We start from the raw sequence: 56111 nt of genomic DNA, 5'->3' as shown, positions 1-56111 counted from the left end.
AACCCAGATCTCAAAGGTCTGGGCGCAGAAGCCCGCGCCGTACCGCCTAAGCGGTCGGCGTCGGGAGTACGTCACAGTCCTTCTGGAACCACTGACAAGGCGATCGACCTTTCCTAACTCTAACCTCGCGCCGGTACGGCACCTCAAATCGATCTCAACGGGAGAACCCTCATCTATGTCACCAGCAAGCCGAATCGAAACCAGAACCGAACCCATGATTATCAACATGGGTCCGCATCACCCCTCCATGCACGGGGTTCTGCGGTTAATCGTCACCCTCGACGGTGAGGATGTGGTGGATTGCGAGCCAGTGTTAGGCTACCTACACCGAGGCATGGAAAAAATTGCCGAAAACCGCACCAACATCATGTTCGTCCCCTATGTCAGCCGTTGGGATTACGCGGAGGGGATGTTTAACGAAGCGATTACGGTTAACGCACCCGAACAACTCGCCGGCATCGAAGTCCCCCGCCGCGCTAGCTACATCCGGGTGATTATGCTCGAACTCAACCGGATCGCCAACCACTTGCTCTGGCTTGGTCCTTTCTTGGCAGATGTGGGCGCTCAAACGCCGTTCTTCTACATTTTCCGCGAGCGGGAAATGATTTACGACCTCTGGGAAGCCGCCAGCGGTCAGCGCTTGATCAATAATAACTATTTCCGCATTGGCGGGGTGGTTGCTGATTTGCCCTACGGTTGGGTGGATAAGTGCTTCGATTTTTGCGATTATTTCGCTCCCAAAATCGACGAGTACGAGCGCTTGATTACCAATAACCCGATTTTCCGCCGCCGGATTACCAATCTCGGTACCATCTCTCGCGAGGAGGCGATTAACTGGGGTCTCTCCGGTCCGATGCTGCGCGCCTCTGGGGTGAAGTGGGATTTGCGAAAGGTTGACCACTACGAGTGCTACGATGACTTCGACTGGGAAGTCCAGTGGGCTACTGAAGGGGATTGTTTGGCTCGCTATATGGTGCGAATTCTCGAAATGCGCGAGTCTCTGAAAATCCTTCGTCAGGCACTTAAAGGTCTTCCGGGCGGCCCTTACGAAAATTTGGAAGCGAAACGCATGATGGAAGGCCCCAAGTCGCAATGGAATGATTTCGACTATCAGTTCATCGCCAAGAAGATTCCGCCTACTTTTAAAATTCCTGAAGGCGAACATTATGTCCGCGTGGAAAGTGGAAAAGGTGAATTGGGAATCTATCTGATTGGGAAGGATAATGTGTTCCCTTGGCGGTGGAAAATTCGGGCTGCTGATTTTACTAATTTGCAGGTTTTACCGCATCTGCTGCGCGGAAATAAGGTGGCAGATATTGTGGCAATTCTCGGCAGTATCGATGTGATTATGGGTTCGGTTGACCGCTAGGGCGTCGGTGTGGTTTGAGAGAACCCAAACCGGAAACCGGGTTGGTGATTTTCATTTTTGCCGGCTGTAGAGACGCGATTTATCGCGTCTCTACGGTTTGTGAATCAATCCGGTTTGTAACCGAGAGGTTGAATCGACGCTTTAGCCGCATGTTTCTCATTCCCAGGAAAACCCTGGGAATGGGTTCCGGGAAAGAAGTGGTTTGCATCTGTGTTAAGTGTGGAAATGAGCGATGGAATTTAATCCGGTTTTATGCGATCGCATTCGAGATCGCATCGCCGAAAGTCCCGAGGGTCGCATTACCTTTGCGGAGTATATGGATTTGGTGCTTTATCACCCCGAGTCCGGCTATTATGCCGCTCATGTGGGCAAGATTGGGGGAGAGGGGGATTTTATCACGTCGCCTCACTTAGGTGCGGATTTCGGGGAGATGTTGGCGGTGCAGTTCTCGGAAATGTGGGAAATTCTGGGTCGTCCAGTGCCGTTTCAGGTGGTGGAAATGGGGGCGGGTCAAGGATTGGTGGCGGGTGATGCGATTAAATACCTGCACCGCTACCACCGGGATTGTTTTGCGGCGTTGGAATATGTGATTGTCGAGAAGTCTCGGGCGATGCGAGAGTTACAACAGCAGAGATTTGCGCCGCTGTCAAGGGGTGGCGCGAATTTGCGCTGGTGTAGTTGGGAGGAGATAGGCGCAGATGCGCTCGTCGGTTGTGTATTTTCAAATGAGTTAGTGGATGCGTTTCCGGTGCATCAAATCGCGATCGCCGACGGAGAGTTGCGCGAGATTTACGCGATCGCACCCCCTGATGACTCATCGCCTGCTGAGGGAAATGATTTGTTTGGGGAGGTGACGGGAGAGCTGTCTACTCCCCGACTCCAGGAGTATTTTGAGTTGGTGGGAATTGATATCACTTCGCCGGCTTATCCGGAGGGATATCGCACTGAGGTGAATCTGGCGGCCCTGGATTGGATGAGTGAGGTGGCGAACAAGCTGCAGCGCGGCTATGTGTTAACCATCGATTATGGCTATCCGGCACATCGCTATTATTCCCCGCAAAGATATCAAGGCACTCTACAATGTTACCGCCAACATCGCCATCACAATAATCCCTATGTGTGGGTAGGACAACAGGATATCACCGCTCACGTCGATTTTACGGCGTTGGAACGCTGGGGCGAGTCCTGCGGGTTGGAAAGGTTGGGGTTTACCCAGCAGGCAATGTTTTTGATGGCCCTGGGATGGGGCGATCGGATTGCGGCCCTCTCTACCCGTGAGGGAATGGATATTGCTACGGCGCTGCAACGACGGGAGGTTTTGCACGAGGCGATCGACCCTCGCGGATTGGGCGGGTTTGGCGTGTTGGTGCAGGGAAAGGGATTGAGTGAGGAGGAGAAAGGACAAGGGTTGAAAGGGTTGAGGATTCCGCCGATGGGTTAGCTACTGTGGGGGCGGGGAGAGGGAGGGGCGGGTTTGGGGTGCGATCGCTCCCTCTGGATTAGATGCTTTTTAGTTCCAGTATAAACCAATTTGACCCTCATTCCCAACCCAAGGAACCACTGCAACGAGGCTCCGTTTTCCATCCATCGCCTGCGATTTAGATTGTCACGAGGATGTGGCTGGTTTCTGCTGGTCAGTCAAACTGGTGGTTATCGGGCGTCAGCTAATTTTCAACCCAAAAAAAATGAGCGAACGAGATGCGATCGCCCACCCCTTGTATAGCACTTTACCTCACAATAAACCGCGATAGCGGATGAACAGCAAAACCACCGCCCAGGAACCCAATGCCACTTTGATAGCCACCAGCATATTCAACCAAGGAATAAAACCACCACTCACCAAGCCGCCAAACTCGCCGTGAGATAATTCTATGCCGATCGGGGTCAACACTGCCAGTCCGATAAAAATCAGCACGGAAACTTTTTCCCAAGTTGCGGCGTGCCATCGTTTGTAGATAGCCTGCATTTGCTCTGTGGAGGAGGTAATGGCTACCAGACCGATCGCGGTACCGCCGGCGACGCCTGCCGCAAACCCACCGCCGGGACTGAGATGCCCGCGAATTGCCAATTCGACGCCTACCAATGCAGCAATCGTGGCACCCAGACGGGCCAACACAATCGAGGGTGGATCGGTAACTTGATAAATCTTACTCGAAGGCTTTTCATTCCCCAGCAAAAACTTCACCCCCGAGACGGCGATGGTAAAGACCACCACTTCAAAAATCGTATCGTACAAGCGATTTCTAAAAATGATACCAGATACGGCATTGGGAACGCCGGTATCGCGAACCACGGTTTCGGCGATCGCCAAGGTGGATGCTTCGCCAAACAGAAAATTAGTGGTTGCCAGCATTTTGAGAGACAGGGCGATCGCTGCCACAAGGTAAATCAATTTCATTGAGGTTGCTCCGTTAAAGCTGTGGGACTGGCTAAGGAGTTTGCATAAGTTAATCTCATGCCTGATGGCAATTCATTTTGCACCATATCGTAGAGACGCGGAATTCTGATGACAATGTGATAGGGTTGCAGGGGTTGGCTGGTTGCCTTGTCTTCCCGAAACTGCTGTTCTGTTTTTTCTGGTTTGATACACAGGGCATGAATTTCTTTGTTTTCCAGGGCTTGATTGAGGGCTATTTCATCGCTATAGCGCACTAACTCGAGCCGCAGATACCGTTTGGCAACAATAGCTCGCAACTGGTCGATCGGTTTGTGGGATGGGGTCTCGCCTTTATTTTTTGCTTCTCGGATAACGCCCAGACGCATAACCATTGACGAACGAACCGCCACTGCATAGAGTGTAATCGAGAGCAAGGTGCCCATCAAAGCTTCCGTCAGGGCCACATCTGCCGCGCCCAAGAGGGCGTACACTAATGCCGCCACTGCCCCTAATATGCCCCGCACGATTAGGGCATGGAAGGGATTAGATTGTAAGACCAACATACAACCCGCTAACGGCAGCAGGGCAACGATGACATAAATATAAATTTCAATCATTTTTGCGCTCTCCACGGGAACAATATGCCAACACATATCCCAAGATTGTATTCCAAATTGCTAGGGAAATGATGGCCAATATCAGCAAAGGCCATTCATTGGGAATTCGCAGAAGCAGTCCGATCGCGATCGCCATCGAGCCGAGGGTATCGCCGACGGAAAGACTATGGAGTTTGAATAACACCGATCGCTCGCCCAGCAAGGGGTAAGTTCCCCAAAACCAAAAGAAAATTCCCAACCCGATACAAGCATAACTCAACAGTTCTATCATATTTCATTCAGTCGTTTAAGAATATGGGCTAACAGCATTAATCCGGCATTTCCCACGCTGAGTATAATTACCCCACCGGCTCCGAGGGTCCAATCGTCGCGGAAAACGGATACCACAAGAATCATCATCGATGTTTTGGTGGCAATACTGGCAAATGCCAACATTTTCTGCCAGACCTCATCATCTTTCCATGCCTCGTATATGGGGATGAGCAGGGCCAAAATCATAGCTATCAGGATGATATTTTTGGGTAAATTCATTGCGGTTCCCTCCGGCGTACCCGATGGACTTCGTACCAGCCTTCTTTGTGATATTTTAAAACAATGGTTTTCGGCGTAAAGGTAATCAGGAAGATATCTAAAAATATCAGTCCAGCGGACCGCCGAGGGGGCACTCGTTGCAGGGTGACGACTTCTTCGTTATGGGGGCGCACGATAATTTCAAATGCTTCTTTATAAGCGATAGGAATGGCTACGATAATTTCTCCCAATGCCCGCAGCCAATCCTTTAACTCCCCCTTGATTTTATGGTTGTGGGGCAACAAAAAGGCGATCGCCACCCCAATCAGGATATTCGGTAGGCTCAGATCGGCGGTGAGCAAGAACCAAATTACCAGTCGCAATATCAGATTTAGATATCCAATCATTGAAATGCCACCCAGAACAACAGGAGCAAAATCAGCGTCATCACGCCGATTAAATGGTCAAATTCCTCGAATATTCGCGGCAATTTAACGGAAAAGTGATGGAAAATAAACGCATAAGCTGCCCCGCCAATGCCGATAACGGCGATCGCTTTGAGGATATTCGCGAGATTGTATGCCGGGTAATATATGCAGTTGGCGACAATTAGCGCTCCGAGTAATGGAATCACCCCTAGCCAAAACCCCAAGGGAATCGGTTTTGATTGTTCGCCGCTTTCATGGGGCAGAAATATCAGTTTAGACAAGGTGATGGCGGTTCCTACGGCCAAAAAATTCATGGGCAATGCTTGCCAATGCAATAGATTTTTGAGGGTCAATACCTTGGCTTCAAAACCAGCCAATAAGGGAAAGCCGGAAATTGATAACCCTCCCATGACGAGGGGAATCCACAGGGCCGTATTCATCGGCTGCTCTTCTAGTTCTTTAAAGTTCCGACTGGGCAAGGCACCGGCAGTTAAAAACAGGGTGGCTTTGGCCAATCCATGCGTTAGGGCATAAAAACCGGCGACTTGCGGGGCAGAGAGTATCCAGCCTAACTGAGAAACGGTGCTAAATGCTAACAGGCGCTTGGTATCTTTTTCAAATACGGCATAGGAAACGCCTAACGCCGCCGTTCCCATGCCGAAAAGCCGAACGATGGGATTAAGCTCTTCTAAAAGTAAGGCGCACCGAACTAAGGGAAAAACGCCAGCTTTGACCACCGCTCCGGACAACATTGCGGACACTGGAGATGCTGATTCGGAGTGGGTTAAGGGTAGCCACAATCCCGATACAAAAATGCCGCCTTTTGTCAATACTCCCAGAAAAATGAGCGCCAGTGCTTCGGGTGGGGAACCGCGCAATCCCTCAAAGTTAAAGGAATGATGGGTTTGATAAACCAACACTGCGCCGATGAGATAAAACAACATTGCAATGTTGCTGACAAACAGATAGCGCAAGGCTACCCAAATCGAGCGATCGCTTAGGGGATAGCTAATTAATAGGGCGGCGGCAATTCCGCTGACCTCTAGTGCCACATACAAGCTGATAAAATCAGTGCAGATAAATGTAGCATTGAGGCTGCCGTGCAGAATAATCATCTGGGCATAAAAAAATGCTTTTTTGCCGCTTTGCCAACAGTAAAGCGTCACCGCCAGCGTCACCAGTGCGTTGGTTAAAATAAAGTAGCTGCTTAAGCGATCGGCGAATAAGTTTACGCCAAAATTATCCAAAACTTCCAGGGAGATCGGCGACTCGATTAAAAATAGCTCCAACGCATATCCCGCCGAGGCAATGGCTGTCAGCATTGCCAGGTAGCGATCGAGTTTCGGGATTAAAAAAATGGTGAATCCCGCTAAAAAAGGCAGAGCAATCCATCCGATTGTCAGACTGTTCATGGGGTATTTTTCTTTTCTATTTCGCTAGTTTCTAATGTCGGATTGTCCCTGGCTAGTTTCATCACACCAACTAGCATTAATGCTTGAATTGAAAATCCAATTACGATTGCTGTTAAAATTACTGCTTGCGGAACTGGATCGGCATATCTTTCCTGTCTTTCATCTAGGATAATTGGTGTAAATAAACCCGATCGCGATGCCACCAGCACATAATAGGCAATGACCCCGGTACTCATGACATCCATAGAGACAATCTTCATTAACAGATTTTTTTTAAAGATTATGCCTAAAAATCCGCACAATATTGTTCCGATTACAAATGCTTCTAACACGGCGATTGTCTGCTAGGTAGGATGGTTTGTAGTTTTCGTTGCAAAACGACTTTTGCCGATCTTACAATATCACCCTATGCTTAGGGAAGCCGATCCCCTGGCTAACCCATCAAAAAAACTAAGGGTATGTATTGATTATAATCTATGGCACTCTAAGTAAAAATACTGTGATGTTGGGTGGCGGACCGCCTCGGTGGGCAAGTGCTTTACCGAATCGGTGCTGATTTTAGTCCCCTCGGCTGTATCCCTTCTCCAGACGCAGAAAGTCTTTTGCTGTGTCACTTAAGCGATATCTTTGAGTTGTCACTTGAGTGATTGGCGAGGAAATTGAACGATCGCTGAGTGTATTCTAGGGATTTTGCGGCGGGCAAGCCTCCAGAAAGGGGGATGCTATGACTCGGATTAAGGCGGTTTCATCAACAGAAAAAAATAAATTCATCCCTCCTCAAACAATATTCTTTTATTTCCATCCCCCCGCCTTGTATGAATCAAACGGTATTTTTTGCTAAAACAAGTATTTCCTGTATTTCTTGCTATGCAAGAGTTTGAATTGTATTTAATCTCTGTTAAAAGCCAGCAAAAGTTTGCCACACAGAGGGGTACACTTTGCCAATTCATCCCCTTAAAAAATAAGAATTAACCCACCGATCGCCCTTATCTGCTGGTAACGGGTTAAAAATTTTTTTTGAGGGGTTGCCAATTTTCTAAAAACATGTAATATTACTTAACAATCAAAGCTTCACTCATCACACAAGAGGAAAAATACCGATGAACGCGAAATTCTGGACGGATCTGAGCAAGCACTTCGGGATGGCGATCGCGATTGCAGGAGCCACAGTTTTGTTGAGCGGACCGGCGCTGTCAAAATCTTGCGATCGCGCCGAGGGGTCGAATTCCAATGGCGCGATCGCTACCCCCGCCGGGGAAAGTGCTGGCGGTGGCGATATGGCGATGGAGGAAAATACCATTGTGGATATCGCCATCAATAATGATTCCTTTCAAACCCTAACGGCGGCTTTAAAAGCGGCGGGTTTAGTAGAAACCCTTGCCGGCGAAGGTCCCTTCACGGTTTTTGCCCCTACGGATGAAGCATTTGCGGCTTTACCGGAAGGCACCTTAGAAGAATTATTAAAACCGGAAAACCAAGACCAGCTCATCGAAATTTTAACCTATCACGTGGTTCCGGGCACGGTGAAATCCGGCGACTTGAGTTCCGGGGAAGTGGCCAGTGTGGAAGGTCGCGCGATTGATGTTAAAGTAGAATCCGATGGCATTATGGTGAATAATGCCTCGGTGGTGCAAGCGGATATCGAAGCAAGCAATGGCATAATTCATGTCATCGATCGCGTCATTTTACCACCGGACATGTAAGCGAATGAAAACGTACCTATAAACTGTAAATCTAGGGTGGGCATTGCCTACCCTAACGTTTTAATTCTCGCATGAACCATGACCAATGAACCATGAACAATAACCAATATTACCTCCTACTTATTTTCCCATTCTTGACGAAGAATCGAGAAAATTTTCATATCATAATAAACCTCATCCTTTAACATTTGTTGCCGCAAAATGCCTTCAAAGGTCATGCCTGCTTTTTCCAAAACCCTTGCCGAAGCGATATTTTGCAGCTTGCATCGACCTTCGATCCGATGTAAGCCTTTTTCGCGAAAACCAAAATCGATCGCGGTGCAGACGGCTTCTGTCATATATCCGCATCCCCAATATTTTGCCGAAAGCGCATAGCCAATTTCGGCGCGATTGTGTGCGGAATGCCAGTTAACAAAGCCACAGGTGCCGATTGCTTGGCGGAGGTTTTTATGCACGATCGCCCAGGGGGCGGTTTTTTGCTGGGCGTATCGCTCTAGAACTGAGGTTAAAAATTGATGGGTATCGTCGAGAGACTGATGCACGGGCCAAGTGACGTATTGTGCCACTTTTGGATTGCTGGCATATTCAAAGATATCCACTGCATCCGCTAGGGTCATTTTTCGCAGCAGGAGTCGGGGGGTTTCGAGGGAGGGTAAGTCGCCAAATGTACGATCGGACATGGGAATTTTCTCGAGGGTGGTTATAGGTAGAGTTTATCAGTTCTGGGGCGATCGCGTCAGAGGTTTTTGTTCCTGTAAGGATGAATGAAAGCCGATGGCCCTAGGAGTGCCGATGGGGATGGAAAACCCGCCTGAAACTGTCGGCATTGCAGATAGGGTTCGGGAATCTTTGGCTCTACAATAATAAGGATGTCCTATTCTGTGCTGGAGAATGATGAAACTGAGCCTGTGCGCGATCGCCTACAATGAGGAACGCACCCTTCCCAAATGTCTCGAGAGCGTGAAAACTTTGGTGGATGAGACGATCGTGGTGGATACCGGATCGAGCGATCGCACTGTGGAGATTGCCCGGGAATTTGGGGCGCAGGTGCATCACTTTCCCTGGTGCAATGACTTTGCTGCAGCGCGCAACGAATCACTTAAGTACGCCACCGGTGACTGGATTCTGGTTTTGGATGCGGATGAAACCCTCATCCCGGAAATCATCCCCCAGATTAAAAGCGCAATTCGAGGAGGCGCAAAATCCACCCCCATTCCTTATATTTTAATTCACTTAATTCGCAAAGAAGTGGGCGCAACTCAATCCCCTTACTCGCTGGTTTCTCGTTTGTTTCGCAATCATCCGGATATCCAATTCGAGCGCCCCTATCACGCAATGGTAGATGAAAGTGTGGAACGCTTATTGCAGCAGCAATCCGATCGATGGCACGTGGGATCCTTGAACCAAGTGGGGATTTTGCACGAAGGCTACCAACCCGGAGCGATCGCTGAGCGAAATAAGTTTGCTCGCGCGCGCGAAGCAATGGAATCTTACCTGCAAGCCTATCCCGGCGATGCTTACACTTGCAGCAAACTCGGAGCCTTATACGTGCAAAGCGGAGAAATCAGACGCGGAATGGAATTACTCCAATTGGGATTGACCTCTAACACTTCCCAAGAGCCGACGATCCAGTATGAACTGCACTATCATCTCGGGATCGCCTGTACTCGTCAAGCGGCAATCGGAAAAGCAAAAACTCACTACGAAAAAGCGATCGCGCAGCCGATTTTACCGGCTCTCAAACTGGGCGCGTACAATAACTTAGGCAATTTACTCCTGCAAACCGGCGACTTGCGCGGGGCGATCGCCGCTTATGAAACCATCTTGCAAATCGATCCCACCCTCCCGGCGGCTCATTTTAACTTGGGAATCGCCCTCAAGGAGAAAAGACGTCTCCCGGATGCGATCGCCTCCTATCGCAAAGCGATTCAATTCAATCCCGACTATGCCGAAGCTTACCAAAATCTGGGCGTTGCCTTGCTCAAAGGCGGTAACGTCCTAGAAAGTTTAGACCATTTTCGCCGCGCGATCGCCCTTTACGAACAACGTCAATCTCCCGCCGCCCCCGCATTGCGCCAAAGTTTAAAAGAAATGGGCTTAAAACTCTAGTCCGAGACGCGGGCAATGGGGAAGCGATCGCCCTTGATTGCGCAGCGCGCTCCAGCACAATTCTGGCGTTGCACTCCCTCTAGGTCGCGGCGATCGTGCCAGCTTGATTGACAGCATCTCCACTCTCTATGCTCTCAAGACCCAGAGTAGACCCGTTTCTGCGCCAGTCTCTCCCTTGGCGGCTCTTGCAGTGGAGAATAAAATAGAACGGTAAATTACCATTGGAAATATAACCATGCCTACCGGCGTATTACTCGACGAACTCGGCGGATGCAATTGTCCCCCTGCTCCAACTCCCGCACCGACTCCCGCACCGCCAACCCCAACGCCCACACCACCCGCCCCAACGCCCACACCCACCCCGGGGGATGGCCTGACGGCGGCGGATTTTCTCGATCTCGATGACGATCCGGAACGTCCGGATGATTTTACCTTGGCTCCCGGGCAACTAGCAGAACGCCCCGGCGGTTTGCGCGCTTTGGCGGGGGATGACACGGTGACTGGCTCGGTTTCGCAAGAAAGCATGAATGGCAACCTCGGCGCGGATATTTTATTCGGGCGAAATGGTGCCGATACCCTGCGCGGCGGTCAAGATAATGACCAAGTGTACGGCGAAGATGGCAACGATATCCTCAATGGCAACCGAGGAAACGATCTGGTGGTGGGGGGTAACGGGACGGATATCGTGCGCGGCGGTCAAGATCGCGACCTGCTCGTGGGTGGCGATGATGACGATACGTTAATCGGCGATGTGGGTCGCGATTTCTTAGTCGGTGGGGCGGGTCGCGATCTGTTTGTTCTTCGAACCGATAGTGCGTCTACGAATGTATCGGAGGTGGATATTATCTTGGATTTTAATGATGATTTTATCGGCCTGACCGATGGCTTGACGGAAAACGATTTGGTTTATGAAGCGTTTTCTCTGGATTTAGAGCCAGAATTGGATATTTTGCAAAGTTTTACCGCCGATGACGTCCTGGTGCTTTCTGAACTGTCAACTGCCGAATTAGACCCGAATGAGGATGGAGTGTTGGAGGGCGTGTTAATTCAAGAGGAAGATACGGGCCGAGTGTTGGCGTTTGTCCTCAATGCTACGGAGGTGGATGTTAGAACGGAAGTGACGCAGGTGGAGGCGGATGTGCTAGGGCTGGGATAGGGGAATCGGGTTCGATGGGGAAACCCGCACTCGCCTGGAATGGCGATCGCACCGCTTCCCCGGGCGCTTCCATCTGTTCGGCAATCACTCGCGGGGGTCGCGCCCCGAGGGAGTCTTGCTCTCCTGTCCGGTGGATGACCGGGAAATTGCCGGCATTGTTTGTCCAGGGAGTCCTCCGGACTGGATCTCAATGGGTCAGGGTGCGTTGTATTGCAAAAGAGGTTAATCGATCCGGAGTCGCTATTGTTTCGTGCAGTTGGCAATCTGCATTGATAATATTGCTGCATTATCATATTAGGTTGAACCGATTGATAAGTAATTTGCCGATAAAAATATTCAAATGATTAATATTTTTGAACGATAGCCGAAAACATTGTAAAAAATTGTAAAAATTAATTGCAAACGCTTGCAATAAGAAACGAAAAATCAATACTTTCGGGGCTTGACACCGAAACCCAAAAATTTTATACTGTGAAAAAATGGGTTATTTATGACTAAATTGCAGTGTGCCTCGCCCAAATGCCGATAACCTCGTGACAAGGCAGGGAAAAAGGAGGGGAAGCCCCCCAGAAAAAGCTGGGGGTAACGCATCAATTTTTTGAGCGAGATGGGCAGCAAGGTTGACAAGATGTCAATTTTATGATATGAAAAGCGGCTATTTTAAACTCATTTAGGAACAACTGTGAGAAAACAGAGAATAATGGGATAGGCGAGTCGCGGTTAGCACCAGACGACCGCGAGAGTCGATCGCCCATCCGGTAGCTTCCACCAGTGGTGGGGGAGTGGGGGAAACTGGCGATCGCGGCAATTGCGGTTGGCGGGTTTGGGATTGTGCGGGAATCCCCGTCGGACGCAAATCGCGCCAAACTGCCGCGCCGATAAAGGGTTCCGTGGGATTTTCCGGCAAGCCGCCGCGCCCGGTGAGTGCAAAGCGATTGCCTTCTTGTGCGGGACAGCCGGTGATGATGCGATCGCTCGGATCTGCGGGAGTATCTTCCAACTCAACCAGTCCCGACGCCGGGTCTACATCCGGTTCTTGGATGTCGACCGCCCCATCGAGACCAAACTGAGAACTCGCGCTAATCTGACTATCGGGAGAGAGAAATAAACCTTGGGTGACAATATTAATATTGCCGCCATTCCCGCCCACCGCATTGGCGCTAATCACGCTACCGTCGAGTGCCACAATGGTATTGGCTGCGATCGCCAAGTTCCCGCCATCGCCGATATCGCCTTGAGCTTCCACCGTAATGGCACTATGGTGACGTAACTCGAGAGTCTGCGCCACATTTAGGTTCACATTACCGCCCCGTCCAGAAGCGGTAGTAGCCTGAATCCCACCCTGACGATCCAACCGGATTTCCGAGGCATTCACCTGTAAAGTTCCCGCATTGCCCGTACCGGCATGTGCCAGATCGAGCAAGCCACCATCGCGAACCGTGAGGCGATCGGTATTAATCGTCACCGCGCCCGTATTGCCTTCCGGAACTGGGGGACTAAAGAACGCTTCCTGGAACGACTGCGGCGCGCGGAAGGCATTCGCACCGATAGTTGAAACAAACTTACTGTTATTAGAAACCCCACTCACGAGAATCTCCGACGCATTCACGGTAATGCGACCCGCGTTTCCCGTCCCGCTGGTAAACGCACCGATACCCCCGCCACCTTCCACGCGGATGCGATCGCCGCTCACTTGAATTTCTCCCACATTCCCCGATCCAAAGGTTTGCAATCCCAGCAAACTCGCCGACCCCAAAAATGGATTTGTCCCCACCACGGCGATTTCCTCCACCGCTTGAATGTTCAGATTACCGCCATTCCCGGTTCCCGACCCCGCAATCGGTTCTCCAATCCCCGACAGAGAGGGAATCACCGCCGAAAATAGGGTAGCCCCTTCTTCCACCTGCAACCGTCGCGTAGAAATCCACACATTGCCTGCATCTCCCGATCCGAACGTAAAACTTCCCATTTGGGTGACGTTTTCCGGATTTAACGGGGTTGCGCCACTCAGGACAATGGTATCGGCATTTACCCTCACATCACCCCCCTCTCCCCTGCCAGAATTAGGTAAAGGCTGTCCCAGGAGTTGTGCAAACACGATCGAACTCAAACCCGCCCCTTCTGTGAGAGTTAAACGAGGGGTGGAGACATTCAGGTTCCCTGCTTCCCCGGTGGCGATCGTCGAGACAAATATCCCAGTGGCAAACACGGGGCTACGGGGATTCACCTTTTGGGCGACAATCGACTCCGAAGCATTGACTGCGAGTTCTCCCCCGCGTCCCGATCCTTGATTCCAACTGCCAATCTGCGCGCCATTGCTGAGGGATAAGTTGGCGGTAGAAAGCTCGATATGACCGCCGTTTCCTGCGCCGAGTAAGTAACTCCAAGCACCACTGGTCAGCAAGGGATTGTAAACTACCGCATTATCTGCGGTAATTGAATGGGCAGTAATGGCGAGATTGCCCCCATTCCCCGTAGAAGTGGAAGCGACAAGACTCGTAATTTGTCCGCCATCGGTAAAGTTTATTTCTCTGGCATTTACGGTAATTTCTCCCCCGGAACCCCGGGCAAAAATTTCGCTTCCGATGCGAGAGTTGAGATTGCGGTTTAAGAAGGTTTCCGGATCGATTTGACTCACCTCTGGGATGCCCGTGGGGGGAATGGCAAACCCCTGAAGGGCTATTTTGTCTGCATTTACCGTTAGATTGCCCGCATTACCCGCCCCGAAACTGAGGGTTTGAATGCGCGATCCGTTGGTGAGGGTAATGGCGGGGGAATTGACCTGAATTTCGCCACTGTTGCCCGTGGCGTTTTCTGCCACTTGGTTGACAATCCAGGAACTAAAAGGGAAAATGGGAGAAGTGCCGGATAAGGTGAGGGATTCGCTGGCAAAGATGGCGATATTGCCGCTATCAAAAATACCGGGAGTTACGGCGGCAATTTGGGCGTTGTCTAGGGCGATCGCGTTCCCCGTGACTTGAATGCCGGCGAGGGGATTATCCGCAATTGTCGGATTGAATAATGAAGTGCGATCGCGCAGTTGAATGTTGCCCAATTCTGTGGCGCGATCGTAGTCCAAAACCATGCCTCCAGAGGTGGGAATTGCAGTGACAACCCCATTTTTCGCGCTGCCAATTTCGATTCTCCCGGAAGGAACGATTATAATTGCGCCGCTGAGGGAAACTTCTCCCCCGACGAGAGCAAAGGTATTGCCAGGAGTGACACCTAAACCTGGAGAATTGGTGGGTAAAATCTCGCGATTGCCGATACCTTGGACTTGAATTGTACCGGAATTAGAATTAAATTGCAATCCCACGGGAACGTTGATGGTTAATAAGGGCGGGGAATTGGGGTTGCTGGCGCTAAAGGTGGTGCGATCGGGAAATTGCACGCTGTTAGCGGTACTGGCGACAAACGACCCGCCAATATTTAATCGGGCATTGGGACCGAAGACAATACCATTGGGATTGAGCAAGAATAAACTAGCATTGGCATTGGCGCGAATTAATCCATCAATAGTAGAAATATTGCCTCCCGTGATGCGGGAGAAGATAGTTTGAATGGTGGGGGAATTGTTAAAAAATGCTTCCCTGGCGGTGGGGACGGAGAATTCTTCAAAGCTGTGAAAGAGATTCACGCCTCTTTCGGTTCCGCCTTCGATGGTGACGGTATTGCCATTGGGTAAGACAACGGAATTCTCGGGCAAAGTTGTATCCGGGACAATTTGGGCGGTGGCGGGGTGAAAGGGAATCAGAAAGGGTGGGGTTAAAAGCAACAGGGCGATCGCCTTCCGGGGGTGCGATCGCGTTTTCGAGGGGGCTAGCCAATGCATATGCGTTACTTGTCAATATCGATAGCGGGTTTTTCAGGGAATATCTGGCGATACTTCTCATTATCCTGGCAAACCCTATCAATTGTCAAGAAAAACGGTTAAATGGGCTACAAAAAAAATCAAATTGGCTACACCTGTACCCTTTTTGGGGAGAACTGTAGCCAATTTTTGAATGGGGTTAATTCTAAAGGCGTAGATGGAAGAATGAAGGGAGGGAATAGCTACTTCGCATTGAGTATTTTAGCGCTGAGGGGGAAAGGGCGAATGAGGAATGAAAATGGCTTGGAAGTGCTGATTGGGTTCATACCAAATGTATGAACGGAGTATGATTTGTCCTTAAAGGAATGATTGACACTGACTATACAATCTCGTTCGCGATCCACTGAGGGTCATGCTACGGCTATGGGTACATCTCCGAACGACGTTAAAGACTCTCAGGAAACGGTTGACAAATCATCAGTCAGCCCCTATAATTTCTCTCTATTTTCAGGTCTACCAGGGGATCCAAAAACGGGAGATAACAGGATATGGGGGAAAGGCGGTGCAACCTTACAGCTAGATCCCAGGGGAGTCTCATCCATAGTCGGTAAAACGGGGGTAGGCTTGACGTAGTGCTGGCGATAAAAATTATGGGAAGCTCCTGTTGACAAAATGCACGAAAACCCGGACAATCGGATAAGACAACTGTTAACCAGTTATTGTAAATGACATTCCGATCCGAATTGATGCTAACACAACCAAAAACTCCTCTCTTATCGACTCCTTGGAATAGTAATATTTCGAGCTGGAAAGAAATCCGCGATCGCCTTCAAACCCCGTTCATCTTGCCCGATGAAGTAGAGTTACACTTAATCCGTCATGCAGAAACCGAAACCAATGCTAAGAATCTGATAACGGGGTCTCAGGATGTGAAGCTGACTGCTAACGGAGAAAAACAGGCAATCGAGTTAGGCAAAAAATTGGATGCAGAATACGATATTGCAATTTCCTCTAACTTAGAACGTAGCCAAAAAACTATCGAGCTAGCAATTGAAAGCGGTCAAGTTCAGGTGAAAAAATTATGGATCGAGGATAAAAGGCTTGATGAAAGAAGTTTAGGAATTCTAGAAGGTCAACCGTTCAAATGGATACCGGAATATGAAGCCGGAGACCTAAATTATGCACCGGATAAGGGAGAAAGTTACGCTGAAGTCTCCCGAAGAATTCTGTGTTTTTTGTTAGATTTAGCAGAGTGGATAGGAAAAAACAAAGCAACGAAAGTTCTGATAAGTGGACACATGGGACCGATGCGAATTATGGTGGGAATTTTAGAGCAGGAAGAGTATGCTAGTCAAGTTTTAGCCTTTTCTTTTCCGAATGCAGAAGTGATAAAATTGAGATGGAGGGCGATAAAAATTCCCGGATTTCTTCACGCAGTCATTTGAGTTCGATAAAGCAGTAAAACAAGGTAAAGTTATGAGTACGATTCCTGAAGAATATCCCTACGATCGTCAGTGGTGCTTGTCCTCCGTGGACATCTCACGATATATGACCATCGAGTACAATTGGGAGGCGTCAAAAAGTCTGATAGCTGACATCAGAGAAGCAATCGCACAAGCGGAAATACATCCGAGGGTTGAAACCATCGCAGCAGCAGGATCCCTAGGAAGAATGGAAGCCTCTCGGGAGGTTTCTGATGCGGACTTAATTATCGTATTGTCAAACGAAACTGACTTGAGTTTGCCGGATGCGGAAAAAGCCTACAATTCAGTCTGGCGTGTTCTCGAACGCCTCAAGATTAATAAGCCAAAACCCACGGGAGTTTTTGCCAAACCCACGAACCAACAACAACTCCTCGACTCGGTAGGAGATGCGAATGAAAGCTATGATGTGTTTGGCAAGCGCCTTCTTTTGATGTTAGAGACTCAGCCAATTTATCGCAATGAAAACTACAGTAAACTCCTGAATATCATTGTAGATAGGTATGCAAAGCAATACGTGCAAGTAGACTCTAAAAAAGAATGGACTTTTCTCCTCAATGACTTAATCCGATATTTCCGTTCCCTGGCTGTCAATTACCAGTGGAGTTTTGATAAAGAAGTCGAAAAATGGCCGCTGCGGAATATCAAGCTTCGCCACAGTCGGCTAATCATGTACAGCGGACTGTTGATGCTCCTGGGAGAAGCAAGTAAAGAGCGTCAAGATAAAGTTGACTGGCTAAAGCAACGGTTAAAAATGACTCCTTTAGAAAGGATAGCATGGGTTTACGAACAAAATCGAGAATGGAACTTCCACCGGATTGCAGGAGCTTATGATGTTTTCCTCTACAATCTTAACAAACAAGAGTTTCGAGACAATCTCAACGTCGATCCAGCCAATCAAGATGATGCGAACACCTATAGGGAAAGATATAAACTTCCTGAGTTTGCATTTTTGAAAGCGAACTCAGATGGGTTAATTGCTGAGCTGTTGCGATTTATCTTGGCAAGGCGGGGAAGTTGGAGTGAAAGATTTTTTGAATATCTAATTTTTTAAGATGGATGAAATCAATCGATATGCAATATTTGCGCTTTTAGATTTTACAAGTAGCCGATGGGTGCGCCACGAGCAATATCGCCTGGCGCGGATAACCCAAAATTACATGGCATTTTGCTTTCCGGTTCATATCACCATCAGAGGAAGATTTCTCGCCACACCAGAAAGGGTAGCCAAAGCCTTCCGGGAAATAAATCCGTCTGTTGCCAAATTGCCAGCAACGATATCGCTGAATCAGCCAATCTACCTTCAACCCGATCTCGCATGGCTTGAGGTAGTCCCTGAGAATCAGGGATATCAGACACTTCGATCGCTGCAGGAGTATTTTGAAGATAGAGTCAGTGGATACGCGATCGCCGATGAAGTTCCTGATTCCCATAAACACGCTGGGTTTCGTCCGCACATAACCCTCGGATGGGGTGTCACGCCAGCAGTTTTTCAAAAATTCCTAGGGTTTCACGTCCCTATTTTGCCGCCAAGTTGCATTGAGTCTTTGGTGCTTGTCCGCTATCCTCTCCACTGGCCTTTAACAGAAGCTGTGAAGATAGAACGAATAGTTCCTTTTCATCATATCAAACCCGATGATATAATTTCAAAAGTGGAATAAAAAAAGCCCGCGTGGGCGGGCGAAAGGTTGCGGAGGGTCGATCGCGAAGCGGATTACACCGTAGCGATCGCCTTGTCGAACTTCATCAAATAGCGGAAAGCTTTAACCACAAACGTGGCGCAGACATAAGGAGAAGAATCGTAGAACGATCGCCAAGCGACAGCCTTATCTTCATCATAGCGATCGCGACGGTTCGGGTGACTATCCAACCAGGCGAGGCGGACCGCATGACCGATTAGCACATCGAGGACGATATATTGCTCGATTTGTAAATCCGGGTTGCGATCGCAAATTGCCGCCAACTCCATCAGGGTTTCGATATTCACCTGGCGATATTCCGGCGCTTGAATCTTATTGAGCAAATGTTCCACCCGCAGGGCGAAATTCTTCTCACCCGGCGTCATTTCCGAGAGAATCAACTCGCTATCCAAGCGGTTGCGCCGTTCCAACTTATCCCCAATCACCAATCCCTTGCAATGGCGCATCACTTCCCATACGCGAGGATAGAACTCCTTGGGAACCCGACAAGCTGCACCATCCAACTGTCGGCGACGATGCCAATTTTCCCCCTTCTCTTGAGGTTCTGCGAGGGAAGCAGACACCACCCAGTCGATATCTTGTTCCGATTTCGTCACCTGGATAGATTCTTGCTGGCGCAGCAGTTGATTCATGCCCGCATAGCCTTCAATCACTTTGTGCAAGCGATTTTTTACTTCAAACGGACTTAACTCCATCAATCGTTCGTAAGCTTCATCCTGAGTTAAATGCAATTCCTGGGCTAACTCGCTAGTCAGCAGCAGGGCCAAATAACTGACGCGCAAGCTGAGCAATCCATCAAATAACTCGGGTTCGGACTTGATTAACAAGCCGACATAGATTAAAATTTCCTGAGTCAAAACGCGATCGCGGATATCCTCGCCGCAGAATTGGCGAATTTTTTCCATAATCTCGGTATGAGACATGGGGCGATGGATTACCGCCGCCTCGCTATATGCCTTACCCACGGTAATTTGCTTTTGACGGACCAGAATATCCGTCACTGCATCAGATAGTCCGATATCCACTTTATTGAGCAACCCCGCCGCCCGACGAACTACTGCCCAGTGGATTTCTTTTTTGCTAGAATTATCCGAGGTCGGTTCAGTGGCGATCGCGGTGGTTTCCGCCGAAGTGCTACAACTTTCCAGACCTTTGCCGGTACCGGCTTTAAAATAGACTTCATTGAGCAAATCTGCCACCGTCACCCGGCGATTCGGACCGCCGAGTCCCGTTTCAAAGTCCAACCCTTCCAACCGACAGAGGGTATGCAGCAACTCGATTTGTTCGTAGAGGTTTTCCGACTGACGCAGGTTGGAGAGCAGTAATTTCAAATCGGTTTCGCACTCTAAGCAAAATTCTTCCAAATTGCTTAAGGGTTTATTTTTCTCCGGATGATAGGCTAAGAAATAACACACCGGTTCGGCATTTTTCACCGCCGATTCTTTAAACTCAAAATCATGGAGGAAATCGATCCGTTCCATGCTACCGGTGAACATCAGTTGATTGAGCCGTCCGAGTTTAACCGGGGTTCCCTCACAATTGCCATCGCGCAATTCGTTCATCAGTTCGAGTAATGCGGGCAAAAATCCGCCGCCACTCCCGTCGGTTTCTAACATGGCATGGGTCAGCAGCAGGGTCATGGTGGGTCGTCCCACACCGTGACCGCCAATTTGGGGATAGCGCCACCAATGGCGATGAATGTAGGCCAATTCGCTTTTAATTTGCGAGACCAAGAAATGATAGTCTAGTGTGAGGTAAAATTCTTGTTGGTCGAGGAAAGAGGGCAGAAACACGATGGTTTCGCCGCGAATGCGAAATATATTTGAGGTAATTAAACTTCGCAAGCGGCGAATCGGGCGTCCGGTGAGACCGAGTTTGTCGTTGCGCCCGATTTGTTGGTAAACATTGGATAGTTGTCGCGCTTGTCGCACTTGGATAGGTTCGACTTCGGCTGGGGTTTGGGTGGCAATGCCGCGATCGCTCAGTTCGGTTTGCAAGGCTTCATCTTCCGCCAGCAGGGCGATTTGCACCACCGGTTTGCGCCCTCCGATGGGATGGCGATGACGTCCGAGGGGGTCGAGTTCGCCGCGATCGAGCAAGCCTTCATCTAACATCAAGCCGAGGAAATACAAGCTCTGCGCCCACACTAAAGGTAAATTTTCGTTGGGCTGGCGGGGCTGAGAGAGCGGATTTTCCCGTTCTGCTTCGATCCGCTCTTCCGGTACGTAATACACCTCCGGCAGCAATTTAAACCCATTCCATTCCACCACCAAGGATTCGAGACGCTCTTTATACTCCTGAATTTGAGGGCGATCGCCGCGAAACAGACCATCGAGCAGAAAATACGTGAAAAATAAAGGCCATTCACATTCGATATGTTCGAACTGCTTCAGTTCCCAGGGTTCGTAATGCAGGCGATCGGTATCTTCCAAAACCGTTTGATGTCCGTCGCGCAAAAATCGCTTGCACCCATATTTTCCTTGTAACTTTTCGACGATTTTGCGACGGGTTCGTTCGGCTAACTGTTTGTCTTCTACCGCAAACGCCGGAAAGGTCAAGACGCTCAATAACGCCGCATCCACTTCTTTCGAACTCGATTCCCGGGGCAATAAAGATTCCAGGGTCGTGCGGGCGCGGGCAATTTCGTCCGCCATCACGTGAATCACCGAGGACTGAGACCCCTGCATTCCAAACAGATTCACTCCGTTAATTGCTTCTAACGCCGCTAATGCCATTCCCACAGAAGAGGCATTCAGTTCCGGGTTTCCTTTATTAATTTTATTCCCCCGTTCCCAGATGCCATAGTCTGGGGTGCGGTATGCCCGTCCGATATAGTACACCAAATTTTGGATGAAGTTGACTTCATCGATGGTGTAGATGATTTTTAACCCGGAAACGGTCATCTGCGCCAACATTAATAAGTACAGGGAGGTGGCGTCAAGCTGCAGATGACCCCACTCTTCATCGCCCACTACCGTATCGCCGGTTCGGGTGTCGAATTTGGCGTGCAAGCTGTCGAGGAGGGATTGGGTTTGCTTGAATTTTTCGACTTTTTCCGATTGACGCATCATGCTGTAAAGCAGTCCGCGCATCAGCTTGACGGTACTGTGCTCTAGTTCGTAGGTGCGCCCTTGCACGTCGTCGATTTTGCGGTAGGCGATCGCCAGTCCCCAAACGGCGAGAATGCTATAAACGTTGTCTCGTACCCAGGCGTCGGTGTAGTCTCCGTGGGCGTTGATGGCGGTACTGGCGGGTAGTAATCCAGTAATGGGATTTTGGCGCGCTAGGATAATCGCGTGGATTTGCTGGTAGTAAAAGTCTAAACGAGGTTGACGTTCGGAAGCTGTTAAGGACATAGGAGTGTTGAATGGTTAACGAGATTCAATAGAATGGGGGATGCAATCGAGAAAGGCGGGCAAAAGCTTCGGCGATGCTTGTTAGCATGGAATGGGTGGGAAAGCCCAGGCTTCCCGAATTGCCTTAGTCATCAAATGATAACAATTTAAGCGGCATTTGGGGAAGGCAGTGGGTGGGCGATCGCGGACGAAAGTCGCGCATTTTGGCGCTAGGGAGTAAGCACAAGCCAAGGTTATGAGCCTACAGCGCGATCGCTGCCGTCATCCCTTGACAAAACTTTATAAAAATTCCCTGGATTTTTTCCAAATCTTTAATTAAACTCCGACAAATCGTATTAGTATTAAAATATGCTGAAGAACTAAATCCGTCAAGAAACGCAGGCGGGTTAGAGAGTGTTGCTACAACACCGTTCGAATTCAAGAGGTGACGATTATGTCTTACCAAGCCAATCAAAACAAGTCCCCCTTCGTCAGAATTGTCTATTCTAAGGTGAAGGTCAACGGAAAAATCGAATTGGTGCCGATGGAGTTATATGCGGATGGCACGGTCAAGCGCAGCGCATAGCATCGGCCCAGTGGCGCAAGTACGCCCTCGCACTGTTTTGACGCGATCGCATTTCCCCAGCTTACTGACTACTCGGGACGGGCGCTCGGTTTCCTCACCCAACCGGGACAATGACCCATCGAACTATCTCAGTCGCGACCCCAGAAGTTCGCCCGGTCCTCTCCCCAACCGATCGCCCTAACGTCGCGCGATCGCAATTTGCTTCGCAAAAATGAATCCCTGCCTGCATGGGTTTATACTTTACCTCCGTGCTGGCAGATTTTGCACGTCCGATATATACTTAATATAGCACGAACCTTCGCTTCCGGGGTTCCGGGATGGGCGATCGGCACCCACCCCCACCATCCCTCCCATCCCAGAACCACCAAAATCCAAAAGACCAAAAAAAATTCTCCCCCTTCCTTGCGCGACGCCAAAGATTCTGGATAATAGGGGAGGGCATTTTCTGGTCAAAGAGAGGGTTATGTCGCAAATAGCAGAAAAACTGGTCCTATTCGGACTTCCGGTTCATATCTTCGAGAATTATTTGCAGTGGTTGCACCAGCGCCTCAGACAGCAACAAGGCACCCATGTGGTGACGCTCAATGCCGAAATGGCAATGCAGGCGCGGGAAAACGAAGCCTTAAACCAAATCATTCATCAAGCGGATTTAGTGATTCCCGATGGGGCGGGGGTCGTTTTTTATTTTTTCCTGCACGGTCACAAAATTCGCCGATCGCCGGGTATCGAACTGGCAGAATCATTGCTGCGGGGGGTGGGAAGCACTGACCAATCCTATCCGGTGTTTTTCTTTGGCGGAAAACCAGGCGTCGCCCAAACCGCCGCGCGAAAATGGCAACAGCAATTTCCCCAGTTGGCGATCGCCGGGGTCGCGCATGGTTACATCTCCCCAGAAGAAGAAACCGAACTGCAGCGCACCCTGCAGCAACAGCAACCGCGCATCATTTTCGTCGGGTTAGGGGTTCCGCGCCAGGAATTCTGGATTGCCAAACATCGGCACCTGTGTCCCGATGCCCTTTGGGTGGGCGTGGGCGGAAGCTTTGACATTTGGGCGGGAGAAAAAGCCCGCGCCCCATTGTGGCTACAAAAAATGCAGATGGAGTGGGCCTACCGACTCTATCAAGAACCCTGGCGCTGGCGCAGGATGCTGGTGCTACCGCAGTTTGCCTGGGTGGCGACCCTCGCCGCCATGCGCGGAACCGCTAGGAATTGAGGGGGAAAACAACCGGGGGGGGAGGCGTTCCCGCCTGGGGGGAACGAGGCATTGCAGAATATTAATTCTCAATTGTTAATTCTCAATGCTTCATTCTCCCGCGCCGCTTGTTGTTCGCGGATGCGATCGAGACTGCCGGTGGGAATGGAAGCGATGAGCGATCGCGTATAATCCTTTTGCGGGTCGCGGTAGATGCGTTCCGCCGCATCCAGTTCTTCGATTTTGCCTTGGTTCATCACCATAATGCGATCGCTCATAAACTTCACCACGCTCAAATCGTGAGAAATAAAAATATAAGTGAGACTAAACTCCTCCTGCACTTCCTTGAGCAAATTCAACACCTGCGCCTGCACCGACACATCCAACGCCGACACCGACTCATCACAAATAATAAACTTCGGATTCAGGGCCAAAGCGCGGGCAATACAGACCCGTTGTCGCTGACCGCCAGAAAACTCGTGGGGATAGCGATTCATCAACTGAGCGTTTAATCCCACCCGTTCCAACAAATAAGCCGCTCGTTCCCGACGTTGCGATCGCGAACCCCCCACCTGGTGAATGTTCAGCGGTTCCATCACCAACGCGCCGATATTCATGCGCGGATTGAGAGAACTAAACGGATTTTGGAAAACAATTTGCATCTGTCGGCGGATCGAGCGCAAGTCCCCCTCATCCATCCGGGCAATATCTTGGCCATCAAACCAAATCTGACCGTTACTCGGTTCCACCAATCGCAGTAACGTGCGCGCCAGAGTCGTTTTCCCGCATCCCGACTCTCCCACCAAACCCAGGGTTTCCCCCCGATACACCGCAAACGACACCCCATTCACCGCCATCACATAGCGTTTCGTTTGACCGAACACCCCGCGTATGGGGAACGCCACTTCCAGATTTTGCACCTCCAGCAAAGGTTCCTGCTGCTGCAGGCGGGTTAGCCGTTGCTCGATTTGCTCCGGCGAGACTTCCGCCACCATCTCCGCCGATGGTTCCGGGGTCGGCGTTTCGCCCTCGGTGTCTTCCGCTCTCGCATCCTCCGACACTTCCGCCGCGCCGGGAGATTTGGCGCGAATTTCCGGTTTCCCCTCAGCGGTGGGCACCACTTCCATAAAATCAGACACCGTGGGAAGATAGACCAAGCGGCGTTCCGGTTGCGGGCGACAGGCCAACAATCCTTTGGTGTAGGGATGCTGCGGATTGGAAAAGATTTGCCACACCGAACCGGTTTCCACGATTTGACCTTGGTACATGACCACCACCGTATCGGCGATTTCGGCGATGACGCCCAAGTCGTGGGTGATGAACATCATCGACATGCCCCGGCGATCGCGCAACTCGCGCAACAACTGCAAAATCGTCGCCTGCACCGTCACATCCAGGGCCGTGGTGGGTTCGTCCGCAATCAATAGGGTGGGGTTGCAAGAAATCGCCATCGCAATCATCACCCGCTGAATCTGACCCCCAGACAATTCGTGGGGATAGCGCTTCAGGATGGCCAGTTTTTGCTGATTGATCTGCGCCATGATTTCCCGTTCTGTGGCGCTAGGGGGCAGATCCACCGTTTCGCGCAATTCTTCGTCACTCGGGAGGAGTTTCACCTCTTGCAAACTCGCCACCGCCTGTCGTCGTGCTTGCTTTTCCGAGACGTTTTGGTGCAGTAAAATCGCTTCGGTGAGCTGAAAGCCGATATTATAAACTGGGTTGAGGGAACTCATCGGTTCCTGGAAAATCATCGATACCCGTCCGCCGCGATAGTGCTGCTTCGCTTGCGGCGGGAGTTTCAAGAGATTGACTGGTTCTGTGGCGGGGGCGTCCCGAAACCAGATTTCCCCTCCCGCAACAAACCCGGGGGTGGGGACTAGTCCCATCACCGCCAGGGAGGTGACGGATTTGCCAGACCCGGATTCGCCGACGATGCCCAGGGTTTGGCCGCGTGGCACCTTAAAGGAGATGTCCTCCACGGCGCGAATCAGCTTTTCGTCGGTTTTGAATTGGACTTTCAGGTTGCGAACGTCTAGAACGGTGTCAGTCATGGAAGGTTTGCACGACGGTTAAGGTGATTTTAACAGGGTCTTCGGTTGATTTTGGTAAAATCTGCTGTGGTTTTTGGGGAAAACTGTATCTGCACCCGAGGCGATCGCCTTTTTTCTCTTTACAGAAGTGTAGCAGATTTTTGGCTGGCCAATGGTTTGTTTGTTTGGGGAGTTTGGCGGCATTTCCCGCGCACCCCCGCGAACCGAACGGGGCGCTCAACCCTAGAGTGGTTCTAGGATGGTGGCGGTGCGAGACCCCGGGATATCTGCGGGCATTCGGCGATCGCACGAATTGCTGACGCGAATGCGATCGGGATTGATGTTGTCGGGTAAGCTATTTTCTAGTTCTTGGATCCCCTGGTCGCGCACCGGGCGCTAGATGCGATGGGTGGCCTCTATTGCGTTGGCATTGCTGGGTATCGCGCTACTCTGGGCAATGGTGGGGCAATCTCTAGGGTTCCCCATGTGCTGTGCTTTGGCGATCGGCATTACTCCACCAGCGGCGATCGCTACGGTACAAGCGGTAGAAACGATTATTTTTTTCAAAACCATAAGAGTGCTTCTAATTTAATTCGATTATTATCTTTTTGTGAGTCAATCGCCTCACTATATTTTTCAGTCGAGGAATTTCAGCACGGGTATATTTATTCCGGCTGAGCGATATTACGCCAACAAAAAGCCTGCAATTTCAATCGCCCGTTTTCGTCAATTCGTCACTGGTTAACTCGTTCTCAGGCTTCAGCCGAAGCACTTTCTCACAGTAAAGTGATATTTTCTAATGGGGTTGGTGCCCCGGTCTTTATTGTGAGAAAGCGCCCGGAATTGAGTGGCGGGGGTCACGCAACCCACTTAAAAGTATAAACTAGTGAGACACTGCGGTGGGCGGAGCGAACCCGTAGCGGATGCCGATCGCCCCGGGGAGGGATCGGAATAGACTGGCTCCTTCATTACCCCGAAGAGGGTTCCACTTGATGCTCGATCGCATTGAGTAAATTGATAATTTGCTGATGCAGGGGGTCCACCTTGAGAAATGCTTCGGTTGCGGCAGCAATGTTGCCTGACCGCTTCAGCAGCACCACTTGTCTCACGGTATCGTGAAGTTCGGCATGGATGCGGACCAATTCTTTCATTTCTGCGATCGCCCCATATTTCGCCAATCCTTGGGAATCAATCCAGCGACCCAACTTGCAATCGTGGTGACACATCACCTCTGCTTCGGTGAGGGTCTGTTGCCCTTTCAAAAACAGCCGCAGCTTCAAATTCCAGATTTGATGTTGCGCTTTGGCGAGAGAAAAATCAAACATTGGCTCAGCACGGTTAAACAGCTCAAATCATCTCAAAAAATTGTATCTTTTATTACCAAAACCTGCCAAATGGCTAAACCAGAGTTTTCCCTCATCCAACCGATTTTACCCATGAAAAACAGAGGATAAATACTGGTTCACCCTCTGTAGTTATTTATTGGACAGCATCGCTTAGGAGTGGATTCAGTCAAAGAATCAGTCGAACCCTTTCCAACGGCTTAAGTTATTTCATACCCTACCGAAAGGGTTCGATGCTCTGCATCCCTGTGCAGGTAGAGCTGTGAAGAATGGGAGATTTTCTCTCAGAGGGCACCGGGAATCAGAATCGAGCTGTCTCCCGATGCCTCCTGACCCCCCATCAACTGGGGGGAGTGGCGCAGAGGCGAGGAATTTAATTAAGCATCATCCAAAGCCACCACACCGGGCAGTTCCTTGCCTTCGAGCAATTCGAGACTGGCACCGCCCCCGGTAGAAATGTGGCTCATTTTGTCACCCAAGCCCACTTTTTCCACCGCCGCCACGGAGTCGCCGCCGCCGATGATAGTGGTGGTGCCTTTGGGGGTGAGTTCGGCGAGGGTATGGGCGATCGCCTCAGTGCCTTTGGCGAATTTCTCGAATTCAAACACGCCCATCGGCCCATTCCAAATCACAGCCTTGCAATCTGCTAAAGCCTCTTGGAACATCTTCACCGAATCCGGACCGATATCCAACCCCATCCAATCATCGGCAATGCTATTCACCGACACGGTTTTGGACTCCGCATTGGCATCAAACTTATCCGCCACCACCACATCTTGAGGCAGCAACAAACTGACACCGCGTTCTTTTGCCTTCTTCTCCAAGGACCGCGCCAACTCCAGCTTGTCCTCTTCCACCAAAGACTTACCCACGCTCAACCCTTGCGCTTTCAGGAAGGTAAAAATCATCCCCCCACCTAACAGCAGTTTGTCGCATTTCTCCAGCAGGGTTTCGATGACGCCGATTTTGCTCGACACCTTGGAACCGCCGATAATCGCCGCCAGAGGACGCTGGGGATTTTCAATCGCCCCTTTGAGATATTGCAGTTCTTTCTCCATCAAATAGCCCCCCACGGAAGGACTCAGGTGGTGGGTGACGCCCTCAGTGGAGGCATGGGCGCGGTGGGCAGTCCCGAAAGCATCATTCACGTACATATCCGCCAAGGATGCCAGCTTTTTAGCAAATTCCGGGTCGTTTTTCTCTTCCTCGGCGTAGAAGCGGACGTTTTCTAACAACGCCACTTGGCCGTTTTCCAGAGTTCCGATGGTTTTCTGGACTTCTTCGCCAATGCAGTCATCGCATTTGACCACTTCTTGTCCGAGGAGTTCGCCGAGGCGCTTGGCAACTGGGGTCAGGCGCAGCTTGTCTTTCACTTCTCCTTTGGGACGTCCCATGTGACTCGACAGGATGACTTTCGCCCCCTTGTCTTTTAGGTCCTGAATGGTCGGCAAGGCGGCGCGGATCCGGGTATCATCGGTGATGTTGCCCGCGTCATCTAAGGGTACGTTAAAGTCAGCGCGGACGAGTACCCGCTTGCCGGATACCTCTGAGGCTGACAAATTTGCTACAGTTTTCTTGGGCACGAAGATACCTCCTATTGTTGGCGTTTTTTGGTCTAATTTCTAGAAAATCGGCGTGTCACCGTTGGATTTAATTTCTGCGCTTGACGCAGTGTTCCAAAGTCAACTCGCGCTTCTAGAGCGCGTCTGCATCCGATGGACCTGCATCCATCCGGAAAGTTAGACGTAAACATTTTATCGTTGAGTGTGTCTGAAACACGGCTGTTATGTTTAAAACTGTTTTATTTCCTCTCGATGGCACCCGCGAATCCCGCGAAGCGGCGGATACGGTGGTCAAGATGGTGAAAAATTTTAACGCGCGCTTGGTCTTGCTGTCGGTTCGGGAAGTGGCGGTGGAAGGAGAAGAACCGCCGCCGCCCGATCGCGTGATGAGTCCGGAGGCGATCGCGGAATTGCTCAAAAATGCTCGCGCCATGTTCTCTCAACAGGGCATTGAGGCGGACACCATCGAACGCGAGGGCAAACCGGCGTTTGTTATCTGCGATGTGGCGGATGAAATGGACGCCGATTTGGTGATTATGGGCTGTCGTGGGATCGGTTTGACTGAGGAAGGTCTCGCCGATAGCGTCACCAACCGGGTGATTAACCTGGCTCCTTGTCCGGTGTTAATCGTCCCCTAGTTTTCTCGGAACTTACCCATCACCTTCACGGGTAGGGTGGCCAATGACTTGCCCACCCTACCGCTACTCTACCCCCCCTTGATTTTCCATGACGACTCCCCCTATCCAGTGGTATCCCGGCCATATTTCTAAAGCGCAACGGCAATTGAAGGAACAGCTTAAGCTGGTTGATGTGGTTCTGGAAGTGCGCGATGCGCGCATTCCCCGGGCAACTCATCACCCCCAGGTTCCGCAGTGGGTGGGCAGCAAACCGCGCGTGCTGGTTATCAATCGCTTGGATTCCATTTTTCCCGCTTTGGCCGATCGCTGGGATGCTTGGTTGCGCGATCGCGGTGAAGTCCCTTTTTTCACCAATGCCCAAGATGGCACTGGGGTGAAGGAGGTGGCAAAAGCCGCTCAGTCGGCGGGGGTTGAGGTCAATCAACGGCGTCGCGATCGCGGCATGCGCCCTCGCCCGGTCCGCGCTGTGGTTATCGGTTTCCCCAATGTGGGCAAATCCGCTCTGATCAATCGCTTGCTGGGGCGTCGCGTGGTGGAAAGCGCCCGCCGCCCCGGCGTCACTCGTCAACTCCGCTGGGTTCGCATCTCTAAATCCCTCGAACTCCTCGATTCCCCTGGCGTGATTCCGGGTAAGTTAAAAGACCAATATGCCGCCCTCAAATTGGCAATCTGTGACGATATTGGCGAAGCGGCTTACGACAATCAGCGCGTGGCGGCGGGAATGGTGGAAATCCTCGGCGAAATCGAGGTGGTGGGGGAAGGATGGGTGCCTTCGCAACCGTTACGCTCTCGCTACGAACTGGATCCGACGACGATGAGCGCCGAAGATTATCTGCACGCTTTGGCTGAATCTCGCTTTCAAGGAGATGTGGAACGCACCGCCCGCCAATTGCTAACCGATTTTCGCAAAGGATTGTTAGGACAAATTCCCCTAGAATTACCCCCATCGTTTGGAGACTTTCCAGAAGGGTAATTTTTTAAAAGCAACTCGATTCAGCAGCGGTTTTCTCTGGATTAAGCCCCCCCACAAGCCAGCCAATCTTTGTAATCCATCACCACACCGGCCACTTTTTCCAGAGAAACGCTGTATTTATTACTCAAGGAAACCAAAGTTTCTTCGTAATTGGAATTCGTTTTTAAAGGACGGTGAGTGGCGAGATATTCTTCTAGAATCTTCTCGATTTTCGGTTCTTTGACTTTATATTTAATAGCCAGCAAAATCAGTCGTTCTTTAATTTTTTTACTGGTGGACTTTCCCGAGAGATACGCTAAATGAGTGGGGGGGTCTTCCGACACCTGGGGGGGGCTGACCCCGGCGAGACTCGCTTGGGTGGTTTGTGTAGGCGATTGTTGTTCTACCGCCGCTTTAGGGGGTTTCTCATTAGGGGAATGGAGAATGGCTCCACATCCATACAAGGTAAAAATGACCAAACATAAAAATAAGATTCGTTTCATGGGGAAATCGCGCTTTCTTAGATTGTTACATTTTATAAAGCCTGCAACGCTCTCAGGCAAAAGAGGCTATACCGTTCGATTCTACTCGATTGCTGCCCGTCTGGCAAGGCTTTTTGGTCAAGAAGAGTCAGGCAACTGGGGAACAAGGCACAAAACGGCGAGGGGGAGATTAATTGCTGAAAAAAGTAAAATAGCCCCCATAGCGGGAGAGACCCACCCCAACCTCCTTCTCGACGGCATTTTTATATATTGTCGTTTTTATACAAATAATAATTCGCCTAGGTTGTGGAGGCTGAGGCTCGATTTCAATTACCCCAACGGGCAGTCGTCACACAGTGTGTAAAAGCGGTGGCAATCCGGAGGGGGGATTGCTCCTTCCCAGACTCTGCTCCCTAACAGAATAAATAGGTTGGAACTTTATCCCCTGTTTGGAGTAGCTCGTTATCCGATCGCCATTGCTAAATCCGCATTCGGCGCGATAAACACTGCATTTTGAACCGTGAGGGAATCCATATTTTGCACGATGCCGAGGGTGTTGCCATTAGGCAGTTGAATCAGGGTATCGTTGCCGGAGGGATTGAATTGCAAATCCGGGAGATTGACGGCACCGACAATGCCGATGCGATCGCCTTGCGCGACAGTCAAATCCACAATGCGATCGCCATTTAATCCTTGACCCACAGCAGTATCCACGCGGAGTAAAAACGTATCCGCCCCGGCATTTCCGGTAAGGGAGTCGAAACCAAAATCTCCCACTAAATAATCGTTGCCGTTACCGCCGGTTAAGGTATCGTTTTCTTGTCCGCCGCGTACAAAATCATCGCCATCGCCGCCATCTAGGTTATCGTTGCCGCGATTTCCATTGAGAATATCGCCATCGCTGCCACCGAAAATAACATCGTTATCTCTGCCCCCTCGGAGAAAATCGAGACCTGCTTCGCCGGAGAGGGTATCGTTACCTTGGTTGCCGTTTGCGATATCATTGGCAGGAGAACCGGTAATGCGATCGTTGCCAGAAAATGCCCGCACGCCACTGGGGGTTTGTTGCGTCATTTCTGGGGTGAGGGCGATCGCATCATCCCCTGGTGAAAAGTCAGTAAATCCCAGGGGAAGCGTGGAATAGTTGATAAAATTGAGAAAGTCATTGAGGGCGTTTAGATTGCCAATGATACCCGAGGTTCGAGTGGAGAGTGCGCCGTCGGTGACTTCTGCAGCAGCAATGCGATCGCCTCGTTCGATGGTATCGATCGCCTCCAACCCCGAAGTGATGTATCCGAACACCGCATAACTGCCATCTAACTGCGGCAAATCATCCAGCGCAAAATAAAACTGCGAAGATGCCGAATTGGGTGACAAACTGCGCGCCATCGCCACCGCGCCGCGCCTGTGCGGTAACTCTGGGGCAAGTGCGATGCCTGCATCCTGGAAGGTTTCCCCGTAAACGGGTGCCGCGAAACCTTGCGGTTTGATTTCTAAGGGAATGTTGCGGGGTTGGTTGGTAGCGGGGTCGATAAAACCGCCGGTTCCCAATTGGTTTTGCGGCACATTCGGATCTTTGCTTTGCGGATCGCCCCCTTGCACCACAAACGGTTCCGGTTCGCGCACGATCCGGTGAAAGGACACGCCATCATAAACGCCGCGTTCCACCAAATCCACAAAGTTTCCCGCAGTAATCGGTGCATCCGTGCCATTGACGTTGATGGTAATGGGAGTTCCATTCATCACCATCACCACCGTTGCGTTACTACCTATCAGAGGGAAGGGTTCCATTTTTCCGTGACTTGCAATGTACTGGTTTGCTTTTATTATGCGGGATTTGGGGCATGTTTTGCCGAAATTTTTCGCCCACTCGTGCAAGATTCACGGGAAGGTGGAAAAGGGCACTCTGGGTTGTGAGGTGAAGCGATGGGACGGTTTTGAGGCGCGATCGCCCAATTTCTAGCCAAATTCTCCCTCTGGGGATAAAATTTCCGCCTTTATCTGTGGGCAGGATTCGAGCTTTAACATAATAAATTGCCAATTAGTAACTCTTGTCGCCCCTTCATTCCGATCCCCAGGTGGATCCGGCATGACCATCGGGGGGCGATCGCTTGTCCCAACTGGCAATTTAACGCCCGATTATTCTCCAGTAAACAAACAATAAACTCGGGAGAAACACAGCAAGGCAGCAAAGCATATTTGCTTGAAAGTTGTATCGGCTTTTGATGTTTTACCAGATATAATATCGAGGTTTAAGGAATACCTGTAAAAAGCATTATTACTCGGCGTCAGCGCAGGATTGCCGGGTATCGGCGCGATTTTCATCGCTTATTATTCTGTAATCGTTTCCGTCTATAAAGCATGTAAAATTCCTCGACCGAGGTGATAGGCAAAATTCACCGGAACCGCATTGCCAATTTGTTTGTACTGGGAATTTATGCCACCGATAAACTCCCAATCATCGGGAAAAGATTGAATTCTGGCATACTCCCTAACGGTGAAAGGTCGGGTTTCTTCCGGATGACAGCGTTCGGTTTGTTTTTGGGAAGGGGAAGTTGTCAGGGTCAAACTTGGCTCATCCCAAGAAATTCGGCGAGCTATGCCCGTTTTACCCCCACTTAAATAGTAGTTTTTCATCATATAGCTTTTTTGGATTTCTTCCGGCAAATCTCGCCAGCACCCTCCAGGCGGAACCAACGCTAAGACAGCCGCTTTTTTCGGGCTGTATTTCACCCCGTCAGAAGGAGGAACATCTTTCAAAGCATCTGTGAGGGTCAGAATTTTTGGGGAAGGTTCGGGATATTGAAAGCGAATGTTATGGCGAGTTCCAATAATGATGACTCTTTCTCGCTTTTGGGGGACATCGTAGTTTACGGCATTGAGTAAGCGATACTGAACCTGGTATCCGAGAGATGCTAAAACCGAGAGAATGGCTTCTAAAGTTTTGCCGTTTTGATGGCTAATTAAACCTCGGACATTTTCAGCCAGAAAAAGTTTGGGTTGCACTTGTCGAACGCAACGAGCAAACTCATAAAAAAGAGTGCCCCGGGTATCTTCGAGACCTAACCCTTTGCCAGCATAGCTAAACGCTTGGCAGGGAAATCCACCTGTTACCACATCTGCACTCATGCCTGCAAATGACACTCGAGAGATATCTGAATGAATGACATTCCAGTGCGAGCGGTTGTGTTGTAGGGTGGCTACGGCATCTTTGTCAATTTCAATTAATGTTTTTGCTTTTAATCCGGCTTTTTCCAATCCCAGTGCTAAACCGCCTGCCCCAGCAAACAGTTCGATAACTGTTGTGGTGGGGTTCTGGGGGATTGTCTCCGGTGGAGGAGTGTAGGGGAGATCTGGAGGGTCGAATAAATTGAGTTGCGTGTAACTAGCAGTTGCCATGAGTGCTCTTTTAAATCGCAAGTTGGGAATGGGAGTTAGTTCGCTACATTCATTTAAGCAGGGAATTAGGGAATAGTCAATTTTGCCAAATTAGCTAAGTTATAATTTGGCGGATGCCAAGTTTGAGAAAACCACAGATAAAACTGTAGATATGCAGGCGGAACATCGGGATATTTTAAGGCGAATCGCATTGGTAATTGCCCTAGGCGATCGCTGCCAAATAATCCCGAACCCGCGATGCCGCTTCCGGGGCGTAATCTGCCCAAACTTGCTCCGCCGCCGCGTCAAACGCCTGGCGATCGCGACGATTGAGCGCCATCAGCGCCCCCACCAGTTCTCCCGCGTCATACAAAGGCACTGCCAAAGCAGTGGTAATTCCCAACGATTGTGCCCAATCCTGTCGCACTCGCGGATCCCCCTGTGTCTGACAGACTAATACCGGATTGTTGCCGGCAAACGCCGTACCGCACAACCCGGAAGTTGCCGACGCCCCGCGTTTCCCCCGGATTGCCTCAGCATATTTGCCCAAGGCGGCGGCATAGTGGACGATTTCGCCGTCAGATTCGGCGATCGCCACCACCACAGTTTCCGCATGTACCAATTCCATCGCGCGATCGGCGATTTGCTGCAATATTGGGTGCTGCTGAGTCTCCATTGTCTCCTCCTTTCGGGTAACACACCACTGCGAAGAGGAGCCTCAACAGACTCCTCTTGGCTATTCATTTTAGCGAGAGGTTGCGGTTGCTTCCCTCAAGTGGCGATCGCGGTTTGCCCTCCGTTTTGACAAAGGTGCTGCCATCAACAGGATTTTATTCAGCAATCCGGGGGCGATGCGATTGCACCACACTGCCAAATGACTTTGCCACCCCACCAAAATTTCCGGCGAGTCTTTCTCCAAACCTGCCACCAGCGCCTTTGCCACCTCCTGTGGCGTCATCGGTACCACCCAGCGAAACAAGTCGAGATTTCTCACCATATCCGTATCCGTCAGGGTGGGTAGCAACGCCATCACTTTAATGTTATGTGCTGCCAATTCCCCGCGCAACGCTTGGGTGAAGCCTAAAATCGCGAACTTAGTTGCCGAGTAGGTAGACATTGTGGGAGCAGCCACTTTTCCCATCAAACTCGATACATTGACGATCGCCCCCGACTTTTGGCTTGCCATGCGTTTGGCGATCGCGCGGGTGATTTCGTACATTCCCATGATATTCAGGGAGAGTTCTTCTTGTACTTTGGGGGAACTCGACTGTAAAAACGGGGTTTGGTGTGCCACCCCAGCGCAATTAATCAGCAAGTCAATCGGACCATAGGACCGCCATGCTTGGGCGATCGCGATATTCACATCCGCCGACTTGGTGAGATCCAGCGCCAGGGTTGCCACTTGCACGCCCCGTGCTTCGATTTCCCCTGCCACTTCGGCCAATTTTTTGCGATCCCGGGCCACTAAAATCAACCGACTTACACCTTGTTCCGCAAATTCCAAAGCGATCGCGCGCCCAATGCCACGAGAAGCGCCAGTAATCAGAGCAATTTTTCCTTGAATTATCATCCTCAAAACCTCCATAAATCAGCTCTCATCCCACAACGATTCGGTACTGAGGCGATAGTTTTCTCACACCCTAAATTCTCAGCACGCCGCCCGCAAGATCGGGACGTCTTGTTGCACAGATGAGACAAGTGCAGTGAAATTAAACTTGTCCGAATCAGACCAAACTCGGTAATTTTGTCGTTGGTTATTTGTCGTTTGTCATTTGTCCTTTGTCATTTGTTCTTTGTCCTTTGAAGGAGTACCAATGACCAATGACTATTGACCAATGACCAATGACTATTGACTATTGACCAATGACCAATGACCAATGACAATTGACCAATTTTTGCCAATGAACCTCTTTCTTCTATACATACCCGAAACGGGTTGTCCGTGAATTTTTTGCCAAACGATAGGTTTGGGTATCCAGACGATGGAGAGGCGATTGAGTTTCCGACGCGAAGTTTCTCCCGGCGTTCAAAAACATCAACCCAGCAATTTCTCAGGCATCCTTAAAATGCCTTGAAACAGAAGGATTGGAGAACATAGCTGGTGGTCACACCTCGAATCAATCTGTTACCAAGCCAACCGAATCGATGTAGAGCATAGTGGGTACATCTCCTAGATAAGAGCATAGAGCGGACTTACCCCATACACACCTTAGCAGGTAAATCAAGCGATTGCAACATTTTTTCATAAAATTTTGTTTACATTTCTTAACATGACCCACAACTATTGTCTTATAAGGGTTATAGCCGCTAGGGGAGTAGGCTAGCTGTGACTGAGATCGCCCTTAAACTGCGATCGCCTGCTGGGTGAGTCCTCACGGCGTGCAGCTAACTACCGTAATAATACGGAGATTGTTTCCGTAAAATTACCCGGTGCCAATTTCTAGAGTGGGTCACAGAGGGGTCCTTGTGCCGTTTCCGGAACCTCAATTGTATTAATGGTAACCGCAAAACTGTTGCCAAGCAAAAATCCCATGTTTGCTAGCCCTGTATGGGTTCCAATAAAAAAGGGCGATGGGGGATACAACTAAAACTTATGAAAGGAAAAGCAAACAGGGAGAAGAAAGGAAAGAGCGCCTATTTTCAGAGTAAAAAACCGGGGCGATCGCCACGATCCCCGGTAGGGAGTGCGGAGAAAAGCAAGCACAAAAGATAAACTGGCCAACCTGGGATCGCACTCACCCGCTTGCCTGCGGGAGTGACGGTGGGTGCCCGACAGATGGAAGTCAAAGCGATCCCGACCCCCTAGCGCCAAAGACAGCCGCCATGTATGCTGATGACACGACATTTATTCCGTGGAATTGAGACCCGACTATGGATCGAGAGCAAAGACGCGCCTATTGGCGTGCCAACAAAGCCTTAATTCGGAATCTGTTACTCGTGTGGGCATTCGTGTCCCTAATTTGCGGCATTTTGCTAGTCGAACCCCTGAACAACTTTCAGATTGGACAAGTCCCCTTGGGATTTTGGATAGCGCAGCAGGGGTCAATTTATGTGTTTGTGGTGCTAATTTTCATTTATGCCATCGCAATGGACAAACTCGATCGCAAATACGACATCCACCGGAGAGATTAGATTATGTCCGTAGAAGCTTGGACCACCCTATTTGTTTTAATTTCATTTATTCTGTATCTTTACCTTTGGCTACATTTTGAGCGTAAAATTTTATGGACTCGATCCGTGGTTTTTCGGTATTTCTGCGGAAGGCATTGGTACCGTGGGCATGGTAATTAACTTTGCAGTGACCTTGGTCGTGTCGCGCCTGACCCCGCCACCGCCCCTCGAAATTCAGACGATGGTGGACATGCTGAGATCGCGGCTGAGACGAACCCATAGCGCTGGAAGAAATGGACCAAGACCATCTGGATTAACAGGGGTAGGAAACTCAGCGCGAGGGATGGGCGAAGCGAAAAATCGCCCATTTTTCATTCGGGGTGTAAGGTTAACGCAATACCAATCCGGCGATCGCCGACGCCTGGATCTGGAGTCGGATGGATGGGAATCAAAGCAACACTGTAAAATTTTGGGGAGAGCGAGAAAAGCGACTGATGGACTGGACGACCCCGCTGAAATTCCAACAAGCGGATTTTGTAAAACGGCTAAAACAGGATCGAAGCAACCTGCTGCATTGCGAAACCCAAGGGCTTCATAGTGAAGTGGTCACCGTTTCCGATGGGTGGTTGAAAAAGATTCGCGCCACTTGTCGGAAGAAAGTGCTGCATTGCGAGCAATCCGTGCCAGTAGGAGAAATTTTTCGCGATCGCTTGCGCCATCAGTTAGGGGTGGAAGCGATCGCCCATTGCGTAGAAGGGTTAACCTTGCAGGTGGATCCGCGACCGGCACTAACCTGCCAAGTTAACGACAGTTTAGCCTTGGAAGAGAATCCCCAAATCAAGGTGCAGGTTGCCGCGATCGGAGGTGGGTGCGATCGGCTCGAGTGGATTCTCGAGCGAGAAAAGATGGAAAATCATGCAGCGGTGGCATTGATTTGGATCCCAGAAGCGATCGTCGAGACGAGAGAAGAGTACCCGGTGATTTTAGCTGGTTTTTTGCCCACCGAGGCGATCGCCGGGGAAGAGCGTCGCATTTGCGTGACCCTCGATCGATTGCTTTATGCCGGTGGACTCGCCGCCTACGTGCAATCGCAAAAAACGCAAGTGGGTGCTTCGCAATGGTTGCATATCCTCAAAGGAGCCTCCAGCTACGTTTATCCCGTCGGGATTAGTGCCGATGGACAGACCGTCGCCAGCGGAAGTTATGACGGCACCATCAAGCTGTGGAAATTGAGGGATGGGGAATTAACTCAAGCGTTAGGCGGACATTCCTGGTCATTTTATCCGCAATCTGCTGGTAGTGGGGGGCAACCCCTCGCCAGTGGCAGTACGGAACGGACATTAAATGAATGGCACAAGGGAAGTGGAGAGTTTGTTCGTACCCTTCCCGGACATACCAGTGGGGTTAGCGCGATCGCCATCAGCGAAGATGGAGAATTGCTCGTCAGTGGCGGATATGACGGCAGCATCAACATTTGGAATCTCGATCGCGGCGAACGGATCCAGAGCATTGCCGCCCATGCCGGCACCATTCGACCGATCGCCATCGGGCCGAAACGAGAATTTTTGGTCAGTGGGGGAATTGACAAACAGCTCAAATTGTGGGACATACAGACCGGCCAATTGATTCGTAGTTTCCCGATGAATAGCGATGCCGTGATTTCCCTGGCCATTAGTCCTAACGGGGAAATGCTCGTCAGTGGGTCCCAAGATGGGATGGTAAAAATTTGGGATTTGCGGCAGGGGAATTTAGTGCGGGCGATCGCCGCCCATTCCGGGGTAGTGCGCGCCGTGGCCATGAGTGAAGATGGCAAAACCCTGGCCAGTGGCAGCATGGAAAAAACGATCAAACTGTGGGATATTGACAGCGGCGATCTACAAAAAACCCTGACCGGTCATGGCGATCCCACCTTGGTTTTCGCCGTCAAACCGGAAGGTCCCACCCTCAACTTGAGCGTATTCCGTCACCGTCAACCAGGATGGGAAAACCGCTTCGGAGTAGAAACCAGCAGAGAGTGAAGGGGGGTGAGGCGCTTCCAGCTTAACCCGCACCTCTCATCTGCACATTCCCCCTGGGGTTAGGTTTCCGACGCCGAAGAGCGACCCAACATCGGGGTCAGATAAGCCGCTAAGGCACCAATGAGGAACCCGAGGATATTGCGAAGCAGTGGCAACCAATCCGAGGTACGAGAGACCACCGGACCGATGCCGAAGGCGAGAAACAAAATTCCCCACAGTGGCGAGAACATCAGTGCCCATTGCCAGGAAAAGGCTTGTCTTTCTTTGCGCGGTTGACCCGCAAATCCGAAGACGATGCCACCGAGTGTGGCGGTGATCAGGGTGAGGATCCACTGTTCCCGGGGCAATCCGGGCACCACGCGGCATCCCCCCTCACGCAGACAGGATTCGATGGTGTGCAAGGATTGCAGGATGGATTGGTCTTCACCGTTATCGCGGACGAAGAATTGATTGCCGTAGCGGGTTTGCAGTTCGATCCAGAAGGTGCGCGGGAGGAGGGGATAGAGTTCGTCGCCGACATTGAACCCCAGCAGGTTGCCTCCCCGAGGGTCGGCAATCATCAACACGCTGCGATCGTTGAGACCCCAGTAGTCTTTCACCGCACGACCCGGGGTGCGATCGTATTGGGTTAAGACCCGCAGTTTCCAGCCGGTTTCGGCTTCAAAGTCCTCGAGTTCTTGGATGAGGTTTTCTTTTTGAACGTTGGTTAGGGAGTTCGCCAGGTCGATGATGGGGGTTTGCACCTCGGGGAGTAAATCCGGGTTCTCGTAAGCACCGGCAGGATTTGGCGCGATCGCCCAAGTGACTACACTCAGAAGCAAGGCGGCGACCGATATTAGCAGTCTTTTGGAGAATAGCTTTTGCATTTCAGGCTCTATAACAGTTTCGGGTTTGCTCTCGGGAGTGGTGTTGCTTAACGGGGTTGAACGCCGTTCCCTCAGAAACTTAATAATTGTTTACAGTTTTTACCTTCCCTTAATATTACGCATCCAGCGCCAACCCCGTCAATCGCAATTCCCTCAAATTTCCTCCCCCTGCAAATTAGGGATGCGGCGAGACCCGCAAGACTGGCTAGCTCATCCCTAGACGCGCGATCGCCAAACTCACCTAAGTACAAATACTCAAGTTTTCCCGCACCATTCCACTGCCCTCTCTCCTACAATTTTTCACCTAAATTGCATATTAAATTGTTACCCTTATTCGGATTTTAATCAGCTATATTGCGTGGGTGCGTTACCCCCCAAGACTATCGTACAGTTTGCCCATTTATTAGCTTTGGGGGGGTAACGCACCCTACAATTAACACAGGGCTATGCCATCTCCCTAAGTTTTATTTAGTTGGATTATTTTTGTTTCCAAATAGGAGAATAATCGAGTTAAAATTGAGGCAAGATTGGTATGGTTTTGGCTGATATGGTTTCCCAGGCTGACGCCTGGGAAAACGGGATATAAAGGAGGTCAAACCGGGCGATAAACGGTTATCAGCGGGTTACTGGGAATTGTCTTTTAAATAACTTAACAACCAATTCACCATTGTTGCGCGACGGGTGAGACGGGGAACCAATTCGCCCACTTTATAGCCGGTAAAGCCCAACTGTTCTTTGAGCAACTGCTTATTTTCTTTAGGAATAGAGCGAGTTAATTTAACGGTTGCCGGTCGGCTGGCGATAAAATCCGGAGGTTCTGGATAAGCCTCGCGCCAAGCAGGGTCTACCTGAGTGGCGTCCCAGGTTTGAGTAGAGTCATCATAGCGATAGCCCAAATAATGCCAGACCAAATGATTGGTAGTGGCATCGTCAATTTTATCGTGAATAATATCCCAGAGGGTATCGGTATTGAGAGGGGGTAAATCGGACATCAGTCAGAGAAGAGAATGGATAGTTTAGATGAAAAAGCGAGTCGAGGCAGAGGGGAATTGAGGGTTCCCCAAACGCCGGGAGGGGGCGATCGCCACCCGGGTCAAAACAGTTCTTCCAGGGGATTTGGGGAAGAATTGTTTTGAAACCGTTGTTCCTTGAGAGTTTCCTCGCAAAGGGTGCGATCGCGACTGCTGATATTATTCGAGTATTGCAGATAATCGTGCAACCAAGTACAAGCGCGGCGGGTTAAATCCTCCAGATCCAGATTCCAGAGAATCACCGCATGGTCATCCCCCGCCGAAGCAATAGTTTTACCATCGGGACTAAAGGTGACATCGAGGACCCCAGAGGTATGACCTTGGAGGGTTTTGAGTAGGGTTCCGTCTTTGAGACTCCAAAGTTTTACCGTATTATCCCAACTTGCCGAAGCGAGGAGACGACCATCGGGAGAAAACGTCACGCTTTCCACACTATCGCTATAGCCTTGCAAAAGGGTTTTAGCCAAAGTCCCGTCCAGGTTCCAGATTTTCACCGTATTGTCCCAACTTGCCGAAGCCACCAACTGACCGTCAGGAGAGAAAGTCACGCTAGTGACGTAGGATTGATGGGGGTTAGATCCGGCCAAAGTTTGCAGCAAGCGACCATCAAGACTCCAGAGTTTAACCGTGCGATCGTCCGATGCGGAAGCGAGCAAATTTCCACGGGGAGAGAACGCCACACTATTGACGCGATCGCCGTGACCTTCGAGAGTTTTGACTAAAGTGCCATCCAAGCGCCAAATTTTCACCGTGCGATCGCGAGAACCCGAAGCAATGTACTGACCGTCCGGAGAAAAACTCACCGCATAGATGCGATCGCTGTGACTTTGAAGCGAACCGCAGTCCTCCGAAGCCACCGCATCCCCCAAACTAGGATCCACCAACGTTTTCAACAGTCGTCCATCGCGACTGCTCCAAATTTTCACCGTACAATCTTGAGATGCGGAAGCAATCAACGGGTCCACCGGAGAGAAACTCACCCGAAACACGCGACCGGTATGACCCTCAGGCCCGCTTAACGTCATCACCTCCTCCGCATCGCCAGTTCCATCTGGATGCCAGAGTTTCACCGTATTGTCCCAACTTCCCGAAGCGATCGATTCTCCATCCGGGGAAAAACTCACGCTAGTGACGCGAGACTGGTGTCCCGCCTGGCCGGCCAACATCTTCAAAAACCGATCCTTATCCTTGAGTCTCCAGAGGCGGACCGTTTTATCAAAACTAGCAGAAGCCAACGTGGTGCCATCGGGACTAAAATTCACAGTAGTGACGCGACCGCTGTGACCCTGGAGGGTTTTGACCAGGGTACCATCGAGTTTCCAGAGTTTAATCGTATTGTCATCAGAAGCAGAGGCAAAAAACTCCCCATCCGGACTGAAACTGAGACTAAACACCATATCCTCGTGAGCTTTCCAACTTTTGACCCCAGTGCCATTCAGGGGAGTGACGCGGATGGTGCGATCTACGCCAGCAGAGACCAGATGAGTGCCATCGGGACTAAAAACGACCACCGTCACCCAATCCTCGTGTGGCGGGAAAGTTCTCGCCAGGGTGCCATCTCGTCGCCAGAGTTTCACCGTTTTGTCATCGGAAGCCGAAGCGATGAACGCCCCATCCGGACTAAACGTAACCCAGTTAACCGACTCCCCGTGACCGACCAACGTATTGACCAAACTGCCGTCCGAGGTACGCCAGAGTTTGATAGTTTTGTCGTGACTGGCGGAAGCCACCAATTTGCCATCCGGGGAGAAACTGACGCTATAGACGCTATTTTGATGGCCGGTGAGGGTGTGGAGAAGGGTACCATCTCGGTGCCAGAGTTTAACCGTGCGATCGCGACTGGCGGAAGCAATGAGCTGACTGTTGGGAGAAAAGCTAACACTGGTGACTTCTTGGGCGTGACTGATGCCATCTTCCTCAGGCAAAGAAGGGTCTACAAACGTAGCGCGTTTTTTGCCGTTGCGATTCCAGAGTTGCACCTTATTGTCGTTGCCCCCGGAAACGATTAATTCGCCATCTGGGGAGAAATTGACGCTCCACACTTCTGCGCCATGACCTTCCAGGCGATTGCGTTCTTTCACGCCATACACGGCTTGTTGGAGAGCAGCGATGACGCGAATTTTAGTTTCCGCATCCGGGTTTTGGGCCTGTTTGAGTTCTCGCCACGCGCGCAAACTTTCCATCAGGGCATCAAATTCTCGATTGGAAACAAACAGGGCTTCGCTGGAGGCACTAATGGCAGTAATTTGAGCGTTTTCCACGCTGATATTGGCCTGTTCTTTTTTGACCAGGGCAAAGGTTCCAGCTATAGCGAGTAGGAATACCGCAAAAGCCAGCCATCCCCGTTGGTTCTTGAGGATTTGATTGCTTTTTTCCAGTTCTACTTGAGTCATTTTTTTGGCTTCTTCCGCTTTGAGCAAACGAGCTTCTGGCCCAAAGTCTGTTTCGTATTTTTGACGAACCGGGTAAACGAGATAATCGTGGACGAGTTGATAGCGATCGCCGGATTCTTCCCGATGGGTAAAGACCAGACCAGCTCCTTCGAGGATTTGCAAGATGGAGTCTAGTTTATCACCTTGCATGTTGGCGGCGGTGGCTAATTCTTCTTTGGTTTTCAGCGGGCGGGTGTTTTTTTCATCCGTCAGACCGTACAGGAGTTCCCACGCATTTTTTTCCTGTTGCGGACCGCAATCGCGAACCACTTGTACTAGGGAACGTCCGATTAAGATTTCTTTTGGGTTTGCGCCGAGTTGCTGATAGCGTTCCAGGGTGGTAATGGGTTCTTCTTCATCTTGTAATTGGGCACCGACGAGCTGTAGTTCAATCGGTCTGACCTGTCCCATTTCGCTAGCTAAATCCTTGACCAATGCATCAATTAATTCGCTTTCTAAGTAAAATTGAGAGCGTTCGGTCAAGGTGTTAATGACTTCCCGGGCTTGGTCTTGCGAAAAGTCGGCCAGATGATAGCGAATTTCTTTGCTGAGGATGTCGTTATTAATGGCATCGAGTTCGCAAAATCGTTCGCATTCGAGGAGATAATATAAAAAGTCCGTTCGTAACGAGAGGATAACCTTGACAAAGGGAATGTCGAGGCAGGTTTTCAAAAAGTCATAAAATTCCCGTCTTTTTTGTGGGGATTTGTTGACAAAAAAGAATTCTTCAAATTGGTCGAAAATGAGGACCACGATCAGATTGCGGTCGATGTGGCCACGCAATTGAGCGATCGCCGCCGAGGCGGTAGATTCAGACTCGGAGGGGCTATCGTCATGGGGGGGGGACTCTGCCAAAGCGGGAAAAGAGAGGCGCACCGCTTCCTGGAGGTCGCGGGAGAGGGTTCCCATCCAATCGGTGTAAGAGCGAACGATAATCGGCAAAGCGATGCGATCGCCCAGGGAACGTCTTTGCAGGGCCGGAACCAGACCTGCATGAACCAAAGAGGACTTTCCGACCCCGGAATCTCCATAAAGAATGGTCAGCTTTTTATCCGCACGATTCATCCGTTCTAGCAAGCGTTCCACATCTTGCTGACGACCGGCGGCGGCGAGAACTTGTGGGGGTGCGGGAGCATCGTCCCAGGCAAATTGAGGTGGGGGAAAAGACGGTTTGGGGTCGTTGGGGGAAGCAGTTTGCGGTTGCAGCAAACCCGCGCCAATGAAAGCGCGGAACCCGTAGAGAGTTTCGATCGCCCGCAGTTCGAGTTTAATGTGAAAGGCTTCGAGATAGTTTTGTGCGTCGAAGTAAAGCGATCGCAGCAGCTTGAGAATGGAGAGGTAAAGTTGCGGATCCCGCGCCGGATCCGCCTCCACCCGAGCCAGATGAAGGATAGAAATGACGTCTTGGGAGGGAAGGAGTTGCGATCGCGCCCCCGGGCGTTTGGGCGATCGACGGATCGAGGTATCCCGAGAAGCGGCATCTTTCACCATTGCGCGCGCCAGCAAATAAAGATACAACCCCCGATCCTGTCGCTGGGGGATAGGTGCCGCCGCTAAGGTTTCAATGGCGGATTGAGCGAATTCCTGGCTCGGATTCCACTGATGGCGAGCCTGTGCCACTTGCGCCAAAAATCCATAGTCGCGGGCTAACTGCACCGGCTGGTGTTGATGCAGGTGCAAGCCTTTTTCCGCCTGTTGTTGCAGTTCGTCCCACTGTTCTAAATGGGTCAGCACTTCGCACAGCAGGGGGAGAAAATTCGCCACCGGAGAGGGCTGTTGCTGCGGCACAAAAATGTCGATGCACTGTTGCAGGCAATTTCGCGCTTGTTGCCAATGTTGTTGGCTTTGGGCTTGATGTAATTGTGCATTGCGACAATGGAGTAGGGCGAGGTGAAATAGTAAGATGCCCCAGCGCGAGGGGTAAGACGCCAGATTTTGCGTCTCTTCCGGGGGTTGGGGGGAGAGCTCAGCCAGTTCGCGTTCGGCTCTCGGCTGCCAAATTCTCAGGCTGTGTTGATAGTGGGTGAAGGCGCTATCGAGGCGATCGCGGCAAAAATCATCTCGCCCTAAGACGAACTGCACGCTGGCTTCTAAGTCGGGATCCAGGATGACGCCACGACTGTGCAAATCTTTGAGTGCCGATTCGATTTCTTTGCGCGCGGCGGTGGGGGAGGGGTGACACCACTGGTATCCACTTTCTGCGCTCAGGGTCAATAACAGTCGTTCTAACAGGTCCCGGGCTTCTCGCTCGAGTAGTTCGAGCAAGCGCTGCGTGGGCATTTCAAATTTAATCGAGGTCGCCGCCCAGCTTTTGAAGTCCGGTGCAAAGCGAATCAGGGAGGCTAAGACTTCTTCGGTGACCCACAAGACGAGGGGGAAGGGAAAGTTTTTGCGAAACTCATCGCGGACTTGATTGCTCGAAGCGAGTAGCTGGGGGATGGCGATCGCCGAGTCTAAGCCAAATATTATTACGGCTGAGGGCGCTTTATCCGAGAGGGCTTCGCGAATGGGGGTGTAAAGGCTGGTGGCGGTGGGCGGTAGAACCACAGACACCAGAGAATTCTGGCGCAATTTGGGATCCTCTCGACACAGTTGTTTGAGGCGAGCGACCATTTGGGCTTGCAAAGCGGTATAGTTGCACCGCACCAAAATCAGAGAAAAGTGCCCTTGGGACAAGGCGATCGCTCTGATTGTGGTTTGCAAGGAGCGATCGTTATAAATGGCTATCTCATTAGGTCGGTGCGGGTCTGTCATCTCTTCTGTTGTTCTGCTTTGCACAAAAGCCAAATTATTACCAAACCAGCACCCTTGTTCGTTATGGTATTTTACTGTTGCCATCACTTTCGTGCCATTCTTAGCATCTGAGTTCCAAGCTTTGCGATCCCCGAACCGTGCTGTGGGACACCTAAAGTGTTGCAGATTGTAAAATTCCGCTTGACAGCTAACTACTGTGCTGGCGGATCTTGGCTCCCGATTTGACTGCGATCGTCGCTTGTCTTGAATTTCTCTCCCGAGTTCAAATGGAGGTGGATTCTCGAGCGCGTTTTAGATCCAATCGTCAAACCTCTGGAGCAGTTTTATCCTGGCTTCGGTCGTTTCATCCTTATTGACACAGCCAGATAGGCTCTGATTGAAGATGGCCCAGTTGCGCCATTCCACGAGCGAGCTTGGTTGGCAAACAGCCTCCCTTACTAATGTTCAACGGTTCAATCCGAACCCTGCTTTTCATATTGCTCGTCTTGGCTATGGTGCGAATTTTGTCTCTCCATTGCATTTTTTCAGTTTCCTTTTGTCATCCATATTATAATAGAAGCGTTAATTTTACAAAAAATTATCCTCGGCTTTTCTGCAATACAATTTACGGCTTTTCACGGATTGATTGGAATATGAATTCCAGGTCGTCAACACTTCATTGGTCAACATCGGATCGAGTTGGATCGCAGGATACTTGGTTGAGATTATGGTTTGATGGTACCGAGAAAGTTCGCCATTGGATGAATAAAAGAGCCAGTTGTTCAGCCGTCACAATTGTGCAATATTACTTTTTCGTCAGATAAAATTTTGACCCAAAAATCAGGTTATTCAGGGATGGCTATTCGACATTTATTCGGGACAATCAGACGCGATTTTGGAGAAATTGTTGCCGCAATTTGGGAAAAACCGCGTTTCGTTAAAAATGCCTTTCTCTCTTTGCATTCTGGGGAGATTGAAAGGGCGGATTTAGGGCGGGAAGCGTGACAATCAAGAGGGGAAATTTTAACCCTGAATAGGGGGCGAACCGCCGCCGCCAGTTTGGGAGAGGCAGATCGTCGTCTGGGGTGGCTTTAGGGGCAGCAGGGGGATGTAAGTCTGTGCCAGTTTTATGGGGCGATCGCGGGGGATACTTGCATATTTTTGCTAACTGTGCGGTGTCATTCCCTGCCCCTGTGGGGAATCAGTTCGTTGTTGTTCTACCTCAATGATTTGAAAATCCCCCTGGGGATTAACCCTCCCGGGGCTTTGTTTTTACTACACTTTAACCGCTTTGTCTTCTATCCGGGGATAGGCTTATCCCCCTCAACCGGGAGCAAATTCCGCCACATCATCGGAAATCCGCGAATTTTTCCCGTTTGTTTACTGAGTTCATTATGATTCCCCAAGGGGGAACTTACAAGGGAAAACCCTCGGATTGTTAAGCTAAGTTTTCAAGCGGATATCTGGTGGAGGCTGGCGGCGATCGTCGTTAGGAAGGTGAAAATTTTACCAGGGGCGAATTTCTAAGCGGGTTCCGGGAGATTTTGTCTGGTACAAATTTCCTTATTTCGCCGATTTTGTTAGTGTATATTTCAATGGAGTGAATAAATTTACCAGACTGTATGAATGGAGGGGAAAAAAGGTGATAAAATTTGCCAAAAACGTTTCAATAAGTGGATATAAAGGGTTTGTTTGTTGTAAAAACAACCGGAAATAGCAGCTGCTGATGCTAGTAACGCCTGGATTGTCGAATTGGCAAGCCCCTCGTGGCGTTAAAAAGCGTGCCACGAGGGGATAATAACTGCCCGAACGAGGTAGCAAAAATATCCCCACAGTTAAAGACTTTTCGGGGGAAAGAATTGGGGGGGGAGGATGGGGATGGGGAGAGAAGACGCGCCATATGAGAGAGAGGGCAAAATAACGGTTTTGCCAAAGCGCGGATTGAAGAAGTATTCTGAGGATTTTTTCAGACGCCAAAGCCGAAAAGAGGGGTTAATATTCAACCCTCAACCCTGACGGGTTTGCCAAGTTTTAAACTTAGCGGCTTCTGCCAAAGCCGGATTAATCCAATACCAGCGGCCATCGCGATCGCGGTATTCAAATAAAAACATGCTTCGCAGCAAAATTTGATAATCTTCATCTCCCCGGACACTGCCCTGTTGCAACGCTTGGAACAATAATTCCCACTCATCATCAGTAATAGCAGCAATCAGGTCATCGCGGTATTCCTTAATCACATTTTCGAGACACTGACGAGAGAAAGGCGGGTCTTGTTGTTGCAAACAGCTATAAAGCAAACCGAGTAAATTCCGCACGTGGCCGCCACTGACACAACAAAGACGATCCAAAGTTTCTGGGGTATCGAAGACGAAATCGATTAGACTGAGACGTTCAGTGGGTGCCACATAAGGAAAAGCGCGGGCGAGGACCATTTGTCTGAGCAGATTCATGCCCTTGTCAAACATATTGCCATCGCGAGAGTGAACTGGAACCATTGGCAACACTTTTGGTTTAACGCCAAAGCGAGAACTCAATCTGCCGAGATCGTTCGAGAAAATCAGAGCCAGAGGAATAGTGTAAACCATATGGCAACTGAGTTTCCGCAGTTGTTCGCCGCGATCGACAAATAAATATTCTGGTTGAGTGCGACCCGAGGGTTTGCGAGAACTGTCAACCCGGTCGAGATTATCCACAATAACCACCAGACCGGTTTTTCCTTGCTGCTTAAGCAACTCATTGGCCGGTTCGAGTAACTCAGTATTAATTGCTTCTAAAATATTATTTGTTCGGGGTTCGAGATATTGTCGCAGTTGATGGCGCAGTTTGGGGCTATGTTTGGCTTTCGCGGTAATCGAGCCAATCCCGCCGGGAAGGGAAAAGCCGAATTCTCCCTCGGAACTGGCATTAAACGTGCCAACACCGGGAATCGAGGCTTCGCCGGTCAGTTCGATAGGAGTTTGCAACATCTCAGCGGCACCTTGGAGTAAATCCTTAAAGCCATGTTTGGGTTGCAGAGTGATTTGAGACTCTTCCAAGCTTTCGGAGACCTGACGAGCAATGCTGAGCAAGATTTCAGTGATATCCACATCAGCCATATCCAAATCATGGGAAGATTCGAAATAGACCACGTGAAATCCTTGTTCTTCTAACTCTTTTTTGAGGCGGAACAGCTCGGTGGACTTTCCGCAACCGATATGTCCGGTAAAGAGTTGGCAAGTCGGCTCATCTCCAGACAGCAAAGAGATGGTGCGTCCCAATTCGCGAATGATGTTGCCTCCTCGGACCGAGGAAAAATCGATATAGTATTGCCGATCCTCCTGATTGCTCATGTCGAGGGTTTTGCTTGGGTTACAGGCTTTAAAAAATCGCGGTAAATCTAATTTCATCGGCGTCTAAACTCCCAAATGGCGTTTTCCTTGTCAAGTATAGGTGGCTCTGAGATCTCGAAACCTGCTGATGGTGATAGGTTTCTCGACAAACTCAGGCATAAATACATTAAGCAGGGATCGCGCCCGGATGCCCGGATGATACCAGAAGGATTTTCCAGTGGATGGCGCATCGATCGCCAACAAGCTGGGGTGGCGAAGCCGAAGCGTCTGCAAAGCGAGTTGCAAGGGCATTGCTCCCGTGGAGGTTTGGGGCGTCAGGTAACGGTAAAATAGAGCTTTAGCGTTTTGAAAGAAAGATGGGGCGATCGCCCTGTGTGATTTTTGAGCAAAAATGTTCATCCTAGATCAGTGCGATCGCGTTTGGTTGGTGGAGATAGAGATCGACTCCCAACCCATTGGTTAGGGAGATGACGATAAACCAGGATTAATGTTTAAACACCGTATGATGAGCTGTAATTAGCATAAATGAGAGGTAAAGATGGGTACCATCCAATCAGTCTCTCAGTCTGAATTAGCGCGTCGCCGTCGTCAGTTGCGGCGCAACGCCCGGATAAAAGCGTTTCAGCGCAGTTGGCAATTGTTGGCGGTGAGCGCGCTGACGGGAGGATTGATTTGGGCAACCACATTACCGGGATGGGTGATTCGCCAACCGACTCAGGTGGCGATCGTCGGTAATCAATTGCTCTCGGCGCAGGCGATTCGGTCCCTGGTGCCGTTATCTTATCCGCAATTTCTGTTAGAAGTCCGCCCGCAAGCGTTAGCTGAGGCGTTGGAGTCATCCGGCCCGATCGCGATGGCTCGGGTGTCGCGTCAGTTATTTCCGCCTCAACTGAGGGTGGAGGTGCAAGAGCGCTATCCGGTGGCGATCGCCACCTACGGCAATTCGGCATCCGAATCGCTCTCTACCGAGTCGAGGGTGGGGTTGCTCGATGAAAATGGGGTGTGGATGCCCCTAGAGAGCTATACGGCGATCGAAACCAGTCTGCAACTGCCGTCGCTCAAGGCGATCGGCAATCCAGCGGAGTACCGCCCTTACTGGGCTGAGGTTTATCGCGCGATTCGTCAGACGCCGCTGAAAATTCACGAGATCGATTGGCAAGATCCGAGCAATTTAATTTTGAAAACCGAAATCGGACCGGTGCATCTCGGTCCTTACGGCTCTCGCTTTGCCACTCAACTCAATGTGTTGGCGCAAATGCGGCAACTGCCGGATCGGATCGATCCGGGGCAGATTGCCTACATTGACCTGAGCGATCCGGATTCTCCTTCTTTGCAACGCCGATAATTGTCCCTTGGCGCATCCGCGACGCCCGCGCGGATGCAGCCCCATGCCAAGGGTGCTGGAGCCACCTGGATCCGGCAGGGGCAGGCGGGAAGGTCAGACCCCCCTTGACAAATTGTCAGCATTTCTTACTGGTATGGTTGGTGTTCTCGGACAACTTAGCCTATAGTTGACCTTGAACTGCCTTAAATTTAGAAGTTGTATTTCAATATTCCCAATACCAATGACACTTAATAGTAAACTAGGGGTTGGAAATGAAAGCCCTCATTCTGAAGAACAATCAGGATTTCCCTTGGCAGTGGACAACTCCAATCCGTTTAACAACACAGGGTTAATATTGGGTCAGAATCGCGATAACCGGCTCCCCGGGGAAGAATCCAGGAGTAACGATATTGTGCCGAGTAGTGTAGCCAAAATTAAAGTGATTGGCGTCGGCGGCGGTGGGTGCAATGCCGTCAACCGCATGATTGCGAGCGAAGTCTCGGGCGTCGAATTCTGGGGCGTCAATACCGATGCCCAAGCGTTAGCGCAGTCTTCTGCGACCAAACGCCTGCAAATCGGTCAAAAATTGACACGCGGTTTGGGCGCGGGCGGCAATCCGGCGATCGGTCAGAAGGCGGCGGAGGAATCTCGCGATGAGATTACTCAAGCTTTAGAACAATCTGACTTGGTGTTTATTACCGCCGGTATGGGCGGTGGTACGGGTACGGGAGCCGCTCCCATTGTGGCCGAAGCGGCTAAGGAGGTGGGCGCGCTAACCGTCGGGGTCATCACTCGTCCGTTTACTTTTGAGGGTCGTCGTCGCACGACTCAAGCTGATGAAGGGATCGCGGCGCTGCAAAGTCGCGTGGATACTTTAATCACGATCCCGAACGATAAGCTGCTGTCGGTGATTTCGGAACAAACGCCGGTGCAAGAGGCGTTCCGCGTGGCGGATGATATCCTCCGTCAGGGGGTTCAGGGCATCTCGGATATCATTACGATTCCGGGTCTGGTGAATGTGGATTTCGCTGACGTGCGGGCGGTGATGGCGGATGCCGGATCCGCTCTGATGGGGATTGGTGTGGGGTCGGGTAAGTCTCGCGCCCGGGAAGCGGCTTTGGCGGCGATTTCTTCGCCGTTACTGGAATCTTCTATTGAAGGGGCGAAAGGGGTCGTGTTTAATATTACCGGCGGTACGGATCTGACGTTGCATGAGGTGAATGCGGCGGCGGAAACGGTTTATGAAGTGGTGGATCCGAACGCGAATATTATTTTCGGGGCGGTGATTGACGAACGATTGCAAGGCGAAATCCGCATTACGGTGATTGCGACTGGATTTTCTACCGAACCGCAAAGTGTCTCTCCGGCGGCTAGAGTTACGCCGGTTCCCCAACCTCAACGTCCGACGCCAAGCAGACCTGCCGCAACTCCACCGCCGACTCCGACTCCGGAACCTCGTCCGAAAGGTCCGGGTTTGGATATTCCCGATTTTCTCCAACGGCGGCGTCCTCCGCGTTAGGGGAGTGGCTGTTCGCCCCTTTGGGCCGATCGCGAATGGGGTGGCTGGTGTTTTGGCTTGGGTTTTGGGGCAGGATGGATATTTGGGCAATACGGGCGATGCGGCGATCGCCCGTTGTTTTTTCACGATCGCTTTCTCCCCGCTAATCCCAACCCTGACGTCTGTTTTTTTGTTTGACAACTTGCTGCTGGCCAACAGCGGCATCCTGTAGGAGCAATCCGCAAATGACTGTCAATGCTTTCTCAACTCCTCCCGTGGCGCTGACGATCGCTGGTTCGGATAGCGGTGGCGGCGCGGGGATCCAGGCGGATTTGAAAACCTTTGCTTTTCACTGTGTCCACGGCACCAGCGCCCTCACTTGTGTGACGTCGCAAAATACCTTGGGGGTGGCGCGGGTGGATGCTCTGCCACCGACAGCGGTCATAGCACAAATTGATTCTGTTGTCAAGGATATTGGCGTGCAAGCGGTGAAGACGGGCATGCTCCTGAACCGGGAGATTATTCAGACGGTGGCGCAACAGGTGGAGGCGCTACAGTTGCCGAATCTGGTGGTGGATCCGGTGATGGTGTCCCGGGCGGGGGCGCAGTTAATCGACGATGGGGCGATCGCGATGTTGCGCGAATCCCTGCTGCCATTGGCGGCGATCGCCACCCCCAACCGCTATGAGGCTCAAATTCTCAGCGGCTTGACAATTCACACTTTGGATGATATGCGCTCGGCGGCGCAACGGATCCATCAGTTGGGGGTGCCAGCAGTGTTGGTGAAAGGCGGGGGGATGGCCGGGGAATTGTGCGGTGTGGATGTGTGGTTCGACGGCGATCGCCTGGAAACCTTGAAAACCGCGCGAGTCGATACAAAGAATACTCACGGTACCGGATGCACCTTGTCGGCGGCGATCGCTGCGAATTTGTCCTTGGGGTGCGATCGTTGGTCTGCAGCGAACCGTGCGAAAGCTTACGTCACTTCGGCACTGCACGCCGCCTTAAGTATAGGCGGCGGACAAGGCCCGCTGGGTCATTTCTTCCCCCTGCAGGAAACCTCGGCTAATCTCAAACCCCTTTGACAATTTCCGGCTGACGGTGCCCCTGCGAAAAAGTAGGGATCCGACATGAAAACAGTTGATTTTTCGGTTCCTCTAAACCCTACTCCTTCGCGGAAACCTCTTGTGGGATTGCGCGAACTTGCTTGCGTTTGCGATCGCGCATCGCACCCGCACCGAAGACGCCGAAGCCTAATATTGCCATACCAGAAAAAGGTTCCGGAACCGATGCGGGTTCTTCCTTCTCCAGGGCCATAAAGGCGAATTCTCCCAGGTTCTCGTGCGAGGCTGTGGTGGGATGGATGTCATCCCAAAATGCATACTCACTCGGATTATCGCACGCAACCCCCGTCTGTGAGTTCAAGCAAGGTTCGGTGACGTTTGTGAACCCTAAACTTGCCGGATCGTTCAAAAGGCGATCGAAGATTGCATTCACGTCAAAACTTGTCAGCTTGACATCCGTAGGGAGAGTATTCTCCAAACTGTTAAGCGTCCCCGCTAAACCTGCATTATGAAGCCGAGTCAAGTCATTCAGGGAATCGGAAACTTCTGTATTTTTCGTGCGCGGTAGACTGCCCAAATCCGGCAGGTTAGGGACTAAGAAATTTTTGGCTTTATCATTGGCAAGAGAAGCGATCGCGGTGGATAAATTAGCCACGGATTGACTGGGGTCGGTAACGCCCGCATTCAGATAATCATTGGGTCCGGCCCATACAATATAAAGAGCGTTGGGATCGAGGGATGCAGGGGGATTCGTAAAGCTATCGATCTGGGCTAGCAATCCCGGTGCCTGAGATACAGTAACGTTCGTTTCTCCTGTTGTCGCACCACCATAGGCAAAATTTGTTTGCGGATTAACGCTTAAATTCAGATCCTCTGCTAGATATTCTACCCAAACCGGGCCATTAGAAAAACGTCCGTTAAAGTAAGGCGGACTGGGTGGAATTTGCCCCTCAGTCTGTTCAAATAAATTACCCGTATCGGAGAGGCTGTCGCCGAATACATACATCTCGCTAAAACTGGCAGCCCTTGCCGAAAGGGGAAACAAAAAAGATAGCAGGACAACTCCACTTGCTGCTAAAATGTTTTTTGGCCGGGTAAATTTTCTTTGACTTCTATTCATCTCTTACCTCTACAATAAAATCACATGTTACCCTCCCCTAAATTGCACGCAAACGGGGAGAGACTAGGTAAATTTTTTCACGGTAAGGGAATAATCGTCATCTTGCCCGAGTTGGAAATTCTGAGAGGCAGGGGAGAGGTGATTCTGCTTTTCGGGTGAGCTGCCGCAATTTCAGCGATTTTCAAACCCAATCTATTGGGAGTAGACAAATGAAGAGATTTGTGGTAATAAAGCCAAAGACTTTGCCCGCTCTCTGAGATAAACCCCTTGTTTGGCAACAGAGATTTAAAGGGCGATCGCGCTGTAGGGCGGGCAAAAAGTGGCACAGAAGCAAAGGGAGATCGCGGGGCATGTTTAATCAAACAGGCTTTTTTGAATTCCTACAGGAGAAACAGACCTCACTTTCTTCTGCTGCTTCGGTTTTGGCTCTTTTGTCGTCAGATCGACACCGCGTAGTTTGGGGGGTCTCCACAGTACGGTATCTTCCGGATCGTGGCTGCGATATCGCTTTAAAGCCGTGTCACGCTTATTGGTGGCATAGCAATAGCTACAGCCAAAAATACAGGTGTCATAGGCAGCAATATCCACTGATTCTACACAGCCACAGTCTTGGCGCGTGGGGGCAGATTTGAGGCGCAGGTCGGAATCGGATCTGAGCATTCTAATAATATCGATATCGATACAATGCGCTTTTTCCAAACCTTCCACAATTAACGCATCTTCGCAGCAGGAATATAACTTGATTCCTCGGGGTTTGGCAATCTCGCGTAGTTGCTCAACCAGTGAGCGTTTTTCGTCTAGGGAAGGGCGCTGAAACTTTACGCCATGCGTTTGGGCAACTTTACCGAGGTTGCGTTCTGTTTTGCCGTAAAAGTCAACAAATGAAAAATAGCAGCGTCGGGTATAGCCTTCTAGCTGGCGAGTGAGGAGGTCGAATCGTTCTAAGTGATAAGAGGGCGGGGTCGCGTCGCTAAGTACAATGGGGTCGTAGCGCCACTGCACGCGATCGGGAGAAAGACGCCGGGACAATTCTTGGAACGTTTGGATGGATACCTCCAGGGGCGGATTGTGGCTTTCTATGATTTTTGGATAACCGATAATCGTGAAGTGAAAGTAAAAGCAATAACCCTGCTGGTGTAGGAAATCCAGGTGTGGGAGTAGGGGTTTCGGGTTGCGAGTCCAAAAAGCGATCGCCAAACAGTCCTCTGGTAACAGCGAGACGCGGTACACCTTGCTGCTGAAGGGGTTAAGCCAGTGACAGAACCCAGCGTGAATCCGGTTGAGGAACCACTTGGAGTAGAATGCGGGAATATCACTCCGACGACTGGCGCTAATCATTTTCATCGAAAATTAGGGGTTGGTAAGGGGGGCGAATGGAAACCCCTGTCATTTATGTATGGGGAGGAATTCGCCC

At 50.6% G+C, this 56111-nt stretch carries 46 protein-coding genes; 20 read left to right on the top strand and 26 right to left on the bottom strand.

The window, feature by feature from the left end; translation table 11 throughout:
• Nucleotides 1-175 precede the first annotated feature (175 nt).
• Both LKK83_RS12580 and LKK83_RS12575 read left to right on the top strand, forming a co-directional pair.
• Entirely contained in the window at nt 176-1369 is a 1194-nt protein-coding gene (locus LKK83_RS12580) for an NAD(P)H-quinone oxidoreductase subunit H (RefSeq protein ID WP_324631491.1), read from the top strand.
• Between the two features lie 232 nt (nt 1370-1601).
• Nucleotides 1602-2810 (top strand): class I SAM-dependent methyltransferase, encoded by a 1209-nt coding sequence (locus LKK83_RS12575; RefSeq protein WP_324631490.1) that lies wholly within the window; start codon nt 1602-1604, stop codon nt 2808-2810.
• A gap of 291 nt (nt 2811-3101) precedes the next feature.
• Here the strand turns inward: LKK83_RS12575 and LKK83_RS12570 are convergent, their stop codons facing one another.
• Genes LKK83_RS12570 through LKK83_RS12540 form a run of 7 tightly spaced genes read right to left on the bottom strand, consistent with a single transcriptional unit; the run spans nt 3102 to nt 7045 of the window.
• Complete coding sequence (locus LKK83_RS12570) at nt 3102-3767, bottom strand: Na(+)/H(+) antiporter subunit B (RefSeq protein ID WP_324631489.1); 666 nt, start codon at nt 3765-3767, stop codon at nt 3102-3104.
• A complete protein-coding gene (locus LKK83_RS12565) occupies nt 3764-4363 on the bottom strand; it encodes a DUF4040 domain-containing protein (protein ID WP_324631488.1) in 600 nt (199 codons plus the stop codon). The genes LKK83_RS12570 and LKK83_RS12565 overlap by 4 nt, the downstream gene beginning before the upstream one ends.
• Entirely contained in the window at nt 4356-4634 is a 279-nt protein-coding gene (locus tag LKK83_RS12560) for a monovalent cation/H(+) antiporter subunit G (protein ID WP_324631487.1), read from the bottom strand. The genes LKK83_RS12565 and LKK83_RS12560 overlap by 8 nt, the downstream gene beginning before the upstream one ends.
• The gene (locus tag LKK83_RS12555; RefSeq protein WP_324631486.1) at nt 4631-4894 is read right to left on the bottom strand and encodes a hypothetical protein; all 264 of its coding nucleotides are present in this window, start codon (nt 4892-4894) and stop codon (nt 4631-4633) included. The genes LKK83_RS12560 and LKK83_RS12555 overlap by 4 nt, the downstream gene beginning before the upstream one ends.
• Complete coding sequence (locus LKK83_RS12550; RefSeq protein WP_324631485.1) at nt 4891-5280, bottom strand: cation:proton antiporter; 390 nt, start codon at nt 5278-5280, stop codon at nt 4891-4893. Before LKK83_RS12550 ends, LKK83_RS12555 begins: the two co-directional genes overlap by 4 nt.
• The gene (locus tag LKK83_RS12545) at nt 5277-6713 is read right to left on the bottom strand and encodes a cation:proton antiporter (protein ID WP_324631484.1); all 1437 of its coding nucleotides are present in this window, start codon (nt 6711-6713) and stop codon (nt 5277-5279) included. The genes LKK83_RS12550 and LKK83_RS12545 overlap by 4 nt, the downstream gene beginning before the upstream one ends.
• Nucleotides 6710-7045: a cation:proton antiporter subunit C gene (locus LKK83_RS12540; RefSeq protein WP_324631483.1), complete on the bottom strand. Its 336-nt coding sequence runs from the start codon at nt 7043-7045 to the stop codon at nt 6710-6712. Before LKK83_RS12540 ends, LKK83_RS12545 begins: the two co-directional genes overlap by 4 nt.
• A 768-nt stretch (nt 7046-7813) precedes the next feature.
• Between LKK83_RS12540 and LKK83_RS12535 the strand changes: the two genes are divergently transcribed.
• Nucleotides 7814-8416 (top strand): fasciclin domain-containing protein, encoded by a 603-nt coding sequence (locus LKK83_RS12535; RefSeq protein WP_324631482.1) that lies wholly within the window; start codon nt 7814-7816, stop codon nt 8414-8416.
• A gap of 116 nt (nt 8417-8532) precedes the next feature.
• Here the strand turns inward: LKK83_RS12535 and LKK83_RS12530 are convergent, their stop codons facing one another.
• Nucleotides 8533-9096, bottom strand: coding sequence for a GNAT family N-acetyltransferase (locus tag LKK83_RS12530; protein WP_324631481.1), 564 nt, complete (start codon nt 9094-9096; stop codon nt 8533-8535).
• A gap of 214 nt (nt 9097-9310) precedes the next feature.
• On the opposite strand from LKK83_RS12530, the gene LKK83_RS12525 reads away from it, so the two are divergent.
• Both LKK83_RS12525 and LKK83_RS12520 read left to right on the top strand, forming a co-directional pair.
• Complete coding sequence (locus tag LKK83_RS12525; RefSeq protein WP_324631492.1) at nt 9311-10525, top strand: glycosyltransferase; 1215 nt, start codon at nt 9311-9313, stop codon at nt 10523-10525.
• Nucleotides 10526-10760: 235 nt separating this feature from the next.
• Nucleotides 10761-11681: a calcium-binding protein gene (locus LKK83_RS12520; RefSeq protein ID WP_324631479.1), complete on the top strand. Its 921-nt coding sequence runs from the start codon at nt 10761-10763 to the stop codon at nt 11679-11681.
• A gap of 670 nt (nt 11682-12351) precedes the next feature.
• Here LKK83_RS12520 and LKK83_RS12515 read toward each other — a convergent pair.
• Nucleotides 12352-15513, bottom strand: a complete 3162-nt coding sequence (locus tag LKK83_RS12515) for a two-partner secretion domain-containing protein (RefSeq protein ID WP_324631478.1) — start codon at nt 15511-15513, stop codon at nt 12352-12354.
• A gap of 725 nt (nt 15514-16238) precedes the next feature.
• On the opposite strand from LKK83_RS12515, the gene LKK83_RS12510 reads away from it, so the two are divergent.
• Genes LKK83_RS12510 through LKK83_RS12500 form a run of 3 tightly spaced genes read left to right on the top strand, consistent with a single transcriptional unit; the run spans nt 16239 to nt 18634 of the window.
• Entirely contained in the window at nt 16239-16937 is a 699-nt protein-coding gene (locus LKK83_RS12510; RefSeq protein ID WP_324631477.1) for a histidine phosphatase family protein, read from the top strand.
• Between the two features lie 31 nt (nt 16938-16968).
• Nucleotides 16969-18027: a hypothetical protein gene (locus LKK83_RS12505; protein WP_324631476.1), complete on the top strand. Its 1059-nt coding sequence runs from the start codon at nt 16969-16971 to the stop codon at nt 18025-18027.
• Between the two features lies 1 nt (nt 18028).
• Complete coding sequence (locus LKK83_RS12500; protein WP_324631475.1) at nt 18029-18634, top strand: 2'-5' RNA ligase family protein; 606 nt, start codon at nt 18029-18031, stop codon at nt 18632-18634.
• 53 nt (nt 18635-18687) lie between these two features.
• Here LKK83_RS12500 and LKK83_RS12495 read toward each other — a convergent pair whose 3' ends face one another.
• A complete protein-coding gene (locus LKK83_RS12495) occupies nt 18688-22029 on the bottom strand; it encodes a glycoside hydrolase family 15 protein (RefSeq protein WP_324631474.1) in 3342 nt (1113 codons plus the stop codon).
• Between the two features lie 433 nt (nt 22030-22462).
• On the opposite strand from LKK83_RS12495, the gene LKK83_RS12490 reads away from it, so the two are divergent.
• Together LKK83_RS12490 and LKK83_RS12485 are read left to right on the top strand one after the other, a co-directional pair.
• On the top strand, nt 22463-22594 hold the full coding sequence (locus tag LKK83_RS12490; protein ID WP_324631473.1) for a hypothetical protein: 132 nt from the start codon (nt 22463-22465) through the stop codon (nt 22592-22594).
• Nucleotides 22595-23057: 463 nt separating this feature from the next.
• On the top strand, nt 23058-23807 hold the full coding sequence (locus LKK83_RS12485; RefSeq protein WP_324631472.1) for a WecB/TagA/CpsF family glycosyltransferase: 750 nt from the start codon (nt 23058-23060) through the stop codon (nt 23805-23807).
• A gap of 68 nt (nt 23808-23875) precedes the next feature.
• Here LKK83_RS12485 and LKK83_RS12480 read toward each other — a convergent pair whose 3' ends face one another.
• The 5 genes from LKK83_RS12480 to LKK83_RS12460 all read right to left on the bottom strand — a co-directional run bounded on the left by LKK83_RS12480 (nt 23876) and on the right by LKK83_RS12460 (nt 28742).
• Nucleotides 23876-25837: an ABC transporter ATP-binding protein gene (locus tag LKK83_RS12480; RefSeq protein ID WP_324631471.1), complete on the bottom strand. Its 1962-nt coding sequence runs from the start codon at nt 25835-25837 to the stop codon at nt 23876-23878.
• Nucleotides 25838-26059: 222 nt separating this feature from the next.
• A complete protein-coding gene (locus LKK83_RS12475) occupies nt 26060-26206 on the bottom strand; it encodes a hypothetical protein (RefSeq protein WP_324631470.1) in 147 nt (48 codons plus the stop codon).
• 6 nt (nt 26207-26212) lie between these two features.
• Nucleotides 26213-26389 carry a hypothetical protein gene (locus LKK83_RS12470; protein WP_324631469.1) on the bottom strand — a complete coding sequence of 59 codons (177 nt, stop codon included), beginning with the start codon at nt 26387-26389 and terminating at the stop codon, nt 26213-26215.
• 395 nt (nt 26390-26784) lie between these two features.
• Nucleotides 26785-27141, bottom strand: coding sequence for a CZB domain-containing protein (locus tag LKK83_RS12465; RefSeq protein WP_324631468.1), 357 nt, complete (start codon nt 27139-27141; stop codon nt 26785-26787).
• Between the two features lie 395 nt (nt 27142-27536).
• Nucleotides 27537-28742, bottom strand: a complete 1206-nt coding sequence (locus LKK83_RS12460) for a phosphoglycerate kinase (RefSeq protein WP_324631467.1) — start codon at nt 28740-28742, stop codon at nt 27537-27539.
• A 203-nt stretch (nt 28743-28945) separates the two neighbouring features.
• Here LKK83_RS12460 and LKK83_RS12455 point away from each other — a divergent pair, with 203 nt between their 5' ends.
• Both LKK83_RS12455 and ylqF read left to right on the top strand, forming a co-directional pair.
• Nucleotides 28946-29359, top strand: coding sequence for a universal stress protein (locus LKK83_RS12455; RefSeq protein ID WP_324631466.1), 414 nt, complete (start codon nt 28946-28948; stop codon nt 29357-29359).
• Nucleotides 29360-29447: 88 nt separating this feature from the next.
• Nucleotides 29448-30332 (top strand): ribosome biogenesis GTPase YlqF, encoded by an 885-nt coding sequence (gene ylqF, locus LKK83_RS12450; protein ID WP_324631465.1) that lies wholly within the window; start codon nt 29448-29450, stop codon nt 30330-30332.
• Nucleotides 30333-30373: 41 nt separating this feature from the next.
• Here ylqF and LKK83_RS12445 read toward each other — a convergent pair whose 3' ends face one another.
• The 5 genes from LKK83_RS12445 to LKK83_RS12425 form a co-directional block, all read right to left on the bottom strand.
• Nucleotides 30374-30814, bottom strand: coding sequence for a hypothetical protein (locus LKK83_RS12445; RefSeq protein WP_324631464.1), 441 nt, complete (start codon nt 30812-30814; stop codon nt 30374-30376).
• 441 nt (nt 30815-31255) lie between these two features.
• Nucleotides 31256-32584, bottom strand: coding sequence for a peptidylprolyl isomerase (locus LKK83_RS12440; protein WP_324631463.1), 1329 nt, complete (start codon nt 32582-32584; stop codon nt 31256-31258).
• A gap of 561 nt (nt 32585-33145) precedes the next feature.
• Nucleotides 33146-34192: a DNA cytosine methyltransferase gene (locus LKK83_RS12435; RefSeq protein ID WP_324631462.1), complete on the bottom strand. Its 1047-nt coding sequence runs from the start codon at nt 34190-34192 to the stop codon at nt 33146-33148.
• Between the two features lie 202 nt (nt 34193-34394).
• A complete protein-coding gene (locus LKK83_RS12430; RefSeq protein WP_324631461.1) occupies nt 34395-34847 on the bottom strand; it encodes a GAF domain-containing protein in 453 nt (150 codons plus the stop codon).
• Between the two features lie 69 nt (nt 34848-34916).
• Nucleotides 34917-35741, bottom strand: a complete 825-nt coding sequence (locus LKK83_RS12425; RefSeq protein ID WP_324631460.1) for an SDR family NAD(P)-dependent oxidoreductase — start codon at nt 35739-35741, stop codon at nt 34917-34919.
• A gap of 1301 nt (nt 35742-37042) precedes the next feature.
• Between LKK83_RS12425 and LKK83_RS12420 the strand changes: the two genes are divergently transcribed.
• Together LKK83_RS12420 and LKK83_RS12415 are read left to right on the top strand one after the other, a co-directional pair.
• Nucleotides 37043-37303, top strand: coding sequence for a DUF4212 domain-containing protein (locus LKK83_RS12420; protein ID WP_324631459.1), 261 nt, complete (start codon nt 37043-37045; stop codon nt 37301-37303).
• Between the two features lie 416 nt (nt 37304-37719).
• Nucleotides 37720-39300: a WD40 repeat domain-containing protein gene (locus tag LKK83_RS12415; RefSeq protein ID WP_324631458.1), complete on the top strand. Its 1581-nt coding sequence runs from the start codon at nt 37720-37722 to the stop codon at nt 39298-39300.
• A 59-nt stretch (nt 39301-39359) separates the two neighbouring features.
• On the opposite strand, the gene LKK83_RS12410 is transcribed toward LKK83_RS12415, so the two are convergent.
• The 3 genes from LKK83_RS12410 to LKK83_RS12400 all read right to left on the bottom strand — a co-directional run bounded on the left by LKK83_RS12410 (nt 39360) and on the right by LKK83_RS12400 (nt 46467).
• Nucleotides 39360-40166 (bottom strand): TPM domain-containing protein, encoded by an 807-nt coding sequence (locus tag LKK83_RS12410; protein WP_324631457.1) that lies wholly within the window; start codon nt 40164-40166, stop codon nt 39360-39362.
• A 623-nt stretch (nt 40167-40789) separates the two neighbouring features.
• Complete coding sequence (locus LKK83_RS12405) at nt 40790-41158, bottom strand: DUF1823 family protein (protein WP_324631456.1); 369 nt, start codon at nt 41156-41158, stop codon at nt 40790-40792.
• 101 nt (nt 41159-41259) lie between these two features.
• On the bottom strand, nt 41260-46467 hold the full coding sequence (locus tag LKK83_RS12400; protein ID WP_324631455.1) for an nSTAND1 domain-containing NTPase: 5208 nt from the start codon (nt 46465-46467) through the stop codon (nt 41260-41262).
• Nucleotides 46468-47157: 690 nt separating this feature from the next.
• Between LKK83_RS12400 and LKK83_RS12395 the strand changes: the two genes are divergently transcribed.
• Entirely contained in the window at nt 47158-47367 is a 210-nt protein-coding gene (locus tag LKK83_RS12395; protein ID WP_324631453.1) for a hypothetical protein, read from the top strand.
• Between the two features lie 1001 nt (nt 47368-48368).
• On the opposite strand, the gene LKK83_RS12390 is transcribed toward LKK83_RS12395, so the two are convergent.
• Nucleotides 48369-49748: a P-loop NTPase fold protein gene (locus tag LKK83_RS12390; RefSeq protein WP_324631452.1), complete on the bottom strand. Its 1380-nt coding sequence runs from the start codon at nt 49746-49748 to the stop codon at nt 48369-48371.
• 138 nt (nt 49749-49886) lie between these two features.
• Between LKK83_RS12390 and LKK83_RS12385 the strand changes: the two genes are divergently transcribed.
• The 5 genes from LKK83_RS12385 to thiD all read left to right on the top strand — a co-directional run bounded on the left by LKK83_RS12385 (nt 49887) and on the right by thiD (nt 53598).
• The gene (locus LKK83_RS12385) at nt 49887-50024 is read left to right on the top strand and encodes a hypothetical protein (RefSeq protein WP_324631451.1); all 138 of its coding nucleotides are present in this window, start codon (nt 49887-49889) and stop codon (nt 50022-50024) included.
• 205 nt (nt 50025-50229) lie between these two features.
• Nucleotides 50230-51036, top strand: a complete 807-nt coding sequence (locus LKK83_RS12380; protein ID WP_324631450.1) for a cell division protein FtsQ/DivIB — start codon at nt 50230-50232, stop codon at nt 51034-51036.
• Nucleotides 51037-51256: 220 nt separating this feature from the next.
• Nucleotides 51257-52534, top strand: coding sequence for a cell division protein FtsZ (ftsZ, locus tag LKK83_RS12375; protein WP_324631449.1), 1278 nt, complete (start codon nt 51257-51259; stop codon nt 52532-52534).
• A 4-nt stretch (nt 52535-52538) separates the two neighbouring features.
• Entirely contained in the window at nt 52539-52745 is a 207-nt protein-coding gene (locus tag LKK83_RS12370) for a hypothetical protein (protein WP_324631448.1), read from the top strand.
• A 13-nt stretch (nt 52746-52758) separates the two neighbouring features.
• The gene (gene thiD, locus LKK83_RS12365) at nt 52759-53598 is read left to right on the top strand and encodes a bifunctional hydroxymethylpyrimidine kinase/phosphomethylpyrimidine kinase (RefSeq protein WP_324631447.1); all 840 of its coding nucleotides are present in this window, start codon (nt 52759-52761) and stop codon (nt 53596-53598) included.
• Between the two features lie 79 nt (nt 53599-53677).
• Here the strand turns inward: thiD and LKK83_RS12360 are convergent, their stop codons facing one another.
• A complete protein-coding gene (locus LKK83_RS12360; RefSeq protein ID WP_324631446.1) occupies nt 53678-54697 on the bottom strand; it encodes an SGNH/GDSL hydrolase family protein in 1020 nt (339 codons plus the stop codon).
• Between the two features lie 354 nt (nt 54698-55051).
• Entirely contained in the window at nt 55052-56041 is a 990-nt protein-coding gene (locus LKK83_RS12355) for a DUF1848 domain-containing protein (protein ID WP_324631444.1), read from the bottom strand.
• Between the last annotated feature and the right edge of the window lie 70 nt (nt 56042-56111).

The sequence above is a fragment of the Phormidium sp. CCY1219 genome, from assembly GCF_035615515.1.
Lineage (GTDB): Bacteria > Cyanobacteriota > Cyanobacteriia > Cyanobacteriales > Laspinemataceae > CCY1219.
This window is presented reverse-complemented; position numbering and strand designations above follow the sequence as displayed.

Bases quoted from the DNA above. Each gene is read 5' to 3' on its own strand.
- LKK83_RS12580 (WP_324631491.1), top strand. From the start codon at position 176: ATGTCACCAGCAAGCCGAATCGAAACCAGAACCGAACCCATGATTATC.
- LKK83_RS12575 (WP_324631490.1), top strand. From the start codon at position 1,602: ATGGAATTTAATCCGGTTTTATGCGATCGCATTCGAGATCGCATCGCC.
- LKK83_RS12570 (WP_324631489.1), bottom strand. From the start codon at position 3,767: ATGAAATTGATTTACCTTGTGGCAGCGATCGCCCTGTCTCTCAAAATG.
- LKK83_RS12565 (WP_324631488.1), bottom strand. From the start codon at position 4,363: ATGATTGAAATTTATATTTATGTCATCGTTGCCCTGCTGCCGTTAGCG.
- LKK83_RS12560 (WP_324631487.1), bottom strand. From the start codon at position 4,634: ATGATAGAACTGTTGAGTTATGCTTGTATCGGGTTGGGAATTTTCTTT.
- LKK83_RS12555 (WP_324631486.1), bottom strand. From the start codon at position 4,894: ATGAATTTACCCAAAAATATCATCCTGATAGCTATGATTTTGGCCCTG.
- LKK83_RS12550 (WP_324631485.1), bottom strand. From the start codon at position 5,280: ATGATTGGATATCTAAATCTGATATTGCGACTGGTAATTTGGTTCTTG.
- LKK83_RS12545 (WP_324631484.1), bottom strand. From the start codon at position 6,713: ATGAACAGTCTGACAATCGGATGGATTGCTCTGCCTTTTTTAGCGGGA.
- LKK83_RS12535 (WP_324631482.1), top strand. From the start codon at position 7,814: ATGAACGCGAAATTCTGGACGGATCTGAGCAAGCACTTCGGGATGGCG.
- LKK83_RS12530 (WP_324631481.1), bottom strand. From the start codon at position 9,096: ATGTCCGATCGTACATTTGGCGACTTACCCTCCCTCGAAACCCCCCGA.
- LKK83_RS12525 (WP_324631492.1), top strand. From the start codon at position 9,311: ATGAAACTGAGCCTGTGCGCGATCGCCTACAATGAGGAACGCACCCTT.
- LKK83_RS12520 (WP_324631479.1), top strand. From the start codon at position 10,761: ATGCCTACCGGCGTATTACTCGACGAACTCGGCGGATGCAATTGTCCC.
- LKK83_RS12515 (WP_324631478.1), bottom strand. From the start codon at position 15,513: ATGCATTGGCTAGCCCCCTCGAAAACGCGATCGCACCCCCGGAAGGCG.
- LKK83_RS12510 (WP_324631477.1), top strand. From the start codon at position 16,239: ATGCTAACACAACCAAAAACTCCTCTCTTATCGACTCCTTGGAATAGT.
- LKK83_RS12505 (WP_324631476.1), top strand. From the start codon at position 16,969: ATGAGTACGATTCCTGAAGAATATCCCTACGATCGTCAGTGGTGCTTG.
- LKK83_RS12500 (WP_324631475.1), top strand. From the start codon at position 18,029: ATGGATGAAATCAATCGATATGCAATATTTGCGCTTTTAGATTTTACA.
- LKK83_RS12495 (WP_324631474.1), bottom strand. From the start codon at position 22,029: ATGTCCTTAACAGCTTCCGAACGTCAACCTCGTTTAGACTTTTACTAC.
- LKK83_RS12490 (WP_324631473.1), top strand. From the start codon at position 22,463: ATGTCTTACCAAGCCAATCAAAACAAGTCCCCCTTCGTCAGAATTGTC.
- LKK83_RS12485 (WP_324631472.1), top strand. From the start codon at position 23,058: ATGTCGCAAATAGCAGAAAAACTGGTCCTATTCGGACTTCCGGTTCAT.
- LKK83_RS12480 (WP_324631471.1), bottom strand. From the start codon at position 25,837: ATGACTGACACCGTTCTAGACGTTCGCAACCTGAAAGTCCAATTCAAA.
- LKK83_RS12470 (WP_324631469.1), bottom strand. From the start codon at position 26,389: ATGGTTTTGAAAAAAATAATCGTTTCTACCGCTTGTACCGTAGCGATC.
- LKK83_RS12465 (WP_324631468.1), bottom strand. From the start codon at position 27,141: ATGTTTGATTTTTCTCTCGCCAAAGCGCAACATCAAATCTGGAATTTG.
- LKK83_RS12455 (WP_324631466.1), top strand. From the start codon at position 28,946: ATGTTTAAAACTGTTTTATTTCCTCTCGATGGCACCCGCGAATCCCGC.
- ylqF (WP_324631465.1), top strand. From the start codon at position 29,448: ATGACGACTCCCCCTATCCAGTGGTATCCCGGCCATATTTCTAAAGCG.
- LKK83_RS12445 (WP_324631464.1), bottom strand. From the start codon at position 30,814: ATGAAACGAATCTTATTTTTATGTTTGGTCATTTTTACCTTGTATGGA.
- LKK83_RS12440 (WP_324631463.1), bottom strand. From the start codon at position 32,584: ATGGAACCCTTCCCTCTGATAGGTAGTAACGCAACGGTGGTGATGGTG.
- LKK83_RS12435 (WP_324631462.1), bottom strand. From the start codon at position 34,192: ATGGCAACTGCTAGTTACACGCAACTCAATTTATTCGACCCTCCAGAT.
- LKK83_RS12430 (WP_324631461.1), bottom strand. From the start codon at position 34,847: ATGGAGACTCAGCAGCACCCAATATTGCAGCAAATCGCCGATCGCGCG.
- LKK83_RS12425 (WP_324631460.1), bottom strand. From the start codon at position 35,741: ATGATAATTCAAGGAAAAATTGCTCTGATTACTGGCGCTTCTCGTGGC.
- LKK83_RS12420 (WP_324631459.1), top strand. From the start codon at position 37,043: ATGGATCGAGAGCAAAGACGCGCCTATTGGCGTGCCAACAAAGCCTTA.
- LKK83_RS12415 (WP_324631458.1), top strand. From the start codon at position 37,720: ATGGATGGGAATCAAAGCAACACTGTAAAATTTTGGGGAGAGCGAGAA.
- LKK83_RS12410 (WP_324631457.1), bottom strand. From the start codon at position 40,166: ATGCAAAAGCTATTCTCCAAAAGACTGCTAATATCGGTCGCCGCCTTG.
- LKK83_RS12405 (WP_324631456.1), bottom strand. From the start codon at position 41,158: ATGTCCGATTTACCCCCTCTCAATACCGATACCCTCTGGGATATTATT.
- LKK83_RS12400 (WP_324631455.1), bottom strand. From the start codon at position 46,467: ATGGCAACAGTAAAATACCATAACGAACAAGGGTGCTGGTTTGGTAAT.
- LKK83_RS12390 (WP_324631452.1), bottom strand. From the start codon at position 49,748: ATGAAATTAGATTTACCGCGATTTTTTAAAGCCTGTAACCCAAGCAAA.
- LKK83_RS12385 (WP_324631451.1), top strand. From the start codon at position 49,887: ATGATACCAGAAGGATTTTCCAGTGGATGGCGCATCGATCGCCAACAA.
- LKK83_RS12380 (WP_324631450.1), top strand. From the start codon at position 50,230: ATGGGTACCATCCAATCAGTCTCTCAGTCTGAATTAGCGCGTCGCCGT.
- ftsZ (WP_324631449.1), top strand. From the start codon at position 51,257: ATGACACTTAATAGTAAACTAGGGGTTGGAAATGAAAGCCCTCATTCT.
- thiD (WP_324631447.1), top strand. From the start codon at position 52,759: ATGACTGTCAATGCTTTCTCAACTCCTCCCGTGGCGCTGACGATCGCT.
- LKK83_RS12360 (WP_324631446.1), bottom strand. From the start codon at position 54,697: ATGAATAGAAGTCAAAGAAAATTTACCCGGCCAAAAAACATTTTAGCA.
- LKK83_RS12355 (WP_324631444.1), bottom strand. From the start codon at position 56,041: ATGAAAATGATTAGCGCCAGTCGTCGGAGTGATATTCCCGCATTCTAC.